Origin of the sequence: Priestia flexa (assembly GCF_021441905.1) — a bacterium.
In the GTDB taxonomy this organism is placed as follows: Bacteria; Bacillota; Bacilli; order Bacillales; family Bacillaceae_H; genus Priestia; species Priestia flexa.
Genome location: NZ_CP090431.1, coordinates 1,095,761 through 1,153,288, shown reverse-complemented (window position 1 = coordinate 1,153,288; position 57,528 = coordinate 1,095,761). Strand labels below are relative to the sequence as shown.

The 57,528-nt window shown below is 38.1% G+C and carries 63 protein-coding genes, 1 pseudogene and 1 riboswitch (2 of these 65 only partly in view); of the genes and pseudogenes, 16 read left to right on the top strand and 48 right to left on the bottom strand.

Features of this window, described 5'->3' with window-relative positions; translation table 11 throughout:
• The 4 genes and pseudogenes from LZP85_RS05845 to LZP85_RS05830 all read right to left on the bottom strand — a co-directional run.
• Positions 1-112, bottom strand: the start of a protein-coding gene (locus LZP85_RS05845; protein ID WP_025909363.1) for an SLOG family protein. It extends 440 nt beyond the left edge of the window; the window shows 112 of its 552 coding nt (coding positions 1-112); it begins with the start codon at positions 110-112; its stop codon lies beyond the left edge, outside the window.
• A gap of 72 nt (positions 113-184) precedes the next feature.
• Positions 185-571: a spore coat protein gene (locus LZP85_RS05840; protein ID WP_061785359.1), complete on the bottom strand. Its 387-nt coding sequence runs from the start codon at positions 569-571 to the stop codon at positions 185-187.
• Positions 572-923: 352 nt separating this feature from the next.
• A pseudogene (locus tag LZP85_RS05835) lies at positions 924-2,179 on the bottom strand (ribonuclease H-like domain-containing protein).
• Between the two features lie 9 nt (positions 2,180-2,188).
• Complete coding sequence (locus LZP85_RS05830; protein WP_206833392.1) at positions 2,189-4,459, bottom strand: DEAD/DEAH box helicase; 2,271 nt, start codon at positions 4,457-4,459, stop codon at positions 2,189-2,191.
• Between the two features lie 107 nt (positions 4,460-4,566).
• Here LZP85_RS05830 and LZP85_RS05825 point away from each other — a divergent pair, with 107 nt between their 5' ends.
• Complete coding sequence (locus LZP85_RS05825) at positions 4,567-4,818, top strand: hypothetical protein (protein WP_025909359.1); 252 nt, start codon at positions 4,567-4,569, stop codon at positions 4,816-4,818.
• Positions 4,819-4,857: 39 nt separating this feature from the next.
• On the opposite strand, the gene LZP85_RS05820 is transcribed toward LZP85_RS05825, so the two are convergent.
• Together LZP85_RS05820 and LZP85_RS05815 are read right to left on the bottom strand one after the other, a co-directional pair.
• Complete coding sequence (locus LZP85_RS05820; RefSeq protein WP_119543018.1) at positions 4,858-6,894, bottom strand: thioredoxin domain-containing protein; 2,037 nt, start codon at positions 6,892-6,894, stop codon at positions 4,858-4,860.
• Positions 6,895-6,909: 15 nt separating this feature from the next.
• Positions 6,910-7,380 carry a GNAT family N-acetyltransferase gene (locus LZP85_RS05815; protein ID WP_119543017.1) on the bottom strand — a complete coding sequence of 157 codons (471 nt, stop codon included), beginning with the start codon at positions 7,378-7,380 and terminating at the stop codon, positions 6,910-6,912.
• A 160-nt stretch (positions 7,381-7,540) separates the two neighbouring features.
• Here LZP85_RS05815 and LZP85_RS05810 point away from each other — a divergent pair, with 160 nt between their 5' ends.
• Complete coding sequence (locus tag LZP85_RS05810; protein WP_025907150.1) at positions 7,541-7,816, top strand: DUF4282 domain-containing protein; 276 nt, start codon at positions 7,541-7,543, stop codon at positions 7,814-7,816.
• A 36-nt stretch (positions 7,817-7,852) separates the two neighbouring features.
• Here the strand turns inward: LZP85_RS05810 and LZP85_RS05805 are convergent, their stop codons facing one another.
• The 5 genes from LZP85_RS05805 to LZP85_RS05785 all read right to left on the bottom strand — a co-directional run bounded on the left by LZP85_RS05805 (position 7,853) and on the right by LZP85_RS05785 (position 12,292).
• Positions 7,853-8,806, bottom strand: a complete 954-nt coding sequence (locus tag LZP85_RS05805) for a siderophore ABC transporter substrate-binding protein (RefSeq protein ID WP_119543016.1) — start codon at positions 8,804-8,806, stop codon at positions 7,853-7,855.
• A gap of 134 nt (positions 8,807-8,940) precedes the next feature.
• The gene (locus tag LZP85_RS05800; RefSeq protein ID WP_061785364.1) at positions 8,941-9,702 is read right to left on the bottom strand and encodes an iron ABC transporter ATP-binding protein; all 762 of its coding nucleotides are present in this window, start codon (positions 9,700-9,702) and stop codon (positions 8,941-8,943) included.
• Positions 9,699-10,649 (bottom strand): iron chelate uptake ABC transporter family permease subunit, encoded by a 951-nt coding sequence (locus LZP85_RS05795; protein WP_119543015.1) that lies wholly within the window; start codon positions 10,647-10,649, stop codon positions 9,699-9,701. The genes LZP85_RS05800 and LZP85_RS05795 overlap by 4 nt, the downstream gene beginning before the upstream one ends.
• A complete protein-coding gene (locus LZP85_RS05790; RefSeq protein ID WP_119543014.1) occupies positions 10,642-11,592 on the bottom strand; it encodes an ABC transporter permease in 951 nt (316 codons plus the stop codon). Before LZP85_RS05790 ends, LZP85_RS05795 begins: the two co-directional genes overlap by 8 nt.
• 259 nt (positions 11,593-11,851) lie before the next feature.
• The gene (locus LZP85_RS05785) at positions 11,852-12,292 is read right to left on the bottom strand and encodes a MarR family winged helix-turn-helix transcriptional regulator (protein ID WP_138117178.1); all 441 of its coding nucleotides are present in this window, start codon (positions 12,290-12,292) and stop codon (positions 11,852-11,854) included.
• Positions 12,293-12,427: 135 nt separating this feature from the next.
• Here LZP85_RS05785 and LZP85_RS05780 point away from each other — a divergent pair, with 135 nt between their 5' ends.
• The 3 genes from LZP85_RS05780 to LZP85_RS05765 all read left to right on the top strand — a co-directional run bounded on the left by LZP85_RS05780 (position 12,428) and on the right by LZP85_RS05765 (position 14,679).
• A complete protein-coding gene (locus tag LZP85_RS05780; protein ID WP_119543012.1) occupies positions 12,428-12,721 on the top strand; it encodes a putative quinol monooxygenase in 294 nt (97 codons plus the stop codon).
• 125 nt (positions 12,722-12,846) lie between these two features.
• Positions 12,847-13,149 carry a DUF6509 family protein gene (locus tag LZP85_RS05775; RefSeq protein ID WP_061785369.1) on the top strand — a complete coding sequence of 101 codons (303 nt, stop codon included), beginning with the start codon at positions 12,847-12,849 and terminating at the stop codon, positions 13,147-13,149.
• A 627-nt stretch (positions 13,150-13,776) separates the two neighbouring features.
• Positions 13,777-14,679 (top strand): AEC family transporter, encoded by a 903-nt coding sequence (locus tag LZP85_RS05765; RefSeq protein WP_076513268.1) that lies wholly within the window; start codon positions 13,777-13,779, stop codon positions 14,677-14,679.
• A 39-nt stretch (positions 14,680-14,718) separates the two neighbouring features.
• Here the strand turns inward: LZP85_RS05765 and LZP85_RS05760 are convergent, their stop codons facing one another.
• From LZP85_RS05760 to LZP85_RS05750, 3 genes are all read right to left on the bottom strand, one after another.
• Positions 14,719-15,333, bottom strand: a complete 615-nt coding sequence (locus LZP85_RS05760; protein WP_119543011.1) for an acetate uptake transporter — start codon at positions 15,331-15,333, stop codon at positions 14,719-14,721.
• Between the two features lie 118 nt (positions 15,334-15,451).
• The gene (locus tag LZP85_RS05755; protein WP_025907130.1) at positions 15,452-15,655 is read right to left on the bottom strand and encodes a cold-shock protein; all 204 of its coding nucleotides are present in this window, start codon (positions 15,653-15,655) and stop codon (positions 15,452-15,454) included.
• Between the two features lie 335 nt (positions 15,656-15,990).
• Positions 15,991-16,161: a hypothetical protein gene (locus tag LZP85_RS05750; RefSeq protein ID WP_167556154.1), complete on the bottom strand. Its 171-nt coding sequence runs from the start codon at positions 16,159-16,161 to the stop codon at positions 15,991-15,993.
• A gap of 113 nt (positions 16,162-16,274) precedes the next feature.
• Here LZP85_RS05750 and LZP85_RS05745 point away from each other — a divergent pair, with 113 nt between their 5' ends.
• From LZP85_RS05745 to LZP85_RS05730, 4 genes are all read left to right on the top strand, one after another.
• Positions 16,275-16,802 (top strand): YhcN/YlaJ family sporulation lipoprotein, encoded by a 528-nt coding sequence (locus tag LZP85_RS05745; RefSeq protein ID WP_119543010.1) that lies wholly within the window; start codon positions 16,275-16,277, stop codon positions 16,800-16,802.
• A 348-nt stretch (positions 16,803-17,150) separates the two neighbouring features.
• The gene (putP, locus tag LZP85_RS05740; protein WP_119543009.1) at positions 17,151-18,632 is read left to right on the top strand and encodes a sodium/proline symporter PutP; all 1,482 of its coding nucleotides are present in this window, start codon (positions 17,151-17,153) and stop codon (positions 18,630-18,632) included.
• Positions 18,633-18,743: 111 nt separating this feature from the next.
• The gene (locus LZP85_RS05735; RefSeq protein ID WP_119543008.1) at positions 18,744-19,409 is read left to right on the top strand and encodes an SIMPL domain-containing protein; all 666 of its coding nucleotides are present in this window, start codon (positions 18,744-18,746) and stop codon (positions 19,407-19,409) included.
• A gap of 50 nt (positions 19,410-19,459) precedes the next feature.
• Entirely contained in the window at positions 19,460-19,726 is a 267-nt protein-coding gene (locus tag LZP85_RS05730; RefSeq protein WP_025907398.1) for a hypothetical protein, read from the top strand.
• A 51-nt stretch (positions 19,727-19,777) separates the two neighbouring features.
• Here the strand turns inward: LZP85_RS05730 and LZP85_RS05725 are convergent, their stop codons facing one another.
• The 3 genes from LZP85_RS05725 to LZP85_RS05715 all read right to left on the bottom strand — a co-directional run bounded on the left by LZP85_RS05725 (position 19,778) and on the right by LZP85_RS05715 (position 23,454).
• On the bottom strand, positions 19,778-20,956 hold the full coding sequence (locus LZP85_RS05725) for a trans-sulfuration enzyme family protein (protein ID WP_119543007.1): 1,179 nt from the start codon (positions 20,954-20,956) through the stop codon (positions 19,778-19,780).
• On the bottom strand, positions 20,940-22,085 hold the full coding sequence (locus LZP85_RS05720) for a trans-sulfuration enzyme family protein (RefSeq protein ID WP_076513271.1): 1,146 nt from the start codon (positions 22,083-22,085) through the stop codon (positions 20,940-20,942). Before LZP85_RS05720 ends, LZP85_RS05725 begins: the two co-directional genes overlap by 17 nt.
• A gap of 73 nt (positions 22,086-22,158) precedes the next feature.
• A riboswitch (SAM riboswitch) is annotated at positions 22,159-22,283 on the bottom strand.
• A 94-nt stretch (positions 22,284-22,377) separates the two neighbouring features.
• Positions 22,378-23,454, bottom strand: a complete 1,077-nt coding sequence (locus LZP85_RS05715) for a CotH kinase family protein (protein ID WP_119543006.1) — start codon at positions 23,452-23,454, stop codon at positions 22,378-22,380.
• Positions 23,455-23,585: 131 nt separating this feature from the next.
• Between LZP85_RS05715 and LZP85_RS20855 the strand changes: the two genes are divergently transcribed.
• Positions 23,586-24,416, top strand: a complete 831-nt coding sequence (locus tag LZP85_RS20855) for a CotG/ExsB N-terminal domain-containing protein (protein ID WP_404826303.1) — start codon at positions 23,586-23,588, stop codon at positions 24,414-24,416.
• A 74-nt stretch (positions 24,417-24,490) separates the two neighbouring features.
• Here LZP85_RS20855 and LZP85_RS05710 read toward each other — a convergent pair whose 3' ends face one another.
• Positions 24,491-24,901 carry a YppG family protein gene (locus tag LZP85_RS05710; protein ID WP_206782742.1) on the bottom strand — a complete coding sequence of 137 codons (411 nt, stop codon included), beginning with the start codon at positions 24,899-24,901 and terminating at the stop codon, positions 24,491-24,493.
• 239 nt (positions 24,902-25,140) lie between these two features.
• Here LZP85_RS05710 and LZP85_RS05705 point away from each other — a divergent pair, with 239 nt between their 5' ends.
• A complete protein-coding gene (locus LZP85_RS05705) occupies positions 25,141-25,332 on the top strand; it encodes a YppF family protein (RefSeq protein WP_025907386.1) in 192 nt (63 codons plus the stop codon).
• A 121-nt stretch (positions 25,333-25,453) separates the two neighbouring features.
• Positions 25,454-25,627, top strand: a complete 174-nt coding sequence (locus LZP85_RS05700; protein WP_167556155.1) for a hypothetical protein — start codon at positions 25,454-25,456, stop codon at positions 25,625-25,627.
• A 68-nt stretch (positions 25,628-25,695) separates the two neighbouring features.
• Here LZP85_RS05700 and LZP85_RS05695 read toward each other — a convergent pair whose 3' ends face one another.
• The 3 genes from LZP85_RS05695 to LZP85_RS05685 all read right to left on the bottom strand — a co-directional run bounded on the left by LZP85_RS05695 (position 25,696) and on the right by LZP85_RS05685 (position 27,668).
• Complete coding sequence (locus LZP85_RS05695) at positions 25,696-26,046, bottom strand: YppE family protein (protein ID WP_025907384.1); 351 nt, start codon at positions 26,044-26,046, stop codon at positions 25,696-25,698.
• A gap of 40 nt (positions 26,047-26,086) precedes the next feature.
• On the bottom strand, positions 26,087-26,332 hold the full coding sequence (locus LZP85_RS05690; RefSeq protein WP_119543005.1) for a hypothetical protein: 246 nt from the start codon (positions 26,330-26,332) through the stop codon (positions 26,087-26,089).
• Positions 26,333-26,714: 382 nt separating this feature from the next.
• Positions 26,715-27,668 carry a DUF2515 family protein gene (locus LZP85_RS05685; protein WP_224840122.1) on the bottom strand — a complete coding sequence of 318 codons (954 nt, stop codon included), beginning with the start codon at positions 27,666-27,668 and terminating at the stop codon, positions 26,715-26,717.
• A 116-nt stretch (positions 27,669-27,784) separates the two neighbouring features.
• On the opposite strand from LZP85_RS05685, the gene recU reads away from it, so the two are divergent.
• The gene (recU, locus tag LZP85_RS05680) at positions 27,785-28,387 is read left to right on the top strand and encodes a Holliday junction resolvase RecU (protein WP_119543003.1); all 603 of its coding nucleotides are present in this window, start codon (positions 27,785-27,787) and stop codon (positions 28,385-28,387) included.
• A 63-nt stretch (positions 28,388-28,450) separates the two neighbouring features.
• A complete protein-coding gene (locus LZP85_RS05675; protein WP_206782743.1) occupies positions 28,451-31,168 on the top strand; it encodes a transglycosylase domain-containing protein in 2,718 nt (905 codons plus the stop codon).
• Positions 31,169-31,193: 25 nt separating this feature from the next.
• On the opposite strand, the gene LZP85_RS05670 is transcribed toward LZP85_RS05675, so the two are convergent.
• From LZP85_RS05670 to LZP85_RS05580, 19 genes are all read right to left on the bottom strand, one after another.
• Positions 31,194-31,712, bottom strand: a complete 519-nt coding sequence (locus LZP85_RS05670) for a YpoC family protein (protein ID WP_076513279.1) — start codon at positions 31,710-31,712, stop codon at positions 31,194-31,196.
• Positions 31,696-32,364, bottom strand: coding sequence for an endonuclease III (gene nth, locus LZP85_RS05665; RefSeq protein WP_119543000.1), 669 nt, complete (start codon positions 32,362-32,364; stop codon positions 31,696-31,698). The genes LZP85_RS05670 and nth overlap by 17 nt, the downstream gene beginning before the upstream one ends.
• Before the next feature lie 157 nt (positions 32,365-32,521).
• Positions 32,522-33,226 (bottom strand): DnaD domain-containing protein, encoded by a 705-nt coding sequence (locus tag LZP85_RS05660; RefSeq protein ID WP_025907372.1) that lies wholly within the window; start codon positions 33,224-33,226, stop codon positions 32,522-32,524.
• 213 nt (positions 33,227-33,439) lie between these two features.
• Positions 33,440-34,732: an asparagine--tRNA ligase gene (gene asnS / locus LZP85_RS05655; RefSeq protein WP_061785561.1), complete on the bottom strand. Its 1,293-nt coding sequence runs from the start codon at positions 34,730-34,732 to the stop codon at positions 33,440-33,442.
• 151 nt (positions 34,733-34,883) lie between these two features.
• Entirely contained in the window at positions 34,884-36,068 is a 1,185-nt protein-coding gene (locus LZP85_RS05650) for a pyridoxal phosphate-dependent aminotransferase (RefSeq protein WP_119542999.1), read from the bottom strand.
• Between the two features lie 128 nt (positions 36,069-36,196).
• Positions 36,197-36,688, bottom strand: a complete 492-nt coding sequence (locus tag LZP85_RS05645) for a cell wall elongation regulator TseB-like domain-containing protein (protein ID WP_025907365.1) — start codon at positions 36,686-36,688, stop codon at positions 36,197-36,199.
• Between the two features lie 11 nt (positions 36,689-36,699).
• Positions 36,700-36,870, bottom strand: coding sequence for a YpmA family protein (locus tag LZP85_RS05640; protein ID WP_064484047.1), 171 nt, complete (start codon positions 36,868-36,870; stop codon positions 36,700-36,702).
• Positions 36,871-37,056: 186 nt separating this feature from the next.
• Positions 37,057-37,866 carry a ComEC/Rec2 family competence protein gene (locus LZP85_RS05635; RefSeq protein WP_142925363.1) on the bottom strand — a complete coding sequence of 270 codons (810 nt, stop codon included), beginning with the start codon at positions 37,864-37,866 and terminating at the stop codon, positions 37,057-37,059.
• Positions 37,867-37,955: 89 nt separating this feature from the next.
• Positions 37,956-40,760, bottom strand: coding sequence for an ATP-dependent DNA helicase DinG (gene dinG / locus LZP85_RS05630; protein ID WP_234562073.1), 2,805 nt, complete (start codon positions 40,758-40,760; stop codon positions 37,956-37,958).
• Between the two features lie 114 nt (positions 40,761-40,874).
• Positions 40,875-41,258, bottom strand: coding sequence for an aspartate 1-decarboxylase (gene panD / locus LZP85_RS05625; protein ID WP_119542997.1), 384 nt, complete (start codon positions 41,256-41,258; stop codon positions 40,875-40,877).
• Between the two features lie 21 nt (positions 41,259-41,279).
• A complete protein-coding gene (panC, locus tag LZP85_RS05620; protein ID WP_025907357.1) occupies positions 41,280-42,125 on the bottom strand; it encodes a pantoate--beta-alanine ligase in 846 nt (281 codons plus the stop codon).
• Between the two features lies 1 nt (position 42,126).
• Positions 42,127-42,960 carry a 3-methyl-2-oxobutanoate hydroxymethyltransferase gene (gene panB / locus LZP85_RS05615; protein ID WP_025907356.1) on the bottom strand — a complete coding sequence of 278 codons (834 nt, stop codon included), beginning with the start codon at positions 42,958-42,960 and terminating at the stop codon, positions 42,127-42,129.
• Positions 42,961-43,231: 271 nt separating this feature from the next.
• Positions 43,232-44,218 (bottom strand): biotin--[acetyl-CoA-carboxylase] ligase, encoded by a 987-nt coding sequence (locus tag LZP85_RS05610; protein WP_061785564.1) that lies wholly within the window; start codon positions 44,216-44,218, stop codon positions 43,232-43,234.
• Positions 44,188-45,393, bottom strand: coding sequence for a CCA tRNA nucleotidyltransferase (locus LZP85_RS05605; RefSeq protein ID WP_025907352.1), 1,206 nt, complete (start codon positions 45,391-45,393; stop codon positions 44,188-44,190). The genes LZP85_RS05610 and LZP85_RS05605 overlap by 31 nt, the downstream gene beginning before the upstream one ends.
• Before the next feature lie 15 nt (positions 45,394-45,408).
• Positions 45,409-46,536 carry an N-acetyl-alpha-D-glucosaminyl L-malate synthase BshA gene (bshA, locus tag LZP85_RS05600; protein ID WP_078989975.1) on the bottom strand — a complete coding sequence of 376 codons (1,128 nt, stop codon included), beginning with the start codon at positions 46,534-46,536 and terminating at the stop codon, positions 45,409-45,411.
• Positions 46,533-47,246, bottom strand: coding sequence for a bacillithiol biosynthesis deacetylase BshB1 (gene bshB1, locus LZP85_RS05595; protein ID WP_119542994.1), 714 nt, complete (start codon positions 47,244-47,246; stop codon positions 46,533-46,535). The genes bshA and bshB1 overlap by 4 nt, the downstream gene beginning before the upstream one ends.
• An 11-nt stretch (positions 47,247-47,257) precedes the next feature.
• Positions 47,258-47,656, bottom strand: coding sequence for a methylglyoxal synthase (gene mgsA / locus LZP85_RS05590; protein ID WP_025907347.1), 399 nt, complete (start codon positions 47,654-47,656; stop codon positions 47,258-47,260).
• Between the two features lie 12 nt (positions 47,657-47,668).
• Positions 47,669-48,469 carry a 4-hydroxy-tetrahydrodipicolinate reductase gene (dapB, locus tag LZP85_RS05585; RefSeq protein ID WP_119542993.1) on the bottom strand — a complete coding sequence of 267 codons (801 nt, stop codon included), beginning with the start codon at positions 48,467-48,469 and terminating at the stop codon, positions 47,669-47,671.
• 1 nt (position 48,470) lies between these two features.
• A complete protein-coding gene (locus LZP85_RS05580) occupies positions 48,471-48,812 on the bottom strand; it encodes a nucleotide pyrophosphohydrolase (RefSeq protein ID WP_061785566.1) in 342 nt (113 codons plus the stop codon).
• Positions 48,813-49,116: 304 nt separating this feature from the next.
• Here LZP85_RS05580 and LZP85_RS05575 point away from each other — a divergent pair, with 304 nt between their 5' ends.
• Positions 49,117-49,986 (top strand): YitT family protein, encoded by an 870-nt coding sequence (locus LZP85_RS05575; RefSeq protein WP_061785567.1) that lies wholly within the window; start codon positions 49,117-49,119, stop codon positions 49,984-49,986.
• A 296-nt stretch (positions 49,987-50,282) separates the two neighbouring features.
• On the opposite strand, the gene LZP85_RS05570 is transcribed toward LZP85_RS05575, so the two are convergent.
• From LZP85_RS05570 to LZP85_RS05555, 4 genes are all read right to left on the bottom strand, one after another.
• Positions 50,283-50,960 carry a zinc metallopeptidase gene (locus tag LZP85_RS05570; protein ID WP_025907342.1) on the bottom strand — a complete coding sequence of 226 codons (678 nt, stop codon included), beginning with the start codon at positions 50,958-50,960 and terminating at the stop codon, positions 50,283-50,285.
• A 62-nt stretch (positions 50,961-51,022) separates the two neighbouring features.
• Complete coding sequence (locus tag LZP85_RS05565; protein ID WP_025907340.1) at positions 51,023-51,790, bottom strand: sporulation protein YpjB; 768 nt, start codon at positions 51,788-51,790, stop codon at positions 51,023-51,025.
• Positions 51,791-51,858: 68 nt separating this feature from the next.
• Entirely contained in the window at positions 51,859-52,884 is a 1,026-nt protein-coding gene (locus LZP85_RS05560; RefSeq protein ID WP_224840127.1) for a CAP domain-containing protein, read from the bottom strand.
• A gap of 141 nt (positions 52,885-53,025) precedes the next feature.
• On the bottom strand, positions 53,026-53,445 hold the full coding sequence (locus tag LZP85_RS05555) for a CBS domain-containing protein (protein ID WP_061785707.1): 420 nt from the start codon (positions 53,443-53,445) through the stop codon (positions 53,026-53,028).
• A gap of 172 nt (positions 53,446-53,617) precedes the next feature.
• On the opposite strand from LZP85_RS05555, the gene LZP85_RS05550 reads away from it, so the two are divergent.
• On the top strand, positions 53,618-53,980 hold the full coding sequence (locus LZP85_RS05550; protein ID WP_025907334.1) for a YugN family protein: 363 nt from the start codon (positions 53,618-53,620) through the stop codon (positions 53,978-53,980).
• 35 nt (positions 53,981-54,015) lie between these two features.
• Here the strand turns inward: LZP85_RS05550 and ctaG are convergent, their stop codons facing one another.
• The 4 genes from ctaG to ctaD all read right to left on the bottom strand — a co-directional run.
• On the bottom strand, positions 54,016-54,942 hold the full coding sequence (gene ctaG / locus LZP85_RS05545) for a cytochrome c oxidase assembly factor CtaG (protein WP_082636378.1): 927 nt from the start codon (positions 54,940-54,942) through the stop codon (positions 54,016-54,018).
• 74 nt (positions 54,943-55,016) lie between these two features.
• Entirely contained in the window at positions 55,017-55,352 is a 336-nt protein-coding gene (gene ctaF / locus LZP85_RS05540) for a cytochrome c oxidase subunit IVB (protein ID WP_025907330.1), read from the bottom strand.
• 4 nt (positions 55,353-55,356) lie between these two features.
• Positions 55,357-55,977 (bottom strand): cytochrome (ubi)quinol oxidase subunit III, encoded by a 621-nt coding sequence (locus LZP85_RS05535; protein ID WP_025907328.1) that lies wholly within the window; start codon positions 55,975-55,977, stop codon positions 55,357-55,359.
• Positions 55,978-55,979: 2 nt separating this feature from the next.
• Positions 55,980-57,528: the 3' portion of a cytochrome c oxidase subunit I gene (ctaD, locus tag LZP85_RS05530; RefSeq protein WP_100347453.1), read on the bottom strand. It continues 314 nt past the right edge of the window; only the last 1,549 of its 1,863 coding nucleotides appear in the window; its start codon lies off the right edge, out of view — the gene reads right to left on this strand; it ends in the stop codon at positions 55,980-55,982.

Below are 57,528 nucleotides of genomic sequence, written 5' to 3'. Positions count from 1 at the left end.
GCGGTACTAAACGCTTCATTACTGCTTTTTTTATGTATGAAATACCAGGGTGCTGATCATTAAAAATCCCTAATTCAAATGGTTTATACCCTGAAATTGTCAGCACTTTCATCGTGTAAGCACTCCTTTAAATATAAGAATAGGAACTGAAATATTCAGCCCCTATCAATTGATTTATTTCTTATTAAAATCTTCTTTTTGCACCTGGATATCCTGGCATCATGCCGTTTTCCATCGCTCCTGCTACTTGATTGCCTTGACCTGGCATCATACCTGGCATCATGCCTGGCATTTGAGCACCAGCCACTTGGTTGGGCATTCCTGGAGACATTGCCCCACCTACTTGTGTAGGAAATTGTTGTGCACCACCAAAGAACTGTTGGCTTGTTTGTTGATTTACAACAGATTGTGTTTGTGGAAAATAGTGTACATGTTTAAAATTCGTTTGATTCACTAGCGTGTTATGGCTTGGATGAATATGAGGTACAACTACCTCCTGATTGTTAAACTGTGTACAACATTTTGTTGGGTGCACGATTGGTGGCATGCACTTTACTGGTCTTGGATACATGATGTTTTCCCCTTTCACTGTTTAGTTATTACATTACTACAGTATGTGATAAGGGGTGTACATGTACTAATGTAAACACCTATTTTTCTAAAACTACATCAAAGAAAAGTACGTGTTTTTCATGCTACTAAAAATAATTACCGTCAAACAAATAATTGCGAAAAATGATACCAAAATGACATTTTTCATATTACTTCTCTCCATCTCACCAAAGTTCTATATTTTTGATATAAATTGCTAAAACAGCAATACAATGTCTTATTTTATCAACGACTGAAAAATAGAACAATATTTAAAATAGAGAAAACTAAAATTTAACAATTTGGAATTTTCAGTAATAAATTAACAATCATTATAAGTGAGATGTATACATTTTATCTTTATATCTAACCCGATTAATCCGCTTGTATAGAGCTTCTAGTTTATCATTTTCAATGAACGTTTGACTTTCTTCCGTCAGCTGTAAGGCTTTTTCTGCATAAAATACCCCACGCTCATAGTTTTTAAACTTATGTTCATATAATTTAGCAAGCTCAACGGCTGCTTCAGTTTGAAGAAGTATTGGCGCATTGGAAACAACATATAAAAACAGCTCTTCTGCCTTTTCAAATTGCTTGTTACGCTTATGCTCAAAAGCAATAGCTCGGATCGCTTGATACTCTTCATCACTTTTTGCATTAGCCACATCTTCATACAATGCTAACGCCTCTTGTTTTTCACCGAGCTGTTCGTACCAACGAGCGACTTCAAATTTCTCTTTCAACGTAGCTTTATGCTCAGAGAGAAGTTGCTTTGACAGGTGAATATAGAGCGTAATTAAAGAGAGGATATCTGATTCATTATGATCCATTACTTCAAATAACCCTTGAGGATTTTTGCTTTCTATGAAATCAAAATAAATCATTGGTGCTAAAAACCCTGGGACATCATTAACACGTTCAACCCCAGCACCTCTTTTTCAACATTTGCAAGCTTAACAGAATCCATTTTATGTTTCCAAAGCCTTCTTGAAGCGTGTAGTAAATCAAAATGCCCAAACTTAGGAAGTTTCGGTAAATGGTCTCTTAATAACGTGTGTCTTGTTTTTACATGAGGCCAATCAAAAGACTTTCCGTTATAAGTGACGAGCGTTGTATAATCAACGGCTTTTAAAAAGCTTTCGTAAAACGCAACTTCACCGCTTGGCTCGGTTAACACATGCTGCCTAAATATCACTTCATCTTCTATCACCTGTGCATAGCCCAGTAAAAAGATAGTCGTTCCTGTTCCCGTACTCAACCCCGTCGTTTCTGTATCGAAGAAAAACAAATCCGACATTTTATGCCCTTTTGCAGAAAGTGGATGTGATAGCGGAGACTTATTCCATGCTTCTATCACTTTCTGTAGTTCTGAAAATGCATAATGTCCGTGACGATAGCCAATTGGATAGCGCACTTCACGAATCATGCAGTAGTTATCCTCGCTAAAATAAGGCTTAGCAAATTTTTCATTCCACTGCTGTTCATAGGCTATTTGTTGATGATTAACCGGTTCACTTTTTAAAACAGGCACTTTCTCTTCCACATGCAAATGCTTTTTCATTCGATTAAGCTTATTTTTCAACGACATTTCTTGCACCTACCTTGCTAATAATAGCTGAAGCAGTGAGAGCGCATCCTGTTTAGCATGTTCACCTTGCCCCTCTAATCCAATACAGGATGGACAGCCGCTTTCACAATGACAAGTAGCAATAAGCTGCTGCGCTTCTTCTAACACTTCTTTCATTTGTTCGTATACTTTATCACTCAGTCCAATTCCACCAGGGTAACGATCATATAAAAAGATGGTTGGCTCTTCATTATGAACGGCTTTCACTTGCGGAACAACATGTAAATCAGAAGGGTCACACATCACCATTAACGGTGCAATTGACTGAATGGTAGTAGCAACTGATAATAGAGCCTGTTCTAATCGTTCTTCTGACTCTTGGAATACTTCTTTTGAAAAACTAAGCCAAACTGCATTGGTATGCAGCTCTTCCTCAGGCAAATGAATTGGACCTGACCCAATGTTTTCATGCGTCTCAAATTTAATCTTCTTAAAAATAGTAGCCATCGCGCTTACCATTACATCTCCGTATCCCATCGTATAAGAAGGTGCTTTCGTTTCTTTATCGGCTTCCAACACTTTTAAGTTAACGGCTAAATTGGCGTCTGTAAAATAATCAGCGGTGACTTCACGTACGTATGCTTTTTTTTCATCCCAATCTAAATACTCAACTTGATATTGAATACCTTGATGTAAATAAATAGCTTCATCATGTAAAAGCGTCATTGCACTGAAACGGTCCATCTCTCCGATGACCTTTACGTTGGCGACGTCTGACTGATCAATAATAACGACATTTTCTTGTGAAGCAGATCTCAAACTGATATTGTGAGCTGGAAATGAATCGTTCATCCAATACCACTTATCACCGCTTAGGTGAATCACGCGCTCTTCTCCTAAAAACTCCAATACATCTTCAATATCCACACCGTCAAACGTTTCTCCTTGCTTAAAGGGCAGTTCATAGGAGGCACACTTTAAATGATCCACTAAGATCACTAAGTTATCAGGATTAATGCGTGCCGTTTCAGGGTTACGACTGAAGAAATATTCAGGGTTTTGAATCATATATTGATCCAGAGGGCTCGAACTAGCAACCATCACAATAACGGCTTCTCCGTGTCTGCGCCCTGCACGTCCAGCTTGTTGCCAAGCACTTGCAACTGTTCCAGGATAACCTGTCATCACACATACTTGCAGCTGCCCAATATCTACTCCAAGCTCTAGTGCATTTGTGCTGACGACCCCATAAATTTCTCCTCTACGCAGTCCCTTTTCAATTTCACGTCTCTGCTTAGGTAAGTATCCCCCCCGGTACCCTTGAATGGATTTATCTTTCAGCTGATTTTTTACAAGCTCTTGTAAATACGTTAAGATAATTTCAACCCGAACGCGACTTCGAGCAAAAACGATTGTTTGGATTTTATTCTTCAAAAACTCTCCTGCGATGTTACGAACCTCCAGCGTAGCGCTTCTCCTAATATTTAGTGGCTTATTTACGACGGGTGGGTTGTAAAAGATAAAATGTTTTTTTCCACTCGGTGCTCCGTTATTATCGACAAGCTCCACCTGCTCTCCTAAAAGATGCTCTGCAAGCTCTTTTGGATTGGCAATTGTAGCGGACGTACATATAAACACTGGGTTACTGCCATAATAGCGGCAGATTCGCTTCAAGCGTCGAATAACGTTTGCTACGTGGCTTCCGAATACGCCTCGATACGTATGAAGCTCATCAATAACGATATACTTTAAATTCTCAAACAACGATACCCATTTTGTATGATGAGGCAAAATAGCAGAGTGAAGCATATCAGGGTTTGTAATGACAACATGACCCGCTTTGCGCACCTTTTGACGAATATTAGCTGGCGTGTCTCCATCGTATGTGTAGCTGTTAATTGAAACGTCCATTTCTTCAATCAGTTCATTTAGCTCCGTCTTTTGGTCTTGTGCAAGAGCTTTTGTTGGAAACAAATATAGCGCACGGGACTGCTCATTTTCCATGATACTTTGAAGGACAGGAAGGTTGTAACAAAGCGTCTTTCCTGAAGCAGTAGGCGTAACGGCAACTACATTTTTCTTCTCATACGCATATGTAAAAGCTGTAGCTTGATGCGTATAAAGCGATAGAATTCCTCTCTTCTCTAATCCCGCACGTATTTTCTCATGAATTTGTGAAGGAAAAGGACTTGTTTTTGCTTCTTTTTCTTCAATTGTATGCCAATGAACGATGTTGGATTTAAACTGTTCATTCGTTTGCAACACGTTCATTACTTCTTGTAAATTTTTACGTATTTTCATCTTCATCACCTAGCTTTATTTTAACGAATTTAAGGCTTGTTTCAAATCATTAGTTTTTGTATGTTTTTTCAAAAAAGGGACATCGTAACAACTAGGAGGTGGACAACATGGGAAATCCTTATTTATGTCCAAGCTGTAAAACAAACCGAACGCGCTTTAATATCATTGAGCAAAAAGCTACGGCAGTCAAATTAGATCCTCGCTCTGGTGACGTTGTAACAGAATATACCAATGATTCACTAGATGCTTTCCATGCGCCATACCGTGGCCCAGAACGCCGCATTCAGTGCGCAGCATGTGGTTTAATTGAAGATGAATATACATTTGTAAAACACGCTGAAAGCAAGCAACTATCATAAAAAATACCGCCATAGAGGAATGGCGGTATTTTATTACTTTTATAAAACTGCTTCAATAGCCTTTTTTATTTCCATAGACGGACGCTCGCACGCAAAATCTTTACATACATAAATGGTCGACTCACCTCTTTGGTCATAGCTCTCTAGGAAATCAGCATGTGGCATCAGTTCGTTTTTATTCCCAACCAACCATACAACTTCTGGTATAAATGACGTCTTCAAAAGCTGTATTTCTTCTACTTTACCTTTAGTTAACACAACCATTTCTTTTATCCCGATTGCTTGTTCAAGCCGCGCTTGTAAAAACTGCGTATGGCTACTGGCTTGCATTCGAATAAGTGAATAAAACGTTCGCTCCATCTTTTCAACCATTTGTAATAACTTTTCGTTTCCTGTTCGGTGACCTAAACGTAAAAGCTGGCAAACGGCGACGCTATTACCGGATGGGAGAGCACCATCGTACACTTCTTTTTCACGCACAAGCAGTTGCTCTGCATCACTTCCAGTAAAGAAAAACCCGCCTTTGTCTTCATCCCAAAATAATGAAGTCATATTCTCTGCAAGTGCTTTCGCCTTCGTAAGATAATCTACTTTGAGTGTCGCGTCGTAAAGATCGTTATAAGCCCATAATAAAAACGCATAGTCATCAATTAAACCTTTTTCCTTTACTTCTCCTTCACGATAGCGAACCATTAAGCGCTCCGTCTCGTACATATTTTCGTGGATAAAAAGCGCAGCCTGCTCAGCTAGCTCTGTAAATGTTTCATTTTGCAATGTCCGACCCGCTTTTGCTAATGCGCTTATAATCAAGCCATTCCAAGATGTTAAAATCTTATCATCAACGTGAGGGTATATGCGTTTTTGACGCTCTTTTAACAGTTTTTTATTGCATTTTTTTAGCTTAGTTTTCGTTTCTTCAACGGATTGTTTACTGTGCTTGGCTAGCTCTTCTATTTCCGTTGGAATTAAATGAAGGTGGTTCTTGCCTTCAAAATTCCCTTCTTCCGTAATGCTATATGCACTGCAGACAAACTCGGCTTCCTCTTCAGTGAAAAGGTTTGTTATTTCTTCTTTTGACCATACGTAATAGGTTCCTTCTGCTCCTTCTGAGTCAGCGTCAATCGCTGAATAGAATGCACCCGTTTGACTATCTCTCATTTCACGAATTAAAAATGTGATACTCTCTTCAATTATTTCACGATAGCGCTGTTTCTTCGTCATTTGATATGCTTCAATATAAGCATGTAGCAACAGCCCTTGGTCATAGAGCATTTTTTCAAAGTGCGGAATCATCCATTGTTGATCTGTTGAATACCTCGCAAACCCACCACCAATTTGATCATAGAGACCGCTTGAGGCTAACGAATCAAGCGTTTTTTCAACCATTAACAGCGCCGTATCATTATTGGTTAATCGATGATATCGAAGCAAAAATGTCAGCGTATGCGGCATTGGAAATTTCGGTGATTGCCCAAATCCTCCATACACTGGATCAAATTGACCAACGAGCTGCTGAAATGCTTGATGAAGGGTAGCTTCATCAATTGTGCTGTCTGAAGGAATATGTACAGAAGCTTTTAAACCTTTTACAACCTGCTCTCCTACCTTTTCAACAAAGGACCGCTCATGCAGAAACTTTTCAGCGAGCTGCGGTAGCGCATCCATCATACCTGGTCTATTATAAGCGCTATTCTTTGGGAAATAGGTACCCGCATAAAACGGTTTTTGGTCAGGTGTTAAAAAGACGTTTAAAGGCCAACCTCCGTGATTGGTCATCATTTGGCATACGCGCATGTAAATGGAATCGATATCTGGTCGCTCTTCGCGGTCTACTTTAATTGCAATAAAGTGTCTATTTAATAAATCTGCGACTTCTTCATCTTCAAAGCTTTCTTTTTCCATCACGTGGCACCAATGACAAGTGCTATATCCAATTGATACAAATACAGGCTTATTTTCACGCCTGGCTTTTTCAAAGGCTTCTTCTCCCCACGGATACCAATTAACTGGGTTATGTGCGTGCTGTAGCAGATAAGGAGATTTCTCATGAATCAGTGCGTTAGTATATTTTTGCATCTTTACACCTTCTTTCTATAATGATAGTTTACCGCCTTCTATTACTTTCTCCAAATGAACTAGGGTTAGCTCATCATTTATTTTTGTAGTTCTTATCACGACAAAACCTTTCTTTTGATAAAGACAAATAGCTGGCATATTCTTTGAAGCCGTTGAAACAGATATCTTAGTAGCTGAATAGTTTTTTTCTACAAAGGCTAGTAATTTTTGAGCAATTCCTTTTTTAAAATGCGCAGGATCAATAAACAACCGGTAAATATCTAACTCTTTCCCCAGCACTTTAAACGAAATAACGCCGGCTAACGTGTCTTCTATGTAGTATCCCAAAAATATCTCTTTAGATTGTTGTAGGTGGAGGAGCGTTTCTTGTAAAGGTGGAATCTGACGACTACGAATAATTGATGCTTCAACTTCGTATGATCGTTTTTGTAAAGCTAAAATGGCTTTTGCTTGCTGATTATTTAGCACACTATTTTCTTTAATCATTTATTCCTCCATCTGTTTGTCTTCTTTACTTTTCTATCATTATAACTTATCTGGTTCTTAACGTTAAAAAAATAAAGTGATTCTGTTCTAAATAGCCGTGCTTGTTGATATGTATAAAAGGACAAAACAACTAGTCTACACACCAAAGGAGAGAAATTAAATGAATAGTAGCTTTTTCAACTTCGACAAGATGTTAACACCTTCTATCATTAAAATTGTCTTCATTATTGTCTCTGTCTTAACCATTCTATTAGGTTTTGGATTTATTGTAAGTGGAATTAATAGCATGTATGGTGGTGGTTCCCTTGTCTTTTTAGGCCTAGCATTAATTGTGGTGGGGCCACTATTTACGCGCATTTACTGTGAAACCCTAATTGTTGTATTTAAAATGCATGAAGCTCTTCATAAAATGGCAGAAATAAAGAATCAAGAATAAAAAAAGCGATGCGGCTTAAACCGCATCGCTTTTTCATCATTGTACTGCTTTTTCAATTTCTTTCGCCATCTCAGCTACTGAAAGTAGTCCCCCACCTGATAAGTACCAGTAGTTCGGATCTAAATAAACAATGTTTCCTTCTTTATAAGCTTTTGTTTTTTTGATTAGCTCGTTTTCTAGCGCTTGCTTAGCAGATGATTCCCCACCTACAACTGCGCTACGATCCACTACAAACAAGTAATCAGGATTCTTCTCTACAATGTATTCAAACGACACGCCTTGACCATGCGTGGAAGCTTCGATACCAGCATCAACTGGCGTAATTCCTAGTTCATCATGAATAATACCAAAGCGTGAGCCTGGTCCATATGCGCTTACTTTTCCTTCGTTAACAAGAACAATTAAACCATTTTTCTTTGAAGCTTGAGCTTCTTCTTTCACAGTTGCCATTGTTTTTTCAACAGCCGCTACCTCTTTTTCTACCTCTGCTTCTTTGCCAAAGATTTCGCCTAACGTTTGTGCATTTTTCTTAAATGAAGTCATATAGTTCTCTGTGTCTAAACCCATATGAATTGTCGGTGCAATCTTTGTAAACTCGTCGTATTGATCAGCTTGACGCCCTGAAATAATGATTAAATCCGGATTGATTTCGCTGATTTTTTCAAAGTCAGGTTCTTTTAATCCTCCTACATTTTCATACTTCTTATCTTCATATTTTGATAGATAAGAAGGCATGCTATCCTGCGGAACACCGGTTACGTTGATTCCTAATTTGTCCATAGAATCTAATGTACCAAAATCAAAGACTACTACCTTATCTGGATTTTTATCTACTTTTGTTTCTCCTAATTCATGCTGAACCGTGATTGTTTCTTCCTTTTTCGTTTCTTTCTTTTCATTGTCTGCAGTCGTGCTAGCTTCATTTGATCCGCAAGCCGCAACTATAACTGCAAGCAACGCTGCTAGAAATACCATATATAACTTCTTCATCTAACTTCCATCCTTTTCGCTGTATTTAAAATATATGTGAATTACTCTAATCATAAGCTGCTATTTTCGCACTTCATGTAAAGGGCCCCGCGCTAAACAACCTCTTAATGGATTAAAATAACAATCACCTTGATCTAAGCTGAAAAATAAACGCCTATCTTGTTTCCATCAATTGTTTGAATAGGAATATGCATATCATAGACGTCTAAAAGAACATCTTCTTTAATAATTTCAGAAGTTGCTCCATGCTTAATGAGTTGTCCATTCTTTAAAGCAACAATATAATCTGAATAGCATGAGGCAAAATTAATGTCGTGAATGACAATAATAATCGTTTTCCCTAGCTCATCCACAAGCCTCCTTAAAACCTTCATGATTTGAACAGAATGCTTCATATCTAAATTATTTAAAGGTTCATCAAGTAAGATATAATCCGTATTTTGAGCTAAGACCATTGCAATATATGCTCGTTGCCTCTGCCCACCGCTTAGCTCATCAATATACTTATGCTGCATATCTTCAAGCTCCATATATGCAATCGCTTCATCTATATAAGCTATATCTTCTTTCTTTAACTTTCCTTGTGAATAAGGAAACCTACCAAATGATACGAGTTCTCGAATCGTAAGTCGCATCGTTAAATGGTTTGTTTGTTTTAAGATTGAAATTTTCTTTGCTAATTCGTTGCTTTTTGAGTTCATCACATCGTGACCTTCTAATAGAATCTCACCTTCATCTCTCTTTAAGATGCGACTAATCATAGATAGCAGCGTACTTTTCCCTGCTCCATTCGGGCCGATGAATGACGTAATCTTTCCCTTTTGAATTTGAACAGATACATCATCTATTACTTTTTTGTTTCCGTACTTTTTTGTCACGCCGTTAACAGTAATCATGTTCTACTCCCCTTCAATAAAAGATAAAGAAAATACACGCCACCAATAAAGTTAATAATGACGCTGAGCGTTGTTGAAAACGTGAAGACGCGTTCAACTACTAGTAAACCACCTACTAAAGAGAAAATACTAATGATAATAGAGCCACTTAGAAGATACGTGTGGCGATACGTTTTAAATACTTCGTGCGCTACGTTAACAACCAGCAAGCCTAAGAAAGTAATGGGTCCAACCAATGCTGTTGCAATAGAAATAAAGATAGCAATTAACACAAGAAGCTTTTTTGTCACTGCATCATAGTCAATTCCAAGGTTAATGGCTTCTTCTCTCCCAAGTGATAAAACGTCTAAATATTTAACATACCGAGACCCATATACGCTTAGTATGATAATTAATAAGGAAGATAGAAAAAGCAGTTCTGTCTGAACATTATTAAAGCTTGCAAACATTCGATCTTGTACCATTAGAAATTCATTCGGATCAATTAATACTTGCATGAAGGAAGAGATACTTTGGAAAAACGTTCCAAAAATCAACCCAACTAACAGTAAAAAATAAATGTTACTTTTTCCTTCTTTTTTAAACAACATTTGATAGAGAAGCATGGCAAACAAAACCATCCCTACAATGGAAATTGCAAAGTTTATATTTTTATTCACCGTCACAATATTCATTGAACCGAATAGAAAAATAAGAAGGGTCTGAATAAGCATATACAAAGAGTCTAATCCAATAATACTTGGCGTTAAAATCCGATTGTTAGTGATTGTTTGAAACACCACGGTGGAAACTGCAATGGAAAATCCCGTTAGGATAATTGCTGCTAATTTCTCTAGACGCCTTGGCAGAATATAGTCCCAATTACCATTTGATTGATAAAATAAAAATAATAAAGTTACGCCAACTGTCACGGTTGCTAAAACTATTAATTTTAATCGATTACTCATAAGCCTTTCTCCTAATCAACATGTACAAGAATATCCCACTACCAATGACGCCAACCATCATACCAATGGAAATCTCGTATGGATAAATGATAACTCGTCCTAAAATATCACAAATCAGTACAAAAACCGCTCCAAGCAAAGCTGTTTGCGGAAGACTGTTTTTCAAATGATCTCCAGCATATATTGACACAATATTCGGAATGATTAATCCTAAAAAAGGAATCATTCCAACCGTTAATAGTACGATAGATGACACAAGTGCTACGATGACTAACCCAATGTTCACAACCTGCTTAAATGGTAACCCTAGATTGGTAGCAAAGTCCTCTCCCATTCCTGCAATCGTAAATTTATTAGCATACAAGTAGGCAATAATCATCAGTGGAACACTTAAATAGATTAACTCATATTGTCCTGAAATAATGGTAGAGAAATCACCTTGCAACCAAGAGCCAATACTTTGAATCAAATCATTTTTATAAGCAAAAAATGTCGTTATGGAACCAATGACATTACCAAACATCAAACCAACAAGAGGAATAAAAATTCGATCTTTTACTTTGATAGAATCCAAAATCTTCATAAAAATGAAGGTTCCAATTAAAGCGAAAACAAATGCAACCAACATTTTTTGAATTGGACTAGCTGATGTGAATAACATCAATGCTACCAAAACACCTAAGCGTGCAGAATCCATGGTTCCAGCGGTCGTCGGAGAAACAAATTTATTTCTCGTCAGCTGCTGCATAATCAATCCACATATACTTAAGCTTACTCCAGCAATAATGATGCTAATCAATCGTGGAAAACGACTAATTAGTAGCACTTGAATTTGCTCTTGATCAAAGGATAAGACCCCATAAATATTTACTGGTGATACGCCGATAAATAACGAAATAAGCGATAATAAAAATAGTAAAATAATAAGATACCTAATTTTCACGCTGCTACTCTTCCTTACTATGTATAATTTAAAAATATCAATAACGATAATCATTATCAGTTCATGGTAAAAAATAAAATGATGTCTCCATCACTGGTCTTGTTATCCTCTCACTTATTATATGATAATGAAAATCATTATCATATGTCAATAGAATTCCCCTATTTTTTTCTTCATTTCCACTTAAAAACTTGTTTAAACAAGTTTTTATTCAAAAATAACCTCCATTTGTACTTACATGACAAACGGAGAATACTTATTACCGTAAATTACATCGAATTTTATTTAACGTTGACAAGCAGGTTGCTAACTCTTCTTCTGTTAACCCCTCTGACGCATCATTAATTGTTTGCTGTGCTAGTTTTTCTAATTCCAACTGGATGTTTTTCCCATATTCTGTTAGATAAATTAAGTTAATTCGACGATCCGTTATATGTGGAACTCGCTTTACTAACTCACGCTTAATCATGTTATCAATTAGACGTGATACGCTTGCTTGATCGCGTTCATTTTGAATAGCTAGCTGATTTTGAGTTTGGCCATCTTTTTCATATAGTCGACTCATAATCTGCCACTGCTCATATGTAAGTGGATAATTGTTATTTTTAAAATGATGATTTAAACGGTTCATCATTAAGCGTGAGGCGTGAAACAATCGATATCCTAGTGAATCATCTAATTTATAGCTTTCCTTGTTCATGCTTCCGTGCACCCCTTTTGGTTTAGTTTATCGTACCTTCGTATAAATGTCTATGTACAATCTACGTAAATGCATATTAACTCTTTATATTCGGAATACTACTAATACAATTTCAGTAGCCAAAGGAGATTTGTTATGTCAGTTGTAATAGTAACAGCAATCCTCGAAGTAAAGCCAGGTTCTGAGGAAAAACTATATGATGTCTTGCTAAACGTATTGGCACCCTCAAAAAGCGAAAATGGCTGCATTCGATATGACCTGCATCGATCTATTGACAATCCCTCCACCTTTGTTTTCTACGAACAATGGCGAGACAAGCATGCTTTAGATGAACATTTATCGAGTGCTCACTACAAAGATTATCAGAAACAAACAGAAGCTCTCATTTTAAATCGTACGGTTCATTTATTAAAGCTTGTAAATCCTTAAAATAAAAAATCACCCTTTGTTCTCTTTTACTATTTACGCTATAATGAAGAAGCTCTTTAGTTGCTTTTCTCTTACATATTATTAAGCTAAGAGCAATTTTTGTTTCAAACAGAAAGGATAAACATATGTTTTCAATTCGTGAATACACCGTAGAAAAATTGCAAGATCCATTTGGAATGTTATCAGGTGAACGCTATGAGTTTCACCTTTATATCGACGTAGATGAAGAAGATGAACTATATACAGGCAGTGACTTAGGTCTCCGAACACTTTATATTATTAATGATGGCAAATCTTCTATTTCTCAACCTTATTTCTATGAAATCTCTACTAATAAGGTGTTAGATTTTGAACTAGAAGATGATGAAGCTGTTGAAGTTCAAGCATTTTGTAGCAAGCATCTAGAAGCTGAAAATACAGGAGAATAAACAAAAAGAGGCTGGGACATAACTAATTCAGCCAATGATAAACCTGAACGATCGAGAGTTCCTCACTTTTAATCGTTCAGGTTATTTTGATTGTGAAAACAATTTTGGAGACAAGGTGGAATGGAGCGTAGGACACTCGACTCCTGCGTGATATAGAGGGAAAACTGAGATCCCGCAGCGCTGCGAGGAAGCTCAGGTTCCTCCCCGTGGAAAGCGAGTGACCGTAGCGGAATGGAACGAACTTATTCTGACAACGTAAAGAGGTGAGAAAAGGTTTTGTTATGTTCCATCCTCTTTTTATTTCTTTTTTTCTTCATGTTCCATTAGTTTTTTTACTATTTCTGTAGGCTTCCAGCAGTTAAACTGGTAGGATGGTTTCGTATCATACCCCAACCTGGAACAAAAATACTTCATTCCATTTTCAAGCTTTATACTTCTAAAATGCTGACAGGTTGCACAACAGTGAAAATCCCGCACGGTTCTTCCCCCTTCTTCTTATCTTTTCTTGTATAATAAGTATATTATATTATCACTTTGCGTGTACTTAACATATGCTTCTAAGAACGCGAGTGCAAAACAGCTCTCACCTTATACGTAGATTACCTTTTTTATAGAAAGGAGGATTCGATGGAGTTTCTACAAGTACTACTTCCTATTTTCGGCATTTTCGCTCTTGGATTTATCGGCCAAAAGACCATTGGTTTTGATGCAAAAAACATTTCAAAAATGTCATTGTATCTAATGTCTCCTGTACTTGTCTTTCAAACGTTTTATACGAATCTAATATCTGTTACATATTTGTACCTAGGCGCTTTTTTACTCATTCTTTGCTTATCAATCATTGCGGTTGTCAGGCTAATTGGGTTTATCCGGAGTTATTCAACAACGGAAACATGTGGAATGATTCTCGCTTCTGCATTTATGAATAACGGTAACTACGGAACTCCTGTAGTCTTATTAGTATTCGGAGCGATGGGATTAGATATTGCAATTGTACTAATGGTTCTTCAACAGCTCATCATGTGTACCGTTGGGGTTTACTATGCTGCAAAAGGCAGTCCCGAGGCGAACGGAATCAAATCTGCTTTGCGTGCTGTTGCAACAATGCCAATTGTATACGGAGCCATCTTAGGGCTGACTTTTCAACTTCTACATATTACGCTAAGTCCACCCGTTGAAGAAGCAGTTAGCTTAGTAGCAAGTGCGACAATTCCAACAGTTATGATTGTTCTAGGGATGCAGCTTGCTAATATCAAGTTAAAAAACATTGCGTTTCGCAAACTGTCTTTTTCGTTATCATTAAAATTATTAGTTTCACCAATTCTTGCATTTATCATTGTTCAATTTTTACCGATTGATCAAATGACAAAGCAAATACTCATTATTATGGCTGCCATGCCAACAGCAGCTAATACCACAATGTATGCGCTCGAGTATAACACTGACACCGAGTTTGTCTCATCATCCACGCTTATTAGCACCTGTTTGAGCCTTATTACTCTTCCGATTGTATTGAGCGTTGTAGTCTAAATAAAAAAGAGGAACTGCTATGACAGTTCCTCTTTTTTATCATTTTTTAAAAATCCCGAACGGTTTTCCAATCGGAAGCACTTCTCTTCCAAAATGCGTATTCAATACTGCGGCTGCCGATCCATAGAACGACATAATTGCAATTAAAAGCTCTGAAAAAGCAGCTAATAAATGTGTGAAATGGTACATAACATTAAACGAACTCAATGATAAACCAATAAATAAGAAATCGATAAGAACAAAAATAATGAAAAGAACTTTATTCGTTTCCATTGCTCCAACTGTCATAAATAAGCTGAAAATTAAATAGCCGATAAAAGCCATACCTAATTGTCGCCCATCAACTACTGCGAGTTCTTCTCCAAAAACCCCTAGCTGCATTAACCATGAAGCAGCTACACCGAACCAGAACAATCCGAATGCTCCAAATGCAGTCATACCAAACGTATTATTATGCTTGCCATCTTGAATAGCTGCGAACAATTGCGCAAGACCACCTAAGAAAATAGCCCACGGCAAAATAAAAGCTAATCCATCTGTTAAGCCCAGCTTTTGTGATGATGCTACTAGCGTCACCATTGCCAAACCGAATAACCCAATAGCTGATGGATCAGCAGTGGTAATCTTTACTTCTTGTGCTTTAACTTGACTCATTTTTTACCTCCTAAAATACACATGCTTAAATAAGGTACTTGTTTATTGAGAAGCTGTCAATACATTTTTGTAAAATAGAAAAAGCTACCTTAAATAAGGTAGCTTTTAACGATTTAAATTAAAGTTTTACAACGTTTTCAGCTTGAGGACCACGTTGACCTTCAACGATTTCAAACTCTACGCTTTGGCCTTCTTCTAATGTTTTGAATCCGTCTGTTTGAATAGCTGAGAAATGAACGAATACGTCATTTTCTCCTGGAACTTCGATGAACCCAAATCCTTTTTCACTATTAAACCATTTTACTGTACCTTTAGTAGCCATAAAAACCTCCAAAAAATGTAAAAAATTTAATATGTTACTCTATATTTACACCGTAAATAAAAAATTCACATATTATAAAGACTTTCTACTACGAAGTAGATCTCCTTTATAACACGTGAATTGTGTATCAACCATCTAGTTCGCAATAAATCCTCTCATTCTGAAATAAGTGAGAGCACTTAATCTTTTATTTAAAAATTAAAAATGTTTACGTTTTCATTCTACAATAACTTTTTCTAAAATGCAAGAGAGAACGGTAGTTTTTTACATTCTTCTTTTCTTGATTTCAAAAAGAATACAAAGCCGAATCAACAGGTTCGGCTTTCACCTCTCTATTATGTAAGCATATTGTCTAAATCTTCATCGATGACTTCTTTACGCTTATTTTGTAGCGTTTCAAATAACAATCGTGCTTCTACTTCTGTTAAAGCAAAGGTTGTTTTCTCATGTTCATTCCCTGTTTCGCTTCGTATAATCAATAAGCTTTCTTCAATTCCACGGTTCATTTTTACCACTCCTTTTTGGCTTAGTATAAGCTTATTTCAAATTTCTATGTATGTTTTCACCTCGTTTAACGAAAGCTAACGAACGAAAGTTATTTCACAAGGAGGAATGGGACATGATAAAAAAATCACTTTTTGTAGCAGTTAGTTTCGCAACAACCTTATCATTATTTGGTTGTAACACTACAGACCAAGGAAAAGATGGCCTCATTAATGACGATACGGTCCGCAACGTTTCATATGAAAATGAAATGGATAACAATATGAATGACGTAACGCAAGAAAAAAAGCGTGATCAATATGCTGAATCACGCATGGAAGTAGCAAACGGTGCAGCCGATCGAGTAAATGCATTAAGTGAAGTGAAAAATGCAAACGTTGTTGTAATGAATCGTGATGCGTATGTTGCAGCAGTTTTAGAAGATAAAAAAGAAGGCAAGTTAACAAAAGAAATGGAAACAAAAATTGCTGATGAGGTTAAAAAATCTAACAACAACATTCAAGAAGTATATGTTTCAACAAACCCAGATTTTGTTGATCGCATGAATGGTTATGTTAACAAGTTGGAAGATGGGCAGCCAATTACCGGCATTATCGACGAATTTAATGAAGTAGTACGCCGAGTATTTCCGAACAATCGTTAATTAAAAAAGGCCGTTCCAAAGCGGCCTTTTTTTGTTTTAGAACGTGTACATATTTTTAATCAAAAGGCATCATATTAAATAGTAGAAAGCAACAATTTTATTGGTAATTTATTCTAATTTTTAAAGAATAAATACATGTTTTAATATTCAGAATAGTTTTACTTTATTTTTATTTAGTAAGCGGTTTCATTAGCTTTATTTATGTAATGAAGCGGGTTTCATTTCAAAAAATTCATGTTTAATAACTTGATACTCTGGGAAAAGTTTGTTAGCTTAAAAAACCGTAAGCTGTTTATATGACACGATTTTCCACAAGTCATATATAAAAACAGAAAAAGGAGAGATATTGTGGATATTAGTTTATTTATTTCACTAGCAATTTATTTTATAGGGATGCTAGCTATCGGTTGGTATGCTTATAAAAAATCTACTGATGACATTTCAGGCTATATGCTAGGTGGTCGTGGACTTGGTCCTGCTGTAACAGCCCTATCAGCTGGTGCATCTGACATGAGTGGTTGGATGTTAATGGGTTTACCAGGTGCTATGTATGCTACAGGAGTATCTAGTTTATGGATTGCCGTTGGTTTAACAATCGGAGCTTACCTAAATTACCTAATTGTTGCTCCGCGTCTTCGAACGTACACAGAAGTAGCAAATGACTCCATTACAATCCCAGATTATTTTGAAAACCGCTTCAATGATACATCCAAAGTTCTTCGAACAGTATCAGCCATCGTTATTTTTGTCTTCTTCACTCTTTATACTTCTGCTGGAATGGTATCCGGTGGTACATTATTCGAGTCTGCGTTTGGTTTAGACTATCGAATTGGTTTATTTGTAACAGCAGGTGTTGTTATTGCTTATACACTATTCGGTGGATTTTTAGCGGTAAGTTTAACCGACTTTGTACAAGGTATTATTATGTTTATCGCTCTTGTTCTTGTACCGATTGTAGCGTTTACTGAATTAGGCGGTGTTGGAACAACGTTTGATGTAGTTCGTGACATTGACCCAGCGTACTTAGATTTCTTTAGAGGTACAACGGTTGTTGGAATTATCTCATTCTTAGCTTGGGGTCTTGGCTACTTTGGGCAACCTCACATTATTGTTCGATTCATGGCTATTTCGTCTATTAAAGAGTTAAAACCAGCTCGACGCATTGGGATGGGATGGATGATTATTTCCATTATCGGTGCAATGTTTACTGGATTAGTTGGTATTGCTTATGTTGACCAAACTGCAACCACATTAGCAGATCCAGAAACAATCTTTATTAAATTCGCACAAGTATTGTTCCATCCATTTATTACAGGGTTCTTACTAGCAGCGATTCTTGCTGCAATCATGAGTACAATTTCGTCTCAGCTACTTGTAACATCAAGTGCTATTACGGAAGACTTTTATAAAGCGTTTTTCCGTCGCAAAGCAACAGATAAAGAACTTGTCTTAGTAGGACGTCTATCTGTACTAGGCGTCGCAATCATTGGTATTCTCTTATCATTAAATCCAAATGATACGATTTTGGGTCTTGTAGGTTATGCATGGGCCGGGTTCGGTTCAGCATTTGGCCCTGCAGTTTTACTAAGTCTATACTGGAAGAAGATGACTCGTTGGGGTGCTCTTGCCGGTATGATTGTTGGGGCTGCTACGGTATTAATTTGGGTAAACGTACCTGGATTAAGCGAAGCACTTTATGAAATGATTCCTGGTTTCGTACTAAGCTTCTTAGCTGTCGTCGTTGTCAGCTTGTTAACGAAAGATCCTTCAACGAAAGTTCAAGGTACTTTCGTTGAAATGGAAGAAACATTAGAAGAAGAAACTAAATAAATCCAAACGAAAGCTCGCAAACATCTTTTTGCGAGCTTTTTATTTTCTATACGTAGCCCAAGCTTTTTCTTCATACGTATATAGATAAGAGCTTATAAGGAGGTTTATAGCATGCATCCATCCATGTTTCCATATAATCACCAGCCCCCACCATCACGTGAAGGAAATGAGCGTGAGCTAAAAGTGATAGGAGAAGGCCGTATTACGGCTGTTCCAGATGGCATTTCCATTATTATCGGTGTTCGTACAGAAAACCTAAGCGTACAGCAAGCATTAAAAGAAAACACTACCGTTTCCAATACAATGATTGATGGCTTTCAAAATGCTGGAATTGAACAAAGTGATATTGAGACCGCATCGTTTACTATTAACCCAAAATATGACTACACTGATGGCAAAACGACATTAGTTGGATACGAAGTACAGCATTTATTTGAAGTTCATGTTGCAGATATTAAACAAGCTGGTGAAGTGTACGCTATCTCTGTTGCAAGCGGTGGAAACGTAGCAGAAGATATTCGTTTTTTTGTGAAAGATCCGACACCCTATGAAAAGCAAGCACTTTCTCAAGCCGTTCAGCACGCTGGAGAGAAAGCAACGGCTATTGCAGACACCCTAGGCGTTGCCTTAAACCCTATTCCGCTGGAAGTCACTGAACGGACTCAGCAGCCCCCTGGTGGCTATGTAGTGGCAGCTAAGACACTTGGGTCTGCTCCACCGATTCAAACGCAGTCTCTGACAGTTGTATCAGCTGTAGAAGTGACATACAGGTACTAGAGTATGTGTGCTAAACTAATACGTATATTAATAAAAGGAGTTTATGCATCGTGATATCAGATGAACAATTGTTTAGCGCCTATCAAAAACTTTGGGTAAATCGCTCTTTTTCCAACCAAGATAATCTTTCCGTTAAAGAAAAGTTATCCTATGCTATTCAAAAGGATTTACGTGATGAAATGACGCATCCTCGCGTTCGTAAATCTCCTGAGGTAAAATATGAACTGGCCGTTCAGCGGATTAACAATAGCAGTCTTGCTCATAGCGAACAGCTGGCTTTAATCGACCTGTATACAAAACTACTCAGAAATTGCTAAAAAAGAGGTTGTTTCTATTTAAATCTAGAAACAACCTCTTTTCTTCTATTATTATTTAGTTACGGCTTTTTCTTGAAAAGAAATTAGAGCATTATTAAAATCTTCTTTTAAATCCTCATACTCTTCCAGTCCAACTGATAAGCGTAACAGCGATTCTGTAATGCCTTTTTCCTCTCTCACTTCTTTTGGAATACTAGCGTGAGACATTGTTGCTGGGTGTGTTAAGATGGATTCAACTGCGCCTAAACTTACACCAATCGAAGATAAGCGCACGTTTTTTAATATATGCTGTGCGAGTTCATCATTTTTTAATTTAAACGAAATAATTGCTCCGTATCCGTTTGCCTGCTCAGTAATCAATTCATAATCAGGATGTGTCTTCAGTCCTGGGTAATAAACCGCTTCGACGTCACGTTGCTCTTCAAACCATTTCGCTAGCTCTAAAGCCGTTTGTTGTTGCTGATCTAACCTTACTTTTAATGTTTTAATGCCTCGTAGAAATAAGAAGCAATCCTGTGGCCCTAAAATAGCTCCAAATGCGTTTTGAACAAACTTTACTTCATCAGCAAGCTTTTCATCACTTACAACAACCAATCCACCAATTACATCGCTATGGCCACTAATATACTTTGTCGCACTATGAATGACGATATTTGCCCCTAAATTAATTGGCTGCTGCAAGTAAGGTGTCATAAACGTATTATCAACGATTGTTAACAGGTCATAGCGTTTAGCTAACGCTGCAACGCTTTTAATATCCGTTACCTGTAAGAATGGATTTGATGGGCTTTCAATGTAAATCGCTTTTGTTTGGCTCGAAATGACTTCCTCTACTTCATCTACATTTGTCATGTTGACAAATGTAGTTTTAATACCAAACTTTGAAAATAATCTTGTTAATACGCGATATGTGCCACCATAGATATCGTTTGAAACGATAATTTCATCGCCTGCTTCAAATAAACAAAGAACAGATGATACAGCGGCCATTCCTGATGAAAAAGCAAACCCAGCAGCTCCATTTTCAAGCTGTGCAATCGTATTTTCTAAAGCTTCTCGTGTTGGATTACCTGAACGCGAATAGTCATAGCGCCCACCGTTTGTTTCGTCTTCTAGATTGAAAGTAGACACTTGATAAATGGGAACATTTACCGCTCCAAAATGTCCATCAATACCTGTTTTTGCATGAATTAAATTTGTACCAAATGAGTGTTTATTGGTTGTATGCATCAAATGCCTCCTTTAAGTCTTGAATTAAATCCTCTGCATGTTCAATCCCAACAGATAAGCGTAATAAGCAATTCGTTACGCCAACTCGATTTCGTATTTCTTCTGGAATATCTGCGTGAGTCTGACGAGCTGGGAACGTCATTAAGCTCTCCACACCACCTAGACTTTCAGCAAAGGTAATCACCTTTATATTCTCAAGTAAGACTGGCACAATTTGCGGGTCCGTTACAGCGAAGGAAATCATTCCGCCAAAACCTCCTGCTTGTTGCTTCATTACGTGATAGCCTGGATGAGATTCAAGACCTGGATAGTACACTTTCTCAACCAGCTCATGTGAAGTCAGCCAATTCGCAATTTTCAGCGCATTTTCATTGTGTTTCTCCATGCGCAAAGCAAGCGTTTTAATACCTCGCAGCAACAACCAGCTATCTTGCGGACCTAAAATTGCACCTGCTGCATTTTGATAAAAGCGAATTTTTTCACCTAGCTCGCGACATCGTGCAACGACTAACCCGGCTACTACGTCATTGTGACCACCAATGTATTTACTAGCGCTATGAATAACGATATCCGCTCCAAGAGAAAGAGGTCTTTGATAATAAGGTGACATAAACGTATTATCCACAATTGTTAACAAGTTACTTTCTTTAGCAAGTTCAATTATTCCTTTTAAATCCGTTACGTGCATCATTGGATTTGTCGGTGTTTCAATAAATAACGCTTTCGTATTCTGCTTTAATACTGCTTTAACTTGGTCTAAATGAGCTGTATTTACATACGTTACTTCTACACCTTGTTCTGCAAAAATATCATTTAAAACTCTGTATGTACCACCGTATAAATCTTCAGAGACGATTAAATGATCACCGTTTTTAAACAAAGCAAGTACAGCCATAACTCCTGCCATTCCCGAAGCAAATGCCGCTCCAACTTCGCCTTCTTCTAACGCAGTGATCGCATCTTCTAACGCTGTTCTTGTTGGATTAGCTGTTCTAGCATAGTCATATCCTGTGCTTTCTCCTAAACGGGGGTGTGCAAACGTAGATGCTTGATAAATAGGTGTTGTAATGGAACCTGTAGCAGGGTCTCGATTGACGCCCGAACGAACAAGTAGTGTTTCAATATGCATAATGTCCTCTCCTCTTTGCAGTAAATAAAAAAAACTCTTCACAGATGGAAGAGCGTTCGCTTAATCACGACTTCTCTCATCTGTTAAAATACAATCGTATTTCACAGGAATTAGCACCGTTCAAACTCACTGACTAACATATGGTTTGATGGTTGCCGGGCTTCGCAGGGCCAGTCCCTCCGCCACTCTGGATAAGAGTTTTATTAAGTTAATTATTCATTGTGTATACTTTAATAAAAATAACAAAGAATGTCAATAGAATTTTCTAAACAATTTCAATTGTCTCATTTATTCAAAAAGACTTCATTGATTTTCTTATATAGGCTGCTCTGTCTTTAATAAAGTCACAAATAAACGCAGGTTCTTGATAAAAAGTAGCTAACTTGTGCTGTATATACGGATCTTTCTCTACATAAGGCAGAATCAGCTGGTGGAGTGCTTCAATCTTTGGTTTCATATAGTTAACAGTGAACTGATGATTTAGCGCAGAATTCATTTTTTCAATATATTGTTTCTTAAATTTTGATATGGCCAAAAGTCGTGCTGTTAACGTATTAAACCCTTCCATTCTCACATAGTTACTTTCCATTTCATCTCCGTTGACATCGCGCCCCCACGTAGCATCATAGTCCCAAGGAAGGAGTTCAAAGCACTTCGTATCACTGTTCCGGTACAAAGCATAGTTATGAACAAAACCATCAAAGTTTTGAAGACAAATTACTCCCACCAACCAGGCTAAATAGCGATCTACCTCCAAGTGCTTTTCAATATTATCTTCAAACTCTTGATTCGTCCATGTATTCAAGTTATAAATAAAATATTCTAACGCTTCTTCATCTTTTCCGTACGCTACTTTTGTTTCGTACCCTGATTGAAGCGATTCTTTTGGCTTCTCATCCAAATCACTCATTAACGAGAAGTTGGCATCTCCGTCTACAGCGTAAAAGATAGAGCCTTTTGGCAAACTACGCTTTGTTAAGAAGTACTCGTTTACCGATTCTAACTGTAAATAAACACCTTCATTTTTCCCGTTAATGGTGAGATGAACAAACTGTGATTTCGGTGATAGTACGCCAAGGTCTGAAAAGAAATCGAGCGATAGTTTATTGCGAACTAGCGATGGATCTTTATATTCTGCATTGAGATGAATTTCGTTGGTCTTCCCGAATTTATTTGGTGAATAAAACTCTATATAGTACGATTTCTTTCTCATTTCTCGGATGTGTGATCCCCTTAGAGTTAAGCCTATTTCATACCTCTTTTTATGAACTTTCATCACTGCGGGTATGGAATCTTCAGACCAGATGTCGGCCTTTAGTTCTTTAAAGTCCCGAACATTAGCAAAAACAGAATAGGTGGCAATTCCCATCTCTTTCCCTCCTTTTGGATACATTTTAAATTATATGAGCTCATCTCCCACCGAGATGCTAGAAACTCCTTGGTTATTTCTTAAAATTCCACGTTTATCTCATAGCAAGTACGGCGTATTAAGCGTATCTTATGGTGAAAGGCAAAAAAAATGATTCTCATAAGGAGGTTTTTAGATTGTATATTCAATCTAAGCGTATTCGTAAAGCTGCTGAATCTTTACAAAAATCAGAGCTAGGCAGATTTATGTATCAAGAACCAAAAGGTCATAGCTCAAAAAGTTCATCTAAAAAAACAGCTCTTTCTCACAAAAAGACGGAGAAAAAGACAGAAAAGAAAACAGAGAAAAGAACGGAAAACAAGTACTGTACGAAAAGCTCACGTTCTCACAAAAAGCATCGTTCTCACAAAAAAGTAACGTGCTTCTGTAAAGAAAAGCACTCTTATAAAAAGCACCGTTCTTGCAAAAAACACTCTCACTCTACAAAGCACTCTTATAAAAAGCACCGTTCTTGCAAAAAACACTCTCACTCTACAAAGCATTCTTATAAAAAGCACCGTTCTTGCAAAAAACACTCTCACTCCACAAAGCACTCTTATAAAAAGCACCGTTCTTGCAAAAAACACTCTCACTCTACAAAGCATTCTCATAAAAAGCACCGTTCTTGTAAAAAGCATTCTCATTCCACAAAACACTCTCATAAAAAACACCGCTCTGAAAAGAAAAAAACATGTTTCTGTAAAGAAAAACACTCTTACAATAAGCATCAATCTTCTCAAACGTTTAAACATTCCCATAAAAAAGAGAAACACTCTTCAAAAAAATCTGGTCACAAGAAAAAAACTGGGCATTCACACTTACCTAACTTAACAAGCCATCCAATTACAGGCAAAAAGCCAGTTAAAAAATGTGACCATTCTCCTTGCTTCTGTAATCACCCATTCAACCGCTTCTTTAGATAAAACATTACATGCTCTACAAGACGTTATAGCTTCTTGTAGAGCCCTTTTATTCCATTTACATGCTATACAATTCTTTATATTTTAAAGATACCTGTAAACCCTTTTACTAAGTTTGTTAATTGATTCATTGCTCCCATCATCTGTCCCGCTGTATTCATCATTTTATTAACGTCATAATTTCCGTCTGAAGATTTAAATTGAGACATTAAAGAATGAAACTGGTTAGGCTGTTGCTTCATTTGCTGATTACCTTTTGGATAAGGATTTGGAAAAGGCATTCCATTTTGATAAAAAGGGGATTGCTGTTGGTTGTTTACATATTGCATTTGGGGTGGAACTTGAGCATAAGGCTGTTGCGGCAACTGTGTATGATGCCATGGTTGCTGATGATATTCTGGAAATGGGTACACCTGACTTAAATCAAACCGTTCTTCTTCCCATTGATTCTGCATGTAATATGGATAAGGATTCTGTTGATTATACATACTGGCTCGCTACCTCCCTTTAAAAATTTTATTATATGGTATGTGGGTACTCAATCTGAGGTGACGCACTACACCTTTTATTTTTCACTTTATATTTAGAAGAAAGTTGTGAAAAATGTTAGTTTCTGTCGAAAGTTTAAATTTTTCAAAAAAACGAGATAATTTCAATCTATGTTACGATAACTATAAGTGATGCTAACAAGACAAGCACACAAAATGGGGATAAGGAGTGAATTTACATGTATGTGAACGAGCTTCAACAAGCTTTTATGGCTAAAAAACAATATGAGCCAACTTCAAGTAATGAGCTGCTAGACTTTGCGCAGCAGCAGTATTTAAAAGGTTGTTTAACACTATCCGATTATAAAATCGCCGTTCGTGAGTTAGAACAAATCGGAGCTTCAAAACCCGAATTTGCACACGAGAATTAATTGTACTACATTGCCCTCAGCTAATTGACTGAGGGCTTTTCTATATTTAACTACTTATACTCATCGCTACTGTGACGCATATTAAAAAAGATCGTCCATTTCATTTCAAGGAGGAGTTTCGATGAGTCGAGGAAAACACTTTAACCATAAAAAGCAAGGGCATGAACCAACCGTTTCGCAAGCGGGGCAGCCGGTTACACCAAAACACACTCAAAAAGTGGATTATGTAATCAATACAGTCGGTACGGAAGACGATCCTGCTGTTAGCATCCACGTGCAAAAAGATAACGATTAATTCAATTACAACACAGCAAAAGCCTAAAAGTGTAAACACACCTTTAGGCTTTTACTGTTTAATCAAACTTAACCGTTCATTAAAATGGACTCTAATACGTACTTATTTGACTGATACATTTGCTTAAAGCGCTTGTCTCGCGTCTCTTGATAAAAAGACTGGAGCACTACGTTTTGCAAGTTTTCACGAAGGGTATCTACTTGATTGATGTGAATATATTTAGGCTTTGTTTCTTTGAGCCACTTGGTAACAAGATCCGTCCACATATCTAACTCATAAAAAAACTGATCAACATATGGTTTGACCTCCCCAAAGAAATTCACCTCATACTCTGAATTACTTTTAATAGTGGATAAACGAGTAAGAGCTAACTCATTATAGTGATGTAGTACCTTTGTTGCTTCTATCATTAAATTCATATTTGTCACCTCAACGATGACATTGTACCATAAATCATCGTTACACTGTACGTAGTAGTACTTCTCTTCTCCGCCATTCTGATTGAGGTGGGATTTCATAGGCTGCAGCTTCAATTTCTCGTAACGACTGGTCAATACGCTGAACGTGATTGCTATATGCTTCTTCACAAGTAGTAAACGCTTGATTAACTTGTGAAGATAATGTATCTTCTACAACATCTATTTGCTCTAATACATTATCGAATAAACTTAACACTTCGTTCGTATTTACCATTTTCAGCTTCATAGCCATCCCTCCAACTTTTCGTTTAACTACCTATTCTCTTTTTATTTTTAATCTACCTTCACACATGACAAAACTAGTTTCCATTCGGCAAAGAAAGATGTTTTACGCAGAAAATGTTTTAATTTGCACGAATTGAAATGAGGATGAGTGAAAACACTATGATTAGATTGTGCAAGAAACACGTATTGTATGTGCAGTCAACTTTGTTACAACATTCATTTGGAGGTGTAAGAAGTGGCAAATAAGCATGAACAAAAACAGCCAAAAAACAAGCCTGAAACAAAAACATTTGGTGACCCCAAAAAATTAAACGGACCAAACCGTCCGTCTACGTAATATGTCCACCTAGATAAAAAAAGCTGTTTGTACAAAACAGCTTTTTCTATCTAAAAAACTTCTTTATTCCTACCAAGACATGCAGCTGCTTCTGTTTATTTTGGTACCACTCCGTAATCGGCATAGGTGCGGATAAATCAAGACTCTTCATTAATTTCTTCTCTCTACGCTTTGAAATTCTCCACTGTCCCCTTTTTTTCTCATGATGTGAAACAATTGGAAAGGTCATTCGTAAATAGGGTGTGTCTCTTCTTTTAGACCGAAATACATACTGTTCATAATCAACGCGTGATCCCGTATGAACAGTCGACATTGAAAACTGAAGGAACTTTGGATACAAAGCTTGTGAAAACAGCAGTTCACCGAGCTTTTTACCAAGCTTAATTCGCTCATCTACCTTGGTGAAGCTATGTACGGAGCACCCATAAATTTCACCTTCCATTGTAGGGAACAAAACGGAACTAAAATGCAAAGAGTCCTGAAAGTGAAATACTAAGCGATGAAACACTTTCTTCTGGTAGAAAGGATGTGCTATTACCGCTGGCTCAATAATATGCTGTTCATTAATAATGAGAGCATGCATAAGCTCAATTTCTTTCTTCCTTTCCCAAAAGACAGTCCATTTTTCGTACATGAACGGAGATACATCAAAATATTCAAGAAGGTGAAAATAAGACTTCTCGTGTTTTTTTGATATTTCATATAGCAGCAGCTGCGGAAAAGCGTCTTGAAAGATCAGCCAATTCGCTCGCTCGTACGTTAAAAACAATAAATCTCGCGTTTCTATAGATAGTAGCTCAGGAAACCACTTTCCCTGCAAGTCACACATATTCCAGCCTGCGTTTCGTGAAACCATGCTAGCAAGAAACGACCACTTTACTTCAGGATGATTATTGTAAAAAGTTGCGTAAGCTTCTGTTCTTGATATATTATCAATGTTCAACTGTTTTGTTTTGAGCCTAATTGTTTCCACTACTTGCTGTTCAAAGCTTGTCAACATGCTGCTTTCTTCCTTTACATTTGGTATGAACACGAAGTATGTTTTCATTCTATCTCAACTGAAATTTGGTATAATAGAGTGTGCGTGTGTGAAATTAAGTAAAGGAGTGATGGTGCATGATTCGTTATCCTAACGGAAAAGCATATAACCCTGCTAAGCATCCCAACAGTCCTTCCCGGGCGAAAGTTGAGCCCGTATACAGTAATCGAGGTATGACTTTGGAAGAAGATTTAAATGAAACCAATGAGTATTATTTAGCACAAGGAATAGCAGTGGTTCATAAAAAACCTACGCCGATTCAAATTGTGAACGTTGACTATCCTAAGCGAAGTGCTGCAGTTATTAAAGAAGCTTATTTTAAACAAGCTTCTACAACCGATTACAACGGCGTATACAAAGGAAAGTATATTGATTTTGAAGCAAAAGAAACAAAAAATAAAACGTCTTTTCCCTTGCGTAATTTTCACGAACATCAAATTCAACATATGAACCAGATCGTGAAACAAAATGGAATCTCATTCGTTATATTAATGTTTACTTCTTTGGAAGAAATATACCTTTTTGAAGCACCGTCCCTTTTTCCCTATTGGCAAGATATGAAAAAAGATGGACGAAAATCCATCCCAAAAGCCGATATTGAAAAAAAAGGACATTTAATCGAACTTGGTTACCATCCTAGAATCGATTACATAAAAACTATAGATAAATTGTATTTTTAAGAGTATGATATATATGTTTACGGAAATCATTCTCTTACAATTGTTTGAAAGGTAGGAGCTTTTATGTCAGATAATTATCGCTCGCGTGAAGAACGAAGACGAGCAATGAATGACAACAAACAAACGAACAAACCACAAGGAAACAAGAAAAAAGAAAAGAAAAAAGGCGGCATTTTCCGCAAGATTGTTGCTGCAGTTTTCATTTTAGGTATTATTGGACTGATAGCTGGTGTTGGAACCTTTTTCGCATTAATAAGCGATGCACCTAAAGTTGACGACTCTGTTTTAAAAGACTCGTTTTCATCTAAGATTTACGCAAACGATGGAAAAACGGTCATTAAAGAAGTCGGAGGCGAAAAGCGTACATACGTACAATATGATGAAATTCCTCAGACTGTTAAAAATGCGTTCATTGCAACCGAAGATGTTCGCTTTTATAAACACCATGGAATTGACTTTTATCGAATTGGTGGCGCTGTAGTGGCCAACTTCAAAGAGGGCTTTGGATCAGAAGGCGCAAGTACCATTACGCAGCAGGTTGTGAAAAATTCATTTTTATCACCTGAAAAAACCGTAAAGCGTAAAGTACAAGAAATGTGGCTCTCTTATCAGCTAGAACGTAAATATTCAAAACAGCAAATTCTTGAAATGTACCTAAACAAAATCTACTTCTCGACTGGAGAAGTATACGGTATCGCCAAAGCAGCAGAAACATTTTATGGCGTGACTGATCTAAACGATTTAACAATTGATCAAGCCGCTATGCTCGCTGGCTTACCAAAAGCACCATCAACGTATAATCCGTATAAAAACCCAGAGAATGCTACAAAACGCCGTAACACAGTATTAAATTTAATGGCTAAAAACGGATTTATTACACAAGCAGAAGCAGATAAAGCAAAGCAAGTTGACGTGCAGGCAAATTTGGTTGAACAAAATGAGAAAACGTCAAAGTATGATGTATTCATCGACCAAGTAATTGAAGAAGTTCAAGAAAAAACGGATGCTAACGTCTCTTCTTCTGGATTAGAAATCTACACAACGCTTGACGTGGATGCACAGGATTATGTTGACCAATTAATGAATAACGAAATTATCACCTTCCCTAACGATAAGTTCCAGGCTGGTCTTGTCGTGTTAGACAATGAGACAGGTGCAGTTGAAGCAATTGGTGGAGGTCGTAACCGCGTAGCTGGAGGCCTAAACTTTGCTACCGACATCGAGCGTCAACCAGGCTCAACAATCAAACCTGTTCTTGACTATGGACCAGCCGTTGAGTATTTAAAATGGTCTACCGCAGAACCAATTAAGGATGAACCACATCAATACTCAAACGGTACGCAAATTCGAAACTATAGCCGAAACTATAAAGGCTGGGTATCAGCTCGTGAAGCACTAGGACGTTCGTTAAATATCCCTGCTTTAAAAGCCTTCCAAGCTGTAGGAGCTGATAAAGCACAAGAGTTCGGTGAAGGCTTAGGTCTTGAGCTTGGAGAATCTAGCGGCGAAAAGTTTGCCGAAGCGTTTTCTATCGGTGGATTTACTGAAGGTGTTACGCCTATGGAACTAGCCGGCGCTTATAGCGCATTTGCTAACGAAGGAATGTTTACAAAACCTTATACGGTAACAAAAGTAAAATTCTCAGATGGTACAGAGTTAGACCTATCGCCAAAACCGAAGCGTGCGATGCAAGACTACACGGCGTTTATGGTAACGGACATGATGAAATCCGTTGTTGAAGCACCGTACGGAACAGCACGTGCTGCACGTGTACCTGGCTTAGACATCGCAGGTAAAACCGGAACATCTAACTTTAGTGCCAAGGAAAAAGCAAGCTTTAATATTCCAGAAGGCGGCGTAAAAGATGTGTGGTTCTCGGGCTTCACGCCAAAATACACGGTATCAGTTTGGACAGGATATGAGAAAAATTCCGACGGCTATATTTATAGTGAAAACGAAAAAGCCATGGCAAAGAATATTTTCAAGCAAGTCATTACACACGTATCTCAAGGTGAAGAAAAAGGCAGCTTTAAACAACCTGATAGCGTGGTAAAACGTGCCGTTGAAAAAGTCTCAAGTAAAGATGTGAAGAAACCAAGTGGTGCAACACCAAAAGATTCAATCACGTATGAGTACTTCGTACGCGGCACAGAGCCAACAAAAGTTTCTCAAGTCTTTGTAGAAAAAGAGAAAGAAAAAGAAGAGAAAGAAGAGAAAGAAGAAAAAGCAAAACTTACAGCTTCCTTCAGCGAAGGTTCTAACGCCATTAACGTTAACTGGTCAGGTGGCGATGACGAAACGGAATTTACCGTCAATATGACCTCTTCTGATGGCGCGAGCCAAACGTTAGCGGATAAAGGAAGTGCTGGCAGCACCTCTATCCCATCACCTACTCCAGGTGCGACGTATAGCTTCAGCTTAAGTACAAATAACGCCGGCAGCGCAAGTGCTTCTGTAAAGGTACCTCAAACAGCTGAAGAGGAACCAGAAGATGATTCGGAATCCGAACCGGGTGATGAAGAGCAAAATCCTGATGAAGGAACGCGCCCTGAAGATGAAAACGATGGTGAAGAAACCGATCAGCCTGATAGCGAAGGTCCAGAGAACCCTGATCAAGGTCAACAGCCTGATCAAGGTGAAACGGAGAACCCAAGTGAACCACCTAGTCAGCCTGGAAACAATGGCAATAATGGAAACGGAAATAATGGCACTAACGGCAATGGACAAGGAAACAACCAACAGCCTCCTGCCACTCCAGATCAACAAACTGAAAATGAATAAAAATAAACCGCTCACGATGAGCGGTTTATTTTTTTAAACGTATACGCTTAATGGCATACTGCTTTTGCAATTCTGTATATAGTTCACTAAGTTGAACGAATGAGTGATACATTCCAGGCTTTTTCAACAAAAATAATACGCGCTCAGACGTGTTAACTGGCTTGTATGTTAGCTTTTGAATATTAGCTTCCAGTGCTGTAAGACCTTGAAGAGGTCCCCCATTAATCCAAAACAGCGCGCTTAAAAACCGTCCACTCCATTCAGTGACTATCTCTTTTGCGTTTGTCACTTTACGCAGAGAAAATTGTTCATGGAGAATTTTCTCTTGGGTTTTCCATTCTATAAACAACGAGGGGATACAGTCTTCTAGTGAATTCCATGGTGCTTCTAAAAGCCCTTCTTCTTTCGCTACTATATCATAGATAAAAACTGGTTGATGATGCGTTTTATGCCTTAGCAGAGGCGGCTGAAACGAAATAACATCTTGTGCGAAAAAAAATGGATCACGCTTAAATTCAGGCGGCACTTTAACTTTTGCTAACATGCTCACCTCTCGCTTTCATTCGCTTTTTTCCTTCTCGACACAGCTCTAATAATGGACAGGTTGGGCATTGCGGAGACTGAGCTTTACAGTGATAGCGACCAAAGAAAATTAAGCGGTGATGAGTAACTCCCCACTCTTCTTTTGGAACCTTTCGCATCAGCGTTTTTTCTACTTCTAATACTGAATCTTTCCACCGACAAATACCAAGCCTTTTACTAACCCGTTCCACGTGCGTATCAACCGCAATAGCAGGAATACCAAAAGCCACGGAAACGACGACATTAGCTGTCTTTCGGCCCACTCCAGGAAGCTTAGTAAGCTCATCTCGATCTTGCGGTACTTCACCGTTGTACTCATGAATTAAAAGCTCACACAGCTTTCGAATATTTTTTGCTTTATTACGATAAAGACCTATTGAACGAATATCTTGCTGAAGCTCTTCTAATGAAACAGCTAAATAATCCTCAGGTGTTTGATATTTTTGAAATAATTCTTTTGTTACTCTGTTGACAAGTGCATCCGTACACTGAGCGGATAGAGCAACTGCAATCACAAGCTCAAATGGATTTTTATGATTTAATTCACAGTGTGCATCAGGAAACATTTCAGCCATTACGCCTAAGCAGTGACGAATTTGTGTTAGATTTAACATAGCTTACTAAAACAAACTTAATTTGTTTTAGCTTTTCACCCCTTTTTATTTTGGTATGTATTATCATGCTAAAAAAGCTGATTCAACATCAGGCACGCCTGATGTTGAATCAGCTTTCCTCTTCCGTTAACCACTCTAAGTAATAGAGCATGTTACTTTACTGTTCAAGCCAGTTGAAAAATGGAACGGCTGAGGAATTTTGAGATTGAGAAGGCTTCTGATTTTTTGGTTGTTGATGTTGCCTAAATTTTTGACTATGCGCTCGTGCTTGATCAATAGTCTTAATGCCGTTTTTCTTCCACTCAAACAAGATGCGGTCGATGTATCGAAAGTTTAATTTTCCGGACATAACTGATTCACGAAGAGCCGTTTTAATAATGAGTGGGTCGTGATGATCTTGGTCTACCCACATAGCCAACGTTTCACATTCAAACGGCGAAAGCGGACGACCAAACTCTTTTTCAAAAATAGAATATAAATTTATCTCTTCTTGCTCCTGCTCTTGCTGCACTTCATTTTGATTTTCTTGCATTAATAAATTGATTAGCTTTCTCCAAAGCGGTTTAAGAGAATATTGCTCAGAAATAACCGAAGAGGAATCATCAAGCTGTTCGATCGTTAGAACACCTTTTTGAATAAGATTTCGAAGTACTTCCATACACTTTGTCGTGGAGACGCTCATTTTTGCAGAGAGATCATGTGGAGTGGGAAAGGATTCACCACTATCAATAAATACATTAAGATGCATCAGCATCATAAATTCTGTTTCGTCTAAGCCTAAATCGCTATAGTGATTAAACAATAGCTTTGGAATAGAAACTGAGCCTTGCTCAAACCATGCGATCATGTCATCTTTTTTCATTTTGGAACACCTCTAAAGTTAGTATATCACGAAGGACAGATGAAAACGAAAAACTGTTTACGAAAACTTTCATCAAAAAACAAATAAAAATCCACCGTTTTCTAAAAAGGGTGGACGTTTATTTAATGTGAAACAACATTCATTAGAAAAAGATGGCGTAATGCCACCTTTTTCTAATGTAACAATTTTACATCCGAAGTCACTTCGCTTCTATTAAGGATACAAACGGTTTAATAAGCGTGGGAATGGAATTGTTTCACGAACGTGTTCAACACCACTAATCCATGCTACCGTACGCTCAAGCCCTAATCCGAATCCAGAATGTGGAACTGATCCATACTTACGAAGCTCTAAGTACCATTTATATGTTTCTGTATCTAGCTCATGTTCTGCTACGCGCTGAGCTAGTAGTTCTTGGTCGTGAATACGCTCTGATCCACCAATGATTTCACCATAACCTTCTGGCGCAATTAAATCTGCACATAACACTACATCTGCATTTGTTGGATCCGGCTGCATGTAGAATGGTTTTAATGACGTTGGATAGTGCGTGATAAACACAGGTTTATCATAGCTTTCTGCGATAGCCGTTTCGTGTGGTGAACCGAAGTCATCCCCCCACTGAATATCATCAAATCCTTTTTCATGTAAGAATTTTAGTGCATCATCATACGTAATACGTGGGAACGGAGCTTTAATTTGCTCTAATTTAGACGTATCTCGACCTAGTACATTTAACTCTAGCTTACAGTTCTCTAGTACTGACTGAACCACGTGTGATACGTATTCTTCCTGTACTTTTAAGCTATCTTCAAATTGATAGAACGCCATTTCAGGCTCAATCATCCAGAACTCAATTAAATGACGACGCGTTTTTGATTTTTCTGCACGGAAAGTTGGACCAAATGAAAATACTTTTCCAAGTGCCATTGCAGCTGCTTCCATATAAAGTTGGCCACTTTGTGAAAGGAATGCATCTTCATCAAAGTACTTCGTATGGAAAAGTTCTGTTGTACCTTCTGGCGCGCTTCCCGTTAAGATTGGAGGATCTACTTTTGTAAATCCATTATGATTAAAGAATTCATATGTTGCACGAATAATTTCGTTACGCACTTTCATTACAGCGTGTTGACGCTTTGAACGTAACCATAAGTGACGGTTGTCCATTAAGAACTCTGTCCCGTGCTCTTTTGGCGTAATTGGATAGTCAACTGCTTCATGAATAACTTCTACATCCGTTACTGTTAATTCATATCCAAAAGGTGAACGTTCATCTTCTTGAACAGTTCCTGTTACGTATAAAGAAGATTCTTGCGTTAAGGCTTTTGCTTTTTTGAAAATATCTTCCCCTACTTCTGCTTTCACAACAACCCCTTGAATAAATCCAGAGCCGTCTCGAAGCTGTAGGAATGCAATTTTACCACTTGAACGTTTATTTGCTAACCAAGCACCGATTGTCACTTCTTTTCCAACGTGCTTACTTGCTTCAGAAATCGTAATTTTCACGATTAAAATCCCTCCAAAAAACTTACATCCTTTAATTATGTATGCCACCCTATTATACATTTCGACACTCACAATAACAAGTAACAATCATGGGAAACTTATGACATCACCAATAAAAGAGCGGCTTCTATAGAAGCCGCTCTCCATCACTTTATTTCATGTGTCTTGCCATAAATGCCGCAATTCGCGCCACTGCTTTTTCTAATAGCTCAAGCGAAGTAGCATAAGATAAACGAACATTTTCAGGAGAACCGAATCCTGAACCTGGAACAAGCGCTACTTTTTCCTCTTCTAAAATCGCTTCTACCCAAGCATCAACTGTTTCAAATCCTGTTAGTCTAGCAGCTTCGATTGCATTAGGGAACAAATAGAATGCACCTTGAGGCTTTAAACAAGAAAAACCAGGAATGTCATTAAGTTGTTTATGCATTACGTTTAAGCGCTCTTCAAAAGCTTTGCGCATCATTTCCACTGGCTCTTGCGTTCCGTTATAAGCTGCAATTGTTGCATATTGAGCAATCGACGTTGGGTTAGACGTGCTGTGACTCGCTAGATTCGTCATTGCTTTTATAATGGTCTCATTACCAGCTGCGTAACCAATGCGCCATCCTGTCATTGAGTGAGATTTAGATACACCGTTAATAATAATCGTTTGCTCTTTAAGCGCTGGTGATAGCTCTGCAATCGAAACATGCTCTGCACCATCGTATACTAACTTTTCATAGATTTCATCTGATACAATTAATACATTATGCTTTAAGCAAACTTCACCGATTGCTTCTAGCTCTTCACGCGTATAAATCATACCTGTTGGGTTACTTGGTGAGTTTAAAATCACAGCTTTTGTTTTACTAGTAATCACTGACTCTAGCTGTGCTGGCGTAATTTTAAATTCATTATTTTCAGAACCTTCAACATAAACCGGTGTACCTTCTGCTAGCTTTACTTGTTCAGGATAACTTACCCAGTAAGGAGTTGGGATGATCACTTCATCTCCCTCATCTAAAATTACTTGAAACAATGTATACAAAGCATGCTTTGCACCTGAACATACAATAACTTCAGATGGCTTGTATGTTAAGCTCTGATCACGGTTAAACTTTTCAATAATTGCGTCTTTTAAAGGCATAAGTCCACCTGCAGGCGTATACTTTGTTTGGCCTTCATTCATTGCTTTTACAGATGCTTCTAATATATGCTGCGGCGTATTAAAATCTGGTTCACCTGCACCTAAGCCAATGACGTCATGTCCTGCGGCTTTGAGCTCTTTTGCTTTGGCTGTAATAGCCAATGTCGATGATGGTGTTAAAGCTGATACACGTTTTGCTAATTTCACTAAAATCTCCCCCTATGAACTACGGCTATAATCAGCTATGTAAAGCTGATTATAGCAACAATTTTGCTTCACTCTAAGGTGCAAAGCGTTTTATAACACGTATGTGTAAACATACGTTATAAATAAACTCATTCAGGTTTTGTTAAGCTATAGCGCTTCATAAACTCTCCGCTTGTAAAATCAAGATAGTAGTAAGTTAAATGTTTTTCTTCTTGATCAATATACGTAACTTCCCATAGCGGCTTTTCATTTTCAATTCCTAGTCGAACTGATTTAATTTCTTTTGGATCTCGGTCTCGCTGAACAATCTCTATGGCTTGTTCTTTTGTAATTCCATCTGCTACTTTTTTTAGCACCGCTTTTTGCTTTTGACTTTTTGGAACCCAAGCGATAACATCTTCGTTTTTATTGTTAGTACCTTCTACTACATAAAATGTATGATCTCCAAAATATGCTTGTGTACTCGTCACAGATTTCAGATTAAAATCTTCTTTTGCCTTGGCTGATGCTTTTTTTTCGTCAGCTTGTACATCGTTTACAGCCGCTTTATAAATTGAATGGGTTTGCCACCCTGCTACTAAACATACAACAACAACAATTCCAATAAACCACTTTTTCATTTTATCCCTACTTATGTACGATAAATCGTAAAAATTGCTTTACTTTGATCTTCTTGGTCTAACGCTAGGCCAAACATTAAATCTTTCTTTTTTAACGTTCGATTTAAGCTGTCCACAATTTTATATAAATCAGAAGAATGCTCAATACGAACGGTTGATAAAACTTCAATTTTGCTTTCCATGCTGTTCCTCCTCTTACCAAACACCTCTAAATAAATGATTATCTGTTTATCATAACACACGGCTTGGCTTTTGGGCTATTGTATTCCCCACCTAAACATAAAATCAAACTGAGAGAATTCGTTCCGCTCCCTCTAAAGCCTCTCTATTTTCATTATAATTATCTCTCTTTCTTTTGCAAAAGAAATTTAGGTAGTCTTCTTAAATTTCATGACGTCATAGATGGTAGGTGACATTTTAATAGAAAGCGATTCTCTTTTATTTGTATCGTATAACTCAACCCATCCATCCGTTAATCTTGATACAAGCTCAGGATGAATAGTACGGTCTTCTTTTGAGAATAAAACACCAATCTGAGGGTTTAACTGCTTTAAAAACGACTCAGACAGCGGCTCACCTTCACCAAAATTTGCGAGTTTAATCAAGTCTATTTTTTTTAATGGCTTCATAAGCAAATGCCTCTCAATAGTAGATGCTGAGTTACTCATATAAAGCATTTGATGCTCGCCGAATGCTACTATCAAATCCATTGAGGGTGAATTTACTTCCTCATGATAAAGAACAGATACATGAATATGCTTTGATAGCTGATACACATCCCTAACTTGCCACATGCGAATATGTTGACTTTGTAAATCATTTGAGCCTTTAGGCAAAACTACTTCTTCCACCTGATATTTCTTTGTAACCCAGTCTACATTTCCGTTGTATTTCTCGCTTTGCTTTGTAATAATCACTTGGTTAATTTGCTTAATATGATAAAAATCCAGCCAATACGCCAACTCTTTTCGCGATTTTTTACTACCTGTATTAATGAGAATAACTCGATCCGTTCCGTCTTGTAAAAGCGTGGCTTCTCCATCGAATAAAGGAAAAAAAGAAATTGCTGCTTCATCTTCTTTAAGGCTAAAGTCCACTTGACTAGCCCCTTGCACGGTAGAACCGTTGCTAAAAAAGCATAAGCATACCGCCCATATTAACATATTTCGTTTAATCATATTAAACACCCTCACTTCCTGTGTTTTCCACTCTTAGCGTGTACATCTACAAGAAGAGCTATGCAAAAAAAGCTTTAGCACTGAGTATGCTAAAGCTTTTTTGACGTCCACCATGCTTCAAAATCATGAAGTGCTACCGAAAATGACTCACTTACGATATCTACATCCGGCAAAGAATGAAGAAAATGAGAGCCGTACATCGTTGTAATCATACGATTATCTAAAATAAAGATAGATCCTTTATCTTGCTTGGTTCGAATTAGTCTTCCGAATCCTTGCTTGAAACGAATGACAGCCTGAGGTAGTGAATAGTCCATAAATGGATTTTTCCCTTCTTTTCGGAGTTGCTCAAATTTTGCTTTTAGAAATGGATGTCGTGGTGACGCAAAAGGTAAGCGAACAATGATGAGACTAGATACTAATTCACCAGGAAGATCAATGCCTTCCCACAAGCTGTTCGTTCCTAATAAAATCGATTGTGAAAACTGCGCAAAGTCTTTTAATAATCGATTTCGATTACGGGTTGTGACTCCTTGACCAAGGATGACAAATTCCTCTAAATCATTTAGTTCTTTCATATACTGATACGTCATTTTTAACATTTCATAAGAGGTAAATAGTACAAGCATGCGCCCTTTAGTAATAGATGCGATATCTAAAATACTTTCTGCCATAATCGCACTATATTCTTCAAGCGTTACATCATTTACAGCTGGCATATCTTTTGGGATATATACTTTTGCCTGGCTTCGATAGTCAAATGGAGACGGTATCGTCATTTGAAGTGGTTGAAAATCATATAAACCAAGCTGTTCAATAATATATGAAAAAGAATGATTGACCGTTAGCGTAGCAGAAGTTAGTATAACGCTTTGCTTTTTCGCAAAAAACGTATCTGCTAACGTGTCCGCTACCGAGAGCGGTTGACGATATAAAAAAGTAGCGTTTGCCGCTCCTTTTGGCTCTATTTCAATCCACGTTACCTCTTCAAGATGCGGCTGGAAGAAAAAGTCCGCAAACTCACTCGACAGATGATGAAATTGTTCAATTGCGCTTGTTAACTCATGAATATGGGACTGTTCCCTTTTTGTAAGCTGCTCCTGATAGGAATCCATCACCTGAAAATCAGCATGTAAAAGAGATAGAATATCGTTCATTAAAAATCTCACTCGAGATGCCTGTTCCTGGATGGTATGCCAATGAAGAGTATTCTCTTCTTGAACATTATAGCGATAGCTCACTCGCCCAATTTCACTATCCGTTTGCTTATTTTTTTTCATTACATACGCATGGACAAGACGAAATAAGTCATCACACTCAATGCGAAGCTTTTCTAGCATTTCTTCTAGTTTTTTCGTATTTAGCCTTATATCATGTTTTTGACAAAGCTTATGTACTTTGTTTAACAAACCCTTATCGTCTAACAAGCCAATCCTGCTCAACAAGGCATGAATGGAAAAGTAATCTAACCTCCCTCCAAGCTCTTCGCTTGCAATCGTGTCGAAATGATGCGCTTCATCAATTACAACCTGTTCATAGCTTGGAAGTAAGTTCCGCTTACTTACAACGTCTAACAAAAGAAGACGGTGATTTGTAATGATAATCTGAGCTTGTGCTGCACGCTCCTGTGCACGATTATAAAAAGAATGTTGGTTCCACGGATGCTTAAAGTCTAAGTGGGAAGGATTGCTTTCATTCAGCTGTTCCCAAAATAGTTTTCCACCTGACGGTAAGTTGATTTCATCAACATCGCCTGTGTCCGTCTCCGTCAACCAAATCAATAGCTTTGCTTTCGTTAGAATAACATCATAGTTATGGTTGCGCTCTTTTAAAAACTGATTAAATTTCCGAATGCTAAGATAATGTTCACGCCCCTTTAAAACTGCTGCGCTTAGCTCAAATGGCATAAGCTTTTTTAACATTGGTATATTTCTTTCCATTAGCTGTTGTTGTAACGTTACAGTATGCGTTGAAACAACTACTGGCTTTTTATGCTGTTGAGCATAAAAAGCAGACGGAATTAGATAAGCAATCGTTTTTCCAATACCAGTTCCCGCTTCAATAAGCGCGTGTTCGTTATCCATTAAGCTCTCATGGACTGCATTCATCATTTTTTCTTGACCCGTTCTCTTTTCAAATGAGCTAAACACTGATGCTAAAGTTTCCTTTTGTTCTTGAAACTCCTCGTATGTAACAAGAACTTCCGATGGCTTCACAACAGGCCTTTGCTTTCTAAGCGCTAAGCCATGAACAAAATCATAACCTTCATGATAATCATCTTGCTTTTCATTCATTATACCTTGAATCAACTCACCAATCTCACTTTTCAAATGCAAAGACAGCGTGTATAGCTGCTTTAATGTTGCAAGAGGAAGACTATTTAATTTTTCCATTAATAGAAGTAAGATCTTCGCCGTCACTTCAGCATCACTGTCAGCTTGATGAGGCTGATCATGATTTAAACTTAAATATTCAGCCAGCTGATTGAGCTTATACCCCTCTACTGTAGGGAGAAGCATACGCGCTAATTCGACCGTATCCACCGTGGATGGATACAGCTTATCATACCCGCTTTGAGCTAATGATTCCTGTAAGAAATTAAGGTCAAAAGCAACGTTATGTGCTACAAAATAAGCATCTTCTAACAGTTCAATAATTTTCTCGGAAATATCCTCAAACGTCGGGGCATCTTCGACCATTTTTTGATGAATATTTGTCAGTTGTGAAATAAAAGGAGGAATTGGTATATTGGGGTTCAAAAACGTTGAGAAACGCTCAACTATGCGGCCGTTTTCAACAACCACGGCTGCAAATTGAATAATTTGATCTCCTTGTTTTGGAGAATGTCCTGTCGTCTCTAAATCAACAACAACAAAGCGTTTATTCATCATCATGACCTCACCTGCCTGTTCTTATAGTATAAAAGAAAATACATGCTTCTATACGAAACTACTTATGTAGAGCTTATATTCGCTCAAAAAAATCCCCCTCGATTAAGGGGGATAATATTATAAAATTGTACCAGCTGGCTCTTGTTTAAGCAATTGTTTAATTTTGTTGTTTTCATCCATAATGGCTACCGTTGGATGGTGATCAGCTACTTTTTCTTCAGCTACTAGTACATAAGAGATAATAATAACAACGTCTCCAGGCTGTACAAGGCGTGCTGCCGCACCATTTAAACAAACAACCCCGCTGCCTCTCTCTCCCGGTATAACATACGTCTCTAAGCGAGCACCATTATTATTGTTTACGATTTGCACCTTTTCATTTGGCTGGATACCTACAGCCTCAATTAAGTCTTCGTCAATCGTAATACTTCCTACATAATTTAAATTTGCTTCTGTTACATGTGCTCTATGAATTTTTGCATTCATCATTGTTCGGAACATCGTGAAACCCTCTTTCTATGGTCAAATTTCCATAATAATATTATCAATTAATCGAGCTTTAGAGAATTGTATAGCAATTGCAATAATAAACTGCCCATCTAGCTTGTCTAAAGGCTTTAGCTCTGGGTAAGAATAAATTGCTACGTAATCTATTGTACCGCTTGTATTCTTTTTAATCGTTCTTTCAATTTCCGTTTTAACCATCTCAACGTCACGTTCGCCACTTTCAATTAACTGCTTGGCTTTTTGCAAGCTTTGATATAAGGCTGGCGCTTCTTTACGTTCAGAATCTAGCAAGTTTACGTTTCTTGAACTTTTTGCTAAGCCATCTTCTTCACGCACCGTATCAACTGCCACGAGCTCAATTGGGAACTTAAAATCAGTAATCAATCCATGCACCACGGCTACTTGCTGAGCATCCTTTTTCCCAAAGTATGCTCGGTTTGGCTGCACGAGATGGAATAGTTTTGTCAGCACTGTTGCAACGCCGTCAAAATGTCCTGGACGCTTTGCTCCACAAAGTACATCCACACGATCAATAACCGATATGGAAACAGAAGCTTGACCAGGATACATTTCAGCTACGCTTGGATAGAACAAATAATCAGCTGCCTCCGCTTTTGCCAAGCGTTCATCACGTTCAAAATCTCGTGGATACGTATCAAAATCTTCGTTTGGTCCAAACTGAGTTGGATTAACAAAGATACTTAAAACCACAATATCATTCTCAGCACGTGCCTGCTTAAGTAATGCGAGGTGACCTTCATGTAGAAACCCCATCGTCGGTACAAATCCAATTGTTTTGCCTTGATGCTGAAGCTTGATTGAAAGCTCCTGCATGTCTTTGGCAGTAGAGATTACTTTCATCTTACTTACCCCCATATAAAGCCGTTAGCTGTTCATCATTCATGGTAAATGTATGACTCTCTTCCGGAAATTCACGAGCTTTAACATCATGTACATACTGGGACAGACCTTTTTTTGCAACGTCTCCAATGTTACCAAACGGCTTAACAAATTTCGGAAAGCGCTCAACCCCATACGTCAATACATCGTGATAGACGAGCACTTGACCATCTGTTTCCTTTCCTGCTCCAATTCCAATAGTTGGAACGCTTAGTCTGGTAGAAATATCTTTAGCCACCTGTTTAGGTACACACTCTAAAACCACTGCAATTGCACCAGCTTGCTCACATTTCACGGCATCTTCAATCAACTTTTTCGCTCCGCTCGCTTCTTTACCTTGTACCTTATATCCCCCAAGAACTCCAACAGACTGAGGTGTTAAGCCAAGATGAGCGATAACCGGAATTCCTGCTTGGGTTAATTCTGAAATTGTAAAAATAACGTCGTCTGCGCCTTCTACCTTTAGAGCATGCGCCCCACTTTCTTGCATAATTCGAGCGGCTTGTTTCATCGTTTCTTCTCTTGAAATATGATAAGACATAAAAGGCATATCTGTTACGATAAATGTATTAGGCGCGCCTCTTTTCACCGCTTTTGTATGATGAATCATATCATCGACCGTCACTGGAATCGTTGAGTCGTATCCTAACACAACCATTCCTAATGAGTCTCCTACTAAAATCATGTCCACTTCTGATGCTTCCGCATATTTCGCAGACGGGTAGTCGTAAGCAGTAAGCATCACAATTGGTTCTTGTTGCTGTTTCATTTTTAAAAAATCCAGCTTCGTTTTCAACATAAATCTCCTCCTATACTAGAGGAGATGACAACGCAAAAAACCTTCTTACACTAAAGCGGAAGAAGGTTTTTGACAAAAGTAGTCTATAGCTAAACAGCGTGCTTAAACGCACACGCTTGTCCTTATATATTGTCATCCCTCTGTCCTAGTCTTTTTTAGATCAAGGCAGTTCGTAAACGATAAATTATAAAAAAGAGTATCAGGTGAAGTTCTGTCGATACTACCCTGATACTCGTATTATAAAGAAATATTCTTACATTTTCTAGTTTTATTTCGAAGAGAGTTCAATATCAGCGGAATGAATGTGATGAACCGTTCCATTATCGTCCTCTAACAGCAGGACGCCATCGTTTGTAATCCCCTTTGCATGCCCTTCAATCGTTGCTTTTAAAGTGCGTGCAATAATCCGCTTTCCAATGCTAATAGAATAAGATTCCCATAAATGCTTTACTAATCCAAAACCATTTTCCAAGTAATCTTCATACAAAGATTCCATCTTTAAGAAAATCGCTTGCATAAGGGCTGCGCGATTCACTTCTTTTTGCTCTTCAATTGATAAAGAAGTAGCCAAGTGTTGAATGTCGGAATCAAAATGTTCTAGCTTTTGATTGACATTGATTCCTATCCCAATAATAACAGAGTGAACTTGCTCAACATCAGCTTGCATTTCAGTTAAAATTCCTACTAGCTTTTTATTGTTCACTAAAATATCATTTGGCCATTTGATATCAGGTAGCACATTCGTTACTTCTTGTATCGCTTGTACAATCGCTACGGCGGCTAATAGGGTCAGCTGTGGTGCATGCTGTGGTGGAATGGCAGGTCGTAAAATAATGCTCATCCATACTCCCGTATATTTAGGAGAGTACCATTTGCGAGCAAGGCGACCTCGACCAGCTGTTTGCTCTTCCGCTACAATCACCGTTCCTTCTACAGCTCCTTCTTGAGCAAGACGATGCGCAATTTTTTGTGTTGACTCCACGGTTTCCTCATAGTGAAGGTTTTGACCAATTTTTTTCGTATGCAGGCCAAGAAGCAGCTCGTTTGTACTTACTTTATTAGGCTTAGTGACAATACGATAGCCTTTCTTTCGAACAGCTTCCAGTTCATAACCTTCTTTTCGTAAGTCTTCAATATGTTTCCACACCGCCGTTCTTGAACAGCCTAGCAAGTCGCTAATGCGCTGGCCAGATACATATTCACCCTCTGCGTTTGTAAACATCTCTAATAACGTTCTTCTAATATCTGTTTGCAAGACTGTATCCACTCCTTTATCGACGCTTTGCTATTTTTTATTTCACCATTTAATACTTTCATTTCTATGGTTTGTAACAAGGCTGAAAGCCATGGACCGCCCTTACGATTTAGCCACGTCATAACATCTTGCCCCGTGATGGCAAGCTCTTTCATAGAGTGAATAGGAAGCTCTCGATAACGAGAAACAAGCAAGGTTGTATGCAGATAATTAGTACTTCTCACTAATTGCAAAATTCGATTTACTCTTAAAGAAGACTCTTCTCCAAGTTTATACATCGTTTCTTTTGACCAACCATTTTTTAATACGTCCTCAAGTCCACCAAGCTGAAGCTTCACGGATTTTATTTGTCGATTAGCAAGCTTCCATTTACGTAAAAATGGATCTAAATCAACGCCTAGTAAATAAAGAAGAAGCGTCCAGCATTCCGATATATCTTCAAGCATCATCCAGTCGTATTTACACAAGCGTCGAAAAGCTTCTTCACCAATATCTAATCCCGGCAAATGCTCATATAATTTAGTGTCTGCTATGAGCGCAAGAGCTAAAGAGGGGCGTTTACCCAAAAGAAGCTTCTCAAACTCAATGGTAATTCGTTCAACTGATACGTGCTTCAATAGATTTCCATGCTCTGAAATAGCTCTCTTCGTTTTATCTGAAATAGAAAACGCTAGTTGACTCACAAAACGAACAGCTCTCATCATTCGCAGCGCGTCTTCATGAAAACGTTCTTCTGGATTCCCTACCGTACGAATAAGTTGGTTACGTAGATCCTCTCTGCCATTAAACGGATCAATAATTTCACCTTTTTCATTCATAGCCATAGCGTTGATGGTAAAATCACGACGTTTTAGATCTTCCACCAGTGATGAGATAAACTGAACAGATGTCGGGCGTCTAAAATCTGCATATTCCCCTTCTGAACGAAAGGTAGTCACTTCATATTGCTCTCCTTCATGAAGCACCACAACGGTCCCATGCTCAATCCCCACATGAATTGTTTTTGGAAATAGACTCATAACATCGTCAGGACGAGCAGATGTCGCGATATCTACATCACCTACTTTTCGCTGCAAGATCATATCTCGAACAGCACCACCAACAAAATAAGCTTCGTGTCCGGCTTGTTGTAGTGTGTGAATAATAAATAATGGATGGATGAAAGGCTCTTTCATAATATCCTCCATTCCTTAACGTTGTACAAGATTGTAATAAAGCTGTTCATATTGGTTTACAATCTCCGTTGAATGAAATTTTTGATTCACTGCCTGTAAAGCTCCTCTGCTTATTTGTTGATGAAGCTGTTGATCACTTAACAATTGCACTGCTTTACTCGCAGCTGTTTCAACGTCCCCTAATTCACAAATATAACCTGTTACACCATCTTCAATAACCTCTGGAATACCACCGATTCTTGTGCCAATACAAGGTACGCCACAAGCCATGGCTTCTAGTAGTACGAGACCAAAACTTTCTTTTTCAGAAAACAGAAGCTTTAAATCACTAATGGAGTAGAGCTCCGCTACATTATCTTGCTTCCCTAAAAACAGTACAGCATCCTCAAGGTTTAATTCTTTTACAAGCTGACTTACATTTCTCATATCCGGACCGTCCCCAACGAGCAAAAGCTTAGAAGGAATGCGCTCATGGATTCGTTTAAACGTACGCACAACATCTTGTACTCTTTTAACTTGACGGAAATTTGAAACGTGAATAATGACCTTTTCATCGTCTGAAATACCGTAGTCCTGCTTTAAATTACCAACATCTTTACGATGGTACTCTCGCTCATCGATAAAGTTATAAACTGTACAAATATCTTTATCTGGATTAATGAGCTGATTCGTTTGCTCAATTAACGCATCAGATACCGCAGTTACACAATCCGATTTTTCAATTGCAAATTTGATTAGTTCTGTTAAAGACGAGTCTTCTCCAAGAACCGTAATATCCGTCCCGTGAAGCGTCGTTACTATTTTTAGATTTGGTGACACCATTTGCTTAGCTAGAAACGCACACACCGCATGCGGAATGGCATAATGAGCATGAATTAAATCTAATTTCTCACGCTGTGCAACTTCTGCCATCTTACTTGCTAGTGCCAAATCGTAAGGTGGATACTTAAATACAGAATACTGGTTCACTTCTACTTCATGAAAATAAATATTTGGATATACCTTATTTAAGCGAAAAGGCATACTTGAAGAAATGAAGTGAATTTCGTGTCCCTTTTCTGCAAGGAGCTTTCCTAATTCAGTTGCGATGACACCAGAACCACCAACTGAAGGATAACACGTGATACCAATTTTTAATTTCATCTACCGCCACCTACTAAATCATCATAAATAAGCAGCGGCTTCTTAGAAAGAAAGCCTTCTGCATACTGAACGCCTACTTCTTTTCCAAACATGCGCTCTCGGCTTTCAACTGTTTCTATATACCCGTTGACCAACGGCGTCTCCACGCTTCCTGCTTGTTTGATGAACTGACTTTCATAAGCTTGTAAGCTTTGCTTTTTCTTTTCAAATGTATTCGTTACATCAACAGCAAAATCGGGTTTATGAAAACCATTAATCATATAAAAATACAGTCCATCCGGTCGATGAGACCCCACGTTTTGCTCTGCCGTATAGTTGCGAATTCCAGCTGAAAATACGGCTTCTTCTACTAGGCGCGCGCAGTTTCCATGATCCGGATGACGATCATCAAAATAAGGAGCAAACACAAGTTTTGGCTGATATTTGCGTATTACTGATACAATTTCTCTAATGTAGGATCGCTGTAACAAAAGTCCTCTATCCGGCATCTGTAATTGAACTCGCTTGTATATACCAAGAAATTGTCCCGCCTTTTCAGCCTCTTGTTTGCGTAGCTCTACTGTTCCGTTTGACGATAGTTCTGCTTCTGTCAAATCACAGATAACAACTTTTAAACCTTGCTCAGTCATCTTGGCGATAGTGCCGCCCATGCCGATTTCAACATCATCAGCATGAGCTCCAAAAGCAAGAACATCTATTTTTTCAATCATTTTATTTCACCCTATTGTTTTAAAATTGAACGCCACTGTAAATCTCCTCGCTCTAAACCATGGATTAAAACCTCAGCTGTTCCCATATTGGTTGCGAGTGGAATAGCATATACATCACATAGGCGCATAAGTGCTGATACGTCTGGCTCATGAGGTTGAGCTGTAAGCGGATCACGAAAGAAGATAATCATATCCATTTTATTCTGTGCAACAAGAGCACCAATTTCTTGGTCTCCACCTAATGGACCCGATTGAAAACGATGAATCGATAATCCTGTCGCTTCAGAGATTCGCATTCCCGTTGTACCCGTTGCAAAAAGCTCATGGTTCTTTAGAATATGTTGGTAAGCAGTTGTAAATTGAACCATGTCATTTTTCTTTTTATCATGTGCAATTAATGCTATTTTCATATATGACTCTCCTTACTCAATAATATTTTCCAAACCATATACAAGCGTATCAATATTCATTACCGCTTCAACCGCGAGCTTCACGCCAGACATGAAGGACGCACGATTATACGAATCATGACGAATCTTTAATCCTTGTCCAAAGCCACCAAATAATACTTCCTGGTGAGCAATTAATCCTGGCAAGCGTACGCTATGAAGATGAATGCCGTCATATGTAGCTCCTCTTGCACCTGCTAAAATTTCTTTTTCTTCTGAGTGACCTTGCTTTTTCGTTTCACGAACTTCACTAATGAGCTCTGCTGTTTTTAACCCTGTTCCAGAAGGTGCGTCTAATTTTTGATCATGGTGAAGCTCAATAATTTCAACATCGTCAAAATATTTAGCTGCCATTTGAGAGAACTTCATCATTAAAATAGCACCAATCGCAAAGTTTGGAGCAATGATACAGCCAATTCCTTTTTCTTCTGCTAATTCTTTTAATTCCGCTAAATCCGCTTCGGAAAAACCTGTCGTTCCGACTACTGGACGGATGCCGTATTCTAACGCTTTTTTCGTATGTACTCTTCCAATTTCAGGCGTTGTTAAATCAACTAATACATCAGCTTCAACAGCTTGGAAGCATTTTTCAATATCTGTAAAGATAGGAGCTTGAACATTTGGCATTCCTTCTAAGTCGCTAATTAACTTCCCTTCATGAATACGATCAACTGCAGCTACTAATTCAAACGCTTCTGTTTCTTGAATTAGGGTCACAGCTTCTTTTCCCATTCTCCCACGAGGGCCTGCAAGTATAATTCGAGTTTTTTTCATGTTAATTCTCTCCTTGTTCATCAATTTTTGTCCAACGATCTTTATCCCGCGTATTAAATTTCTGCATAACGCGATTATGTGCTTCTTCTAAATCAATATTTAACGAATTGGCAAAGCAAATTAATACAAATAAAATATCGCCCATTTCTTCTTCAACTGTCCGCTCTGCTTCTGTTGTCTTTTTAGGCTTTTCTCCGTAATAATGATTAATTTCACGCGATAACTCTCCAACTTCTTCAGTCATACGAGCCAACATCGCCAAGGGGCTAAAGTAGCCTTCTTTAAACTGTCCAATATATTGATCAACTTCAGCCTGCATGACCTTCATTGATTTATCTGCCATATGTATTCACCTCTTTACCTTCTATGCCTCTCTCATTGCATAATAAGTATTTACCTTTTATTTTTTTGTACATTCAACTTCATATTATAACATCTCTTCCCTAAATTTCTTAATAGAAAAGTTTGATTAACAAACATTATAAATGAATAAAGCTATTCTCTTTAGCCGTGCATGATTCAATCTTTAAACGTGTATGATACAAACAAAGCGCTTTGGACGGTTCATTTGGACGATGACATTTCTCTTATCCATTTAGTATGATAGGAAAGAATGTATTCATGTTTATAGAAGGAGGTTTTCTATTGTGAAAGGACTAAAGTTCAAGAATATCTTTTTTATTTTGTTAGGTTCGGCTATTTTTGGATTTGGACTTGTGAATTTTAACATGCAAAACAACTTAGCAGAAGGCGGTTTTACTGGTATTACACTGCTTTTATACTTTTTATTTAACATCGACCCTTCCTATTCAAACTTAGTGCTTAATATTCCACTATTCTTTGTCGGATGGAAGCTGTTAGGACGAACCTCATTTTACTACACCATACTAGGCGTTATCAGCCTTTCTGTTTTCTTATGGATTTTTCAGCGCTTTCCAGTCGATATGCCTTTAAAAGATGATATGACGCTTGCAGCTCTATTTGCAGGTGTATTTATTGGAGTGGGGCTTGGAATTATTTTTAGATACGGAGGGACAACGGGTGGAGTTGATATTATCGCTCGTCTCGTTCAGAAATATATTGGGTGGAACATGGGAAAAACAATGTTTTTATTCGATTTTCTTGTTATTATTACCTCTCTTATCTATTACTTAACCTATACAGAGGCAATGTATACGCTCGTAGCCGTATTTGTCGCTGCTAGAGTCATTGATTTTATTCAAGACGGAGCTTACGCCGCAAAAGGAGCAACCATTATCTCTGCTCGTAACGAAGAGATCTCAGCAAAAATCATGCAGGAAATGGATCGTGGAGTGACTATTTTAAAAGGCCAAGGATCCTATTCTAAACAAGAAACTAACGTATTGTACTGTGTTGTAAGTAAAAATGAAGTCTTTCGATTAAAACAGGTCATCACTTCTGTTGACCCATACGCGTTTGTAGCGGTGAGTGACGTTCATGATGTACTAGGTGAGGGTTTTACATTGGATGAAAATAAAAAGCCGTTAGAACGTTAAATCGTACATACAAAATGAGGGTGGGACATAACAAAACAAATTTCCAAAAAGACGAACACTCGCTTTTCTCACCTCTTTACGTTGTCAGAACAAGTTTGTTCCATTGCGCTACGGCCACTCGCTTTCCGCGGGGAGGAACCTGAGCTTCCTCTCTTTCCCGCAGGAGTCGAGTGTCCTACGCTCCATTCCATCCTGTTTTCACAATCAACAAAAAACCTGAACGATTAAAAGTGAAGAACTCTCAACCGTTCAGGTTTAATATTGGCTGAATTACTTATGTCCCAGCCTCATTTCAATTAATCTTCGTTGTTCATTCCTGTGTAAATTAAGATTAAACGCACAAGCTCTAGTACTGCAACCGCTGCTGCTGCAACGTATGTTAAAGCTGCTGCGTTTAGTACTTTTCGCGTCTCACGCTCTTCGTCGTTGCGAATTACACCGCTTGATACGAGAAGGTTCATCGCACGATTTGAGGCGTTAAACTCAACTGGAAGCGTTACGACCTGGAATAAAACTGCTGCTGCCATAAACACGATACCTAGCAACAATAGGCCGCTCATCTGAGCAAAGATACCAATCATGATTAAAATCCATGAAAAGTTTGATCCGATGTTAGCTACTGGTACTAAGGCATGACGCATGCGTAAGAACGAATAGTTTTCATCGTCTTGAATTGCGTGCCCTACTTCATGGGCTGCTACCGCTGCGCCTGCTACAGATGTTCCGAAGTAGTTATCTTCAGATAATCGTACTACTTTTGAACGTGGATCGTAGTGGTCAGACAACACGCCGCGAACTGGCTCAACTTGAACGTTGTACAAGCCGTTTTCGTCCAAGATACGTCGTGCCACTTCAGCACCTGTCATTCCAGAAGAACTGCTTACTTTTGAATATTTTTTATAAGCACTTTTCACTTTAAACTGTGCCCAAATCGGCACTAAAATAATGATGAGAAAATAAACCAAAAACCCCATCTGCACACTCCTTTACTTGTATGGTTGGTACATTTTCATTTTAGACAATTCGAATATGTCCGTCAATCATTTCGCTCCGGCTCAGCCTTGCGAACACGCTCTGCTCGATACTTACGAAAACCAACATACGATAAAGTAAATACAATAATACTTCCTGTCGTAATCATGACCCATATAAGTGATGGATCTACCTTATCTTCTTTTAAATGTTCAAACAGAGACTGAAAATCTTCTTCTGCTGCTACTAATTCTTGTGAAGACATCACCATTGCATCATCTTGCTTTAAATCTTCAATATGCTGTTCAACACGTTCAATATCCTTATCATCAACATCGACTTGAACACTTGGAGAAATCAATTCATAGGCTTGTAGTAAACTTTGAAGCTCTTCTTGATACTGCCCATCTTCACCTTTTGATATACTCATTTTCATATCTTGAAACGTGGTAATAACTTCTTTTTCCATTTCTGTCCAAAGAGGTTGGTATTCACTTGATAAAGCATCCACTAGTAACCGAAACTGTAATGCTGTATTTACAGGGTCACTATTTTCATCGTCCAGTGCTCTTTCAACATTTTGAGCTGTTACTACCAGCACTTGATACTCTTTAGTGGATAAATCTAAATCATGTATATTTACGCTTGAAACTTCATGTGAAAATTGTTTCATTAAATCACGCGCTTCATCATATTTTTCCTGCTGAGCAAGGTCTAATGTTTCATCAGCAAGTTCATTTAACTTATCCCAAGATTGCTGTGTAGCCGCATTAACTGATGTTGTTAATAGTAAAAAAATAAGCATGGCGATGACAGATATTTTCTTGTTCATTCTTGTCCCTCCTCTAGCTTCTATTAGAAACTTATGAGGAATAGGACAAGAGTAGACCTATTAAATCCCTACTTCAAAGGGGTAATAAAGTTTTGCGTATAAAACTTTTCATACACGCCAACACCAAGATGCGTAAAATCATTATTTAAAAGCGCCTTACGGTGACCTTCACTATTTAACCAGCCTTCAACCGCAGCAGGACCATCCGTATAGTTAGATGCAATGTTTTCACCAGCTGTTCGATACAAGACGTCTCCTTTTTGCAGACGATTTCCTAAATCTCCTTGAACTGGAGACTCATGAGCAAAATATTTCAAATCGCTCATTTCTTTGCTGTGTAAATAAGCTACTTTCGCCGTATCTTCATCCCACGATAATGCCTCTTTTCCATGGCGCTTTCTAATAACGTTCGTCAAGTCGATAATTTGTTGAGAAGCTCCATCTTCAATCTCTTTCCACTCTTCTTGAGAAAGTGATGGTACTTCAGGGAAACTCCCTCTATACATTACTTCATACGGCTTTTGCTTCATTAAAGTTTCACTATCCATGACGCGGATACTTGATAATGTATTTAAAAATTGATCAAAATAAAGCTGGATATATACATCATCATACTTTACTAATGGGCGCATTTTTAAATCTTCGTCATTGAGTTGAAAACGATAATAATCGAGCCCTTCTCTCAATTCAACTTCTCGCTCAATTTTAACAGCTTTCGCTACTTCAGATCGAGATTGACCAATCACAAATGGTGCGGTATTTACGTTTTGACCAATAGAATACACGCTCACCACTCGGTCACCATCTACCCCTACCTGCATGTAGGAATGATCATCGGTTTTATACACCCACCAATCATATCCGTAAGCAGAAGGATCAACACGGGTTGGTTCTCCATACATTCCCATGACTTGTTCAGGATGTAGACCAATCAAATCAATAACGTTTTCCCCTTCTATTTCTGGTGCAGCCGTTTCAACCGCACGGTCATTTATAGTCTCATTATTTGAAACCTCTTCCTGTGCTGATTCATTTACATACTGCTCCAATAAAGGGATATATTCATCAGCGTATACAAATGCAACGATTAACACGAGAACAAATATAACTTTTTTCAGCGTCAGTTCCTCTCCTTACATCTTCAAGAGTTCGTATAGTTATTATACATGTAATGACGTGAAAATAGCTAATAAAAAAGCTATCAACACCCTTTGGTGGCGACAGCTTTTCCTGGATTAATGAAGTTGATTGGAAATACGAGAAAGAGCTTGACCAGCTTGTTCATCTGTAAAGCGATACGTAGATAAATCTCCTAAAGCGACAACGCCAATAAGCTTGTTTCCTTCTACAACTGGAAGCCTTCTGATTTGATGATTGGCCATAATTTCCACAGCTTCTTCTACCGTTGATTCGCCCGATACCGTTACTAGTTTATCACTCATTACGTCGGTTACTTTACTGGAATTGGGCTTCTTTTCAGCAATACCTCGAATAACTAAGTCTCGATCAGTTATTAATCCAATTAATCGGTCTTGATCAACAATTGGAATACTACCAACGTTTAATTCTTTCATCTTTAATGCAACTTCGTATACATTATCTAACGTGGTACACGTTTCAACGTCTGTTGTCATTACATCACGAACACATTTCATAGAATCTCCTCCTTTACATTCAACGTTATTTTGACCGTTTTTCAAAAAATCTTTCACTTTATTTACAATTTCTTGGTCTTTTCAACTGAAAATTCGGATAAACATTGCAAGTTTTATCCAATCATACTATGATGAAAATGGGAGAAACATTTGGTTTAAAGGGGGAACTGTAATGAAACTAGAAGATATGGATTTTACTGATGTAAGAGTTGATTTAGAGCATGCCGATGAGATTATGAGCCGATTTGGACTAGTGCGAGCTGGACAGTGGGATTACGAGCGGGTAACATATGATCGCAAGTTTGAAATTCAGCACCATACCTTTTATTTACGCGTACAAGGATATGCTGCTGAAGGGGACATTGGCGGCAGGCATGCGTTGATTCAATTTATGACGCCTCTGCTTGGCAAACACTATTATCCGCACGGCGTAGAATATGGAGAAGAAGAAAATTTCCCTTCTACACTGGTTGATCAATGCAAGCGAATTTTAAGCCAAATTCATTCCGAACTTCAAAGCGTTCAGGCTTCCTAATAAAAAGAGTGCTTACAATCCTGTAAGCACTCTTTTTATTGAGAAGAAATCGGAGATGAAGCATCATAACCTGCATCAAGTTCCATTTCCTGCTTCTTATCTTTTTCACGCTCTTTCTTCGCCCACCGGAAAAAGGTGTAGCCAAGAATAATCCCATATACAATCTCTTGAATAATTTTCATGATGACTCCCCCAAGCTGCTGGTCTTCTACCGGAGGCAATACGTTAAACATTTCTGGGGCTAATGCGCCCATCGCTTGAATAACATCCGGGGATACGCAAAGGGCTAAAGCATTCACCCACGCCTGCGAATCAGTATACGTGGCATATAGCGACGTATCAGCAAATATAATTAACGCACAAGCAGGCGTTAACAACATCCCATCAGCAAAAATGTAGCCAATTTTTTTCACACCGTTTAACGTCTGATACTCCTCCAGCTTGTTTAAAAGTGGCCACCACATGCAAAAAGAAGCTATAAACAGCAAAATGCTAATAATTGCGTGAAGCGTCATATCTGTCTTCACAGTGTCAAACACAAGCGGTATATGATAAAGAGAGAATAATCCGTTAAAGACAAGTAAAGCAATGAGCGGCTTTGTTAAAAAGTGAAACACTGGCTTAATGCCTTTTTGATGAATCAGTAATCGCGCCATCCACGGCGGTGTTCCCAGAATAAGTAAAGGTGGAATAGCTAAATAAACCAGCGCCATTTGGGCCATATGTGCACTAAACATCAAGTGCCCTAGTAAATCTAGCGGACCGCCTTTGCATATGTATAGCAGCGCCATTCCAAATACAAAAAACGCTTTTGTTTTACGATCAACTTCTTTACTTCCTTCAATTTTATATCGATACGGACCTGTGAACAATAAATAAACAACTGTCACCGCACAAATAACGAAGAAAAAATATGGACTCCATAACGCTTCGAATCCAAACATTCTTAAATTATCAATCACAATCCGTCCCTCCTTTACTCAATTGCGAATAGTACATGCTTGAAAAGAGCTAGCAAGCGCTAGCTCTTCTTTACTTACCACCAAATAATTGTAACAAATGCCCAAACTGTTATAAGTGCTACAAGCACTCCTGAATATAGAAACATCGTTGGCACTTCATGCCCTTTATGATTCATATGCATAAAGTAATAAAGCTGAAAGATAACTTGCACAACTGCTAACAAAATAATAACTGGTACGGTAAACCATCCGCTAAAGCTATCGCTCCATACGGCAAAAAAAGCTATGAGCGTAAGGAAAATCATTAACGCAAACGAGATTAACTGCATTCGCATGTCTTCAGCGTTTTTCTTCTTACGATACTGTAAGTCTACCTTTGGGTTACCTGTGTCAGAATGATTTGTTGTCATCTCTTCATCCCACCATTCCCATTAAGTATACAACTGTAAAAATAAACACCCATACAACATCAATGAAATGCCAGTATAAGCTTGCTACATAAAATTTTGGTGCATTGTATAGACTTAAGCCACGCTTTGAGTTACGGATAAGCAATGAGCCAATCCACAATAATCCAAACGTTACGTGCGCTCCGTGCGTTCCTACCAAGGCATAAAATGCAGATCCAAATGCACTGCTCGTAAACGTATGGCCTTCATGAACATAATGCTTAAACTCATAAATCTCTAATAGTAAGAAAGCGAACCCTAACAGCCAAGTAATCCACATCCAAAGCTGCATCTTCTTATAATTAAAGTTCTTCATATGATACATTGCATATACGCTTGTTAATGAACTTGTTAATAAAATCATTGTGGCAATAAATACAAGCGTAATATCAAATAATTCTTCTGCTTTTGGGCCTGTATGCGTTGAATTTCTCAACGCTAAATACGTTGCAAACAACGAAGCAAAAAGTACGGTTTCTCCCCCAAGAAAAAGCCAAAATCCTATGAACTTATTTTTCCCTTCAAGGGTTGATTTCTCAGGCGAATCTGGAAAAGTTTCAGGCGTTAATTTTTGTTCTGCTTCCATCTTTATTTCGCCTCCTCATCAAGCAAATCTTCTTTATGAATATGATAGCCATGATCATCAATCCACGAACGGAAGAACATGGAGATAAAGGTAATCACTAATCCTATAATTCCAACTAGATCTCCCCAGCCATGGTCATTGCGGAACAAAAAGCCAAATGCTGAAACAAACAGACCAAGAGAAATAATAAACGGAATGATTGATGAGTTTGGCATATGAATATCACCAAGCGGCTCAGCAGGCGTAATGCCCTCTTTGTTTCCGGCACGTTTTTCTAACCAGAATGTGTCTAATCCACGCACAAGCGGCGTTTGTTTAAAGTTATATTCTGGAGGCGGTGATGAAATCGCCCACTCCAGCGTACGACCTTCTCCCCACGCATCGCCTTCTGCTTTTGGTCCATTGATGCTTGTTTTGATGACGTTAATAATCAGTACAATGGTTGCCAAGGCCATAAAAATGGCTCCAGCTGAGCTGATTGCATTTCCAAGATCCAAGCCCTGTCCTGGTAAAAAAGTTGCTACACGACGAGGCATACCCATTAAACCTAAGAAATGTTGAATAAAGAACGTTAAGTGGAAACCGATAAAAAACAGCCAAAACGTAATCTTGCTAAGCGTTTCATTAAGCATACGCCCAAACATTTTCGGCCACCAAAACGTGACTCCTGCAAATAGAGCGTACACAACTCCACCTACAATAACGTAGTGAAAGTGAGCAACAACGAAATACGTATCATGGAACTGATAGTCTGCTGGTGCCGCAGCAAGCATAACACCTGTTACACCACCGATAACAAACGATGGAATAAACGCTACAGAGTACAGCATTGGTGATGTAAATTCAATGCTTCCTCCCCAAAGCGTAAACAACCAGTTAAAAATCTTAATTCCTGTCGGTACAGCAATTGCCATCGTCGCTACTGCGAAAATTGCGTTTGCGATTGGTCCAAGGCCTGTTGTAAACATATGGTGAGCCCAAACCATGAATCCTAAAAACCCAATCAGCACTGTTGCAAATACCATAGAAGAGTATCCGAACAGTCTTTTTCTTGCAAACGTCGGTAAAATTTCTGAAAAAACTCCAAAGGCCGGTAAGATTAGTATGTATACTTCTGGATGTCCGAAAATCCAAAATAAGTGTTCCCAAATAATTGTGTTTCCACCCATCGTTGGATCAAAGAAATTCCCACCAAACAAGCGATCAAAAATCATTAAAAATAATCCAACAGTTAAAGCAGGAAATGCAAATAAAATAAGTGCTGATGCCACAAACGTAGTCCACGTAAAGAGGGGCATTCTCATGTAAGTCATACCAGGTGCTCTCATGTTAATAATTGTAACAAGAAAGTTAATACCCGCAATCAGCGTTCCAGCACCGGAAATTTGCAGACCTAATGCGTAAAAATCAATTCCGTGTGTAGGCGATGCTAGTGATAGTGAAGCGTATGATGTCCAGCCTGCATCAGGTGCTCCACCTCCTATAAACCAGCTTAAGTTTAGAAACAATCCACCAAAAGCAAATAGCCAAAAGCCAAGTGCGTTTAAAAAT

Bases quoted from the DNA above. Each gene is read 5' to 3' on its own strand.
- LZP85_RS05840 (WP_061785359.1), bottom strand. From the start codon at position 571: ATGTATCCAAGACCAGTAAAGTGCATGCCACCAATCGTGCACCCAACA.
- LZP85_RS05830 (WP_206833392.1), bottom strand. From the start codon at position 4,459: ATGAAAATACGTAAAAATTTACAAGAAGTAATGAACGTGTTGCAAACG.
- LZP85_RS05825 (WP_025909359.1), top strand. From the start codon at position 4,567: ATGGGAAATCCTTATTTATGTCCAAGCTGTAAAACAAACCGAACGCGC.
- LZP85_RS05820 (WP_119543018.1), bottom strand. From the start codon at position 6,894: ATGCAAAAATATACTAACGCACTGATTCATGAGAAATCTCCTTATCTG.
- LZP85_RS05815 (WP_119543017.1), bottom strand. From the start codon at position 7,380: ATGATTAAAGAAAATAGTGTGCTAAATAATCAGCAAGCAAAAGCCATT.
- LZP85_RS05810 (WP_025907150.1), top strand. From the start codon at position 7,541: ATGAATAGTAGCTTTTTCAACTTCGACAAGATGTTAACACCTTCTATC.
- LZP85_RS05805 (WP_119543016.1), bottom strand. From the start codon at position 8,806: ATGAAGAAGTTATATATGGTATTTCTAGCAGCGTTGCTTGCAGTTATA.
- LZP85_RS05800 (WP_061785364.1), bottom strand. From the start codon at position 9,702: ATGATTACTGTTAACGGCGTGACAAAAAAGTACGGAAACAAAAAAGTA.
- LZP85_RS05795 (WP_119543015.1), bottom strand. From the start codon at position 10,649: ATGAGTAATCGATTAAAATTAATAGTTTTAGCAACCGTGACAGTTGGC.
- LZP85_RS05785 (WP_138117178.1), bottom strand. From the start codon at position 12,292: ATGAACAAGGAAAGCTATAAATTAGATGATTCACTAGGATATCGATTG.
- LZP85_RS05780 (WP_119543012.1), top strand. From the start codon at position 12,428: ATGTCAGTTGTAATAGTAACAGCAATCCTCGAAGTAAAGCCAGGTTCT.
- LZP85_RS05775 (WP_061785369.1), top strand. From the start codon at position 12,847: ATGTTTTCAATTCGTGAATACACCGTAGAAAAATTGCAAGATCCATTT.
- LZP85_RS05765 (WP_076513268.1), top strand. From the start codon at position 13,777: ATGGAGTTTCTACAAGTACTACTTCCTATTTTCGGCATTTTCGCTCTT.
- LZP85_RS05760 (WP_119543011.1), bottom strand. From the start codon at position 15,333: ATGAGTCAAGTTAAAGCACAAGAAGTAAAGATTACCACTGCTGATCCA.
- LZP85_RS05755 (WP_025907130.1), bottom strand. From the start codon at position 15,655: ATGGCTACTAAAGGTACAGTAAAATGGTTTAATAGTGAAAAAGGATTT.
- LZP85_RS05750 (WP_167556154.1), bottom strand. From the start codon at position 16,161: ATGAACCGTGGAATTGAAGAAAGCTTATTGATTATACGAAGCGAAACA.
- LZP85_RS05745 (WP_119543010.1), top strand. From the start codon at position 16,275: ATGATAAAAAAATCACTTTTTGTAGCAGTTAGTTTCGCAACAACCTTA.
- LZP85_RS05735 (WP_119543008.1), top strand. From the start codon at position 18,744: ATGCATCCATCCATGTTTCCATATAATCACCAGCCCCCACCATCACGT.
- LZP85_RS05725 (WP_119543007.1), bottom strand. From the start codon at position 20,956: ATGCATACAACCAATAAACACTCATTTGGTACAAATTTAATTCATGCA.
- LZP85_RS05720 (WP_076513271.1), bottom strand. From the start codon at position 22,085: ATGCATATTGAAACACTACTTGTTCGTTCGGGCGTCAATCGAGACCCT.
- LZP85_RS05715 (WP_119543006.1), bottom strand. From the start codon at position 23,454: ATGGGAATTGCCACCTATTCTGTTTTTGCTAATGTTCGGGACTTTAAA.
- LZP85_RS20855 (WP_404826303.1), top strand. From the start codon at position 23,586: ATGGTGAAAGGCAAAAAAAATGATTCTCATAAGGAGGTTTTTAGATTG.
- LZP85_RS05710 (WP_206782742.1), bottom strand. From the start codon at position 24,901: ATGTATAATCAACAGAATCCTTATCCATATTACATGCAGAATCAATGG.
- LZP85_RS05705 (WP_025907386.1), top strand. From the start codon at position 25,141: ATGTATGTGAACGAGCTTCAACAAGCTTTTATGGCTAAAAAACAATAT.
- LZP85_RS05700 (WP_167556155.1), top strand. From the start codon at position 25,454: ATGAGTCGAGGAAAACACTTTAACCATAAAAAGCAAGGGCATGAACCA.
- LZP85_RS05695 (WP_025907384.1), bottom strand. From the start codon at position 26,046: ATGAATTTAATGATAGAAGCAACAAAGGTACTACATCACTATAATGAG.
- LZP85_RS05690 (WP_119543005.1), bottom strand. From the start codon at position 26,332: ATGAAGCTGAAAATGGTAAATACGAACGAAGTGTTAAGTTTATTCGAT.
- LZP85_RS05685 (WP_224840122.1), bottom strand. From the start codon at position 27,668: ATGTTGACAAGCTTTGAACAGCAAGTAGTGGAAACAATTAGGCTCAAA.
- recU (WP_119543003.1), top strand. From the start codon at position 27,785: ATGATTCGTTATCCTAACGGAAAAGCATATAACCCTGCTAAGCATCCC.
- LZP85_RS05675 (WP_206782743.1), top strand. From the start codon at position 28,451: ATGTCAGATAATTATCGCTCGCGTGAAGAACGAAGACGAGCAATGAAT.
- LZP85_RS05670 (WP_076513279.1), bottom strand. From the start codon at position 31,712: ATGTTAGCAAAAGTTAAAGTGCCGCCTGAATTTAAGCGTGATCCATTT.
- nth (WP_119543000.1), bottom strand. From the start codon at position 32,364: ATGTTAAATCTAACACAAATTCGTCACTGCTTAGGCGTAATGGCTGAA.
- LZP85_RS05660 (WP_025907372.1), bottom strand. From the start codon at position 33,226: ATGAAAAAAGATGACATGATCGCATGGTTTGAGCAAGGCTCAGTTTCT.
- LZP85_RS05645 (WP_025907365.1), bottom strand. From the start codon at position 36,688: ATGAAAAAGTGGTTTATTGGAATTGTTGTTGTTGTATGTTTAGTAGCA.
- LZP85_RS05640 (WP_064484047.1), bottom strand. From the start codon at position 36,870: ATGGAAAGCAAAATTGAAGTTTTATCAACCGTTCGTATTGAGCATTCT.
- LZP85_RS05635 (WP_142925363.1), bottom strand. From the start codon at position 37,866: ATGATTAAACGAAATATGTTAATATGGGCGGTATGCTTATGCTTTTTT.
- dinG (WP_234562073.1), bottom strand. From the start codon at position 40,760: ATGATGATGAATAAACGCTTTGTTGTTGTTGATTTAGAGACGACAGGA.
- panD (WP_119542997.1), bottom strand. From the start codon at position 41,258: ATGTTCCGAACAATGATGAATGCAAAAATTCATAGAGCACATGTAACA.
- panC (WP_025907357.1), bottom strand. From the start codon at position 42,125: ATGAAAGTAATCTCTACTGCCAAAGACATGCAGGAGCTTTCAATCAAG.
- LZP85_RS05605 (WP_025907352.1), bottom strand. From the start codon at position 45,393: ATGAAAGAGCCTTTCATCCATCCATTATTTATTATTCACACACTACAA.
- bshA (WP_078989975.1), bottom strand. From the start codon at position 46,536: ATGAAATTAAAAATTGGTATCACGTGTTATCCTTCAGTTGGTGGTTCT.
- bshB1 (WP_119542994.1), bottom strand. From the start codon at position 47,246: ATGATTGAAAAAATAGATGTTCTTGCTTTTGGAGCTCATGCTGATGAT.
- mgsA (WP_025907347.1), bottom strand. From the start codon at position 47,656: ATGAAAATAGCATTAATTGCACATGATAAAAAGAAAAATGACATGGTT.
- dapB (WP_119542993.1), bottom strand. From the start codon at position 48,469: ATGAAAAAAACTCGAATTATACTTGCAGGCCCTCGTGGGAGAATGGGA.
- LZP85_RS05580 (WP_061785566.1), bottom strand. From the start codon at position 48,812: ATGGCAGATAAATCAATGAAGGTCATGCAGGCTGAAGTTGATCAATAT.
- LZP85_RS05570 (WP_025907342.1), bottom strand. From the start codon at position 50,960: ATGGGGTTTTTGGTTTATTTTCTCATCATTATTTTAGTGCCGATTTGG.
- LZP85_RS05565 (WP_025907340.1), bottom strand. From the start codon at position 51,790: ATGAACAAGAAAATATCTGTCATCGCCATGCTTATTTTTTTACTATTA.
- LZP85_RS05555 (WP_061785707.1), bottom strand. From the start codon at position 53,445: ATGAAATGTGTTCGTGATGTAATGACAACAGACGTTGAAACGTGTACC.
- LZP85_RS05550 (WP_025907334.1), top strand. From the start codon at position 53,618: ATGAAACTAGAAGATATGGATTTTACTGATGTAAGAGTTGATTTAGAG.
- ctaF (WP_025907330.1), bottom strand. From the start codon at position 55,352: ATGACAACAAATCATTCTGACACAGGTAACCCAAAGGTAGACTTACAG.
- LZP85_RS05535 (WP_025907328.1), bottom strand. From the start codon at position 55,977: ATGGAAGCAGAACAAAAATTAACGCCTGAAACTTTTCCAGATTCGCCT.